Annotated in this window: 56 protein-coding genes, 2 tRNA genes and 2 pseudogenes; 35 read left to right on the forward strand and 25 right to left on the reverse strand. The window is 61.1% G+C overall.

All coding sequences use genetic code 11. The annotated features are described in order from the left end of the window. Positions 1-1147 precede the first annotated feature (1147 nt). Positions 1148-1342 (forward strand): annotated as a pseudogene (locus PMI24_RS29725) (HAMP domain-containing protein); the annotation flags it as partial. A 114-nt stretch (positions 1343-1456) separates the two neighbouring features. Beyond that, positions 1457-2200: a methyl-accepting chemotaxis protein gene (locus PMI24_RS29730; protein WP_371857322.1), complete on the forward strand. Its 744-nt coding sequence runs from the start codon at positions 1457-1459 to the stop codon at positions 2198-2200. Positions 2201-2204: 4 nt separating this feature from the next. On the opposite strand, the gene PMI24_RS05375 is transcribed toward PMI24_RS29730, so the two are convergent. From PMI24_RS05375 to PMI24_RS05385, 3 genes are read right to left on the reverse strand one after another with little or no spacing between them, the layout of a single operon-like run. Further along, positions 2205-2828: an SOS response-associated peptidase gene (locus PMI24_RS05375; RefSeq protein ID WP_007951669.1), complete on the reverse strand. Its 624-nt coding sequence runs from the start codon at positions 2826-2828 to the stop codon at positions 2205-2207. Between the two features lie 36 nt (positions 2829-2864). Beyond that, positions 2865-3125 carry a putative signal transducing protein gene (locus PMI24_RS05380; RefSeq protein WP_007951670.1) on the reverse strand — a complete coding sequence of 87 codons (261 nt, stop codon included), beginning with the start codon at positions 3123-3125 and terminating at the stop codon, positions 2865-2867. Between the two features lie 9 nt (positions 3126-3134). Further along, positions 3135-3317, reverse strand: coding sequence for a CPXCG motif-containing cysteine-rich protein (locus PMI24_RS05385; protein WP_007951671.1), 183 nt, complete (start codon positions 3315-3317; stop codon positions 3135-3137). 142 nt (positions 3318-3459) lie between these two features. Here PMI24_RS05385 and PMI24_RS05390 point away from each other — a divergent pair, with 142 nt between their 5' ends. Then, entirely contained in the window at positions 3460-4623 is a 1164-nt protein-coding gene (locus PMI24_RS05390; protein ID WP_007951672.1) for a 1-acyl-sn-glycerol-3-phosphate acyltransferase, read from the forward strand. A 49-nt stretch (positions 4624-4672) separates the two neighbouring features. Here the strand turns inward: PMI24_RS05390 and PMI24_RS05395 are convergent, their stop codons facing one another. Beyond that, positions 4673-4951, reverse strand: coding sequence for a hypothetical protein (locus PMI24_RS05395; RefSeq protein WP_007951673.1), 279 nt, complete (start codon positions 4949-4951; stop codon positions 4673-4675). A 194-nt stretch (positions 4952-5145) separates the two neighbouring features. Between PMI24_RS05395 and PMI24_RS05400 the strand changes: the two genes are divergently transcribed. Beyond that, positions 5146-5352, forward strand: a complete 207-nt coding sequence (locus tag PMI24_RS05400; protein WP_039766399.1) for a hypothetical protein — start codon at positions 5146-5148, stop codon at positions 5350-5352. Positions 5353-5408: 56 nt separating this feature from the next. On the opposite strand, the gene PMI24_RS05405 is transcribed toward PMI24_RS05400, so the two are convergent. Further along, a complete protein-coding gene (locus PMI24_RS05405; protein WP_007951676.1) occupies positions 5409-5993 on the reverse strand; it encodes a YajG family lipoprotein in 585 nt (194 codons plus the stop codon). Between the two features lie 190 nt (positions 5994-6183). On the opposite strand from PMI24_RS05405, the gene PMI24_RS05410 reads away from it, so the two are divergent. After that, positions 6184-6417 carry a hypothetical protein gene (locus PMI24_RS05410; protein ID WP_007951677.1) on the forward strand — a complete coding sequence of 78 codons (234 nt, stop codon included), beginning with the start codon at positions 6184-6186 and terminating at the stop codon, positions 6415-6417. 701 nt (positions 6418-7118) lie between these two features. Continuing rightward, the gene (gene mqo, locus PMI24_RS05415) at positions 7119-8627 is read left to right on the forward strand and encodes a malate dehydrogenase (quinone) (RefSeq protein WP_007951678.1); all 1509 of its coding nucleotides are present in this window, start codon (positions 7119-7121) and stop codon (positions 8625-8627) included. Positions 8628-8702: 75 nt separating this feature from the next. On the opposite strand, the gene PMI24_RS05420 is transcribed toward mqo, so the two are convergent. From PMI24_RS05420 to PMI24_RS05430, 3 genes are all read right to left on the reverse strand, one after another. Next, positions 8703-8990, reverse strand: coding sequence for a PA4642 family protein (locus PMI24_RS05420; protein ID WP_007951679.1), 288 nt, complete (start codon positions 8988-8990; stop codon positions 8703-8705). A gap of 63 nt (positions 8991-9053) precedes the next feature. Next, positions 9054-9533 carry a hypothetical protein gene (locus PMI24_RS05425; RefSeq protein WP_007951680.1) on the reverse strand — a complete coding sequence of 160 codons (480 nt, stop codon included), beginning with the start codon at positions 9531-9533 and terminating at the stop codon, positions 9054-9056. Between the two features lie 87 nt (positions 9534-9620). Continuing rightward, on the reverse strand, positions 9621-10178 hold the full coding sequence (locus PMI24_RS05430; RefSeq protein ID WP_007951681.1) for a hypoxanthine-guanine phosphoribosyltransferase: 558 nt from the start codon (positions 10176-10178) through the stop codon (positions 9621-9623). 165 nt (positions 10179-10343) lie between these two features. On the opposite strand from PMI24_RS05430, the gene upp reads away from it, so the two are divergent. Continuing rightward, complete coding sequence (upp, locus tag PMI24_RS05435; RefSeq protein ID WP_007951682.1) at positions 10344-10982, forward strand: uracil phosphoribosyltransferase; 639 nt, start codon at positions 10344-10346, stop codon at positions 10980-10982. Between the two features lie 2 nt (positions 10983-10984). After that, the gene (locus PMI24_RS05440; RefSeq protein WP_007951684.1) at positions 10985-12259 is read left to right on the forward strand and encodes a uracil-xanthine permease family protein; all 1275 of its coding nucleotides are present in this window, start codon (positions 10985-10987) and stop codon (positions 12257-12259) included. Between the two features lie 108 nt (positions 12260-12367). On the opposite strand, the gene hemH is transcribed toward PMI24_RS05440, so the two are convergent. After that, positions 12368-13393: a ferrochelatase gene (hemH, locus tag PMI24_RS05445; RefSeq protein ID WP_007951685.1), complete on the reverse strand. Its 1026-nt coding sequence runs from the start codon at positions 13391-13393 to the stop codon at positions 12368-12370. Positions 13394-13406: 13 nt separating this feature from the next. Next, the gene (locus PMI24_RS05450; RefSeq protein ID WP_007951686.1) at positions 13407-14309 is read right to left on the reverse strand and encodes a TIGR01777 family oxidoreductase; all 903 of its coding nucleotides are present in this window, start codon (positions 14307-14309) and stop codon (positions 13407-13409) included. A gap of 197 nt (positions 14310-14506) precedes the next feature. Here PMI24_RS05450 and PMI24_RS05455 point away from each other — a divergent pair, with 197 nt between their 5' ends. The 12 genes from PMI24_RS05455 to PMI24_RS05510 all read left to right on the forward strand — a co-directional run bounded on the left by PMI24_RS05455 (position 14507) and on the right by PMI24_RS05510 (position 24532). Beyond that, entirely contained in the window at positions 14507-15493 is a 987-nt protein-coding gene (locus PMI24_RS05455; protein WP_007951687.1) for an NAD(P)/FAD-dependent oxidoreductase, read from the forward strand. Continuing rightward, positions 15490-15705, forward strand: a complete 216-nt coding sequence (locus PMI24_RS05460; RefSeq protein WP_007951688.1) for a TIGR02450 family Trp-rich protein — start codon at positions 15490-15492, stop codon at positions 15703-15705. Before PMI24_RS05455 ends, PMI24_RS05460 begins: the two co-directional genes overlap by 4 nt. A 110-nt stretch (positions 15706-15815) precedes the next feature. Then, the gene (locus tag PMI24_RS05465; RefSeq protein WP_007951689.1) at positions 15816-16775 is read left to right on the forward strand and encodes a YbgA family protein; all 960 of its coding nucleotides are present in this window, start codon (positions 15816-15818) and stop codon (positions 16773-16775) included. Next, positions 16775-17716, forward strand: coding sequence for a MerR family transcriptional regulator (locus tag PMI24_RS05470; protein WP_007951690.1), 942 nt, complete (start codon positions 16775-16777; stop codon positions 17714-17716). The genes PMI24_RS05465 and PMI24_RS05470 overlap by 1 nt, the downstream gene beginning before the upstream one ends. 20 nt (positions 17717-17736) lie before the next feature. After that, a complete protein-coding gene (phrB, locus tag PMI24_RS05475) occupies positions 17737-19182 on the forward strand; it encodes a deoxyribodipyrimidine photo-lyase (protein ID WP_086788458.1) in 1446 nt (481 codons plus the stop codon). Next, the gene (locus tag PMI24_RS05480) at positions 19175-19597 is read left to right on the forward strand and encodes a nuclear transport factor 2 family protein (protein WP_007951692.1); all 423 of its coding nucleotides are present in this window, start codon (positions 19175-19177) and stop codon (positions 19595-19597) included. The genes phrB and PMI24_RS05480 overlap by 8 nt, the downstream gene beginning before the upstream one ends. Next, entirely contained in the window at positions 19594-20376 is a 783-nt protein-coding gene (locus PMI24_RS05485) for an SDR family NAD(P)-dependent oxidoreductase (protein ID WP_007951694.1), read from the forward strand. The genes PMI24_RS05480 and PMI24_RS05485 overlap by 4 nt, the downstream gene beginning before the upstream one ends. Further along, positions 20373-21620, forward strand: coding sequence for an NAD(P)/FAD-dependent oxidoreductase (locus tag PMI24_RS05490; RefSeq protein ID WP_007951695.1), 1248 nt, complete (start codon positions 20373-20375; stop codon positions 21618-21620). The genes PMI24_RS05485 and PMI24_RS05490 overlap by 4 nt, the downstream gene beginning before the upstream one ends. Continuing rightward, entirely contained in the window at positions 21617-22432 is an 816-nt protein-coding gene (locus tag PMI24_RS05495; protein WP_007951698.1) for a DUF1365 domain-containing protein, read from the forward strand. The genes PMI24_RS05490 and PMI24_RS05495 overlap by 4 nt, the downstream gene beginning before the upstream one ends. Further along, on the forward strand, positions 22419-23690 hold the full coding sequence (locus tag PMI24_RS05500; RefSeq protein ID WP_007951699.1) for an SAM-dependent methyltransferase: 1272 nt from the start codon (positions 22419-22421) through the stop codon (positions 23688-23690). The genes PMI24_RS05495 and PMI24_RS05500 overlap by 14 nt, the downstream gene beginning before the upstream one ends. After that, on the forward strand, positions 23683-24174 hold the full coding sequence (locus PMI24_RS05505) for a DUF2878 domain-containing protein (protein WP_007951701.1): 492 nt from the start codon (positions 23683-23685) through the stop codon (positions 24172-24174). Before PMI24_RS05500 ends, PMI24_RS05505 begins: the two co-directional genes overlap by 8 nt. A gap of 52 nt (positions 24175-24226) precedes the next feature. Next, complete coding sequence (locus PMI24_RS05510; protein ID WP_007951707.1) at positions 24227-24532, forward strand: YkgJ family cysteine cluster protein; 306 nt, start codon at positions 24227-24229, stop codon at positions 24530-24532. 40 nt (positions 24533-24572) lie between these two features. On the opposite strand, the gene PMI24_RS05515 is transcribed toward PMI24_RS05510, so the two are convergent. From PMI24_RS05515 to hemA, 6 genes are all read right to left on the reverse strand, one after another. Further along, on the reverse strand, positions 24573-25091 hold the full coding sequence (locus tag PMI24_RS05515) for an acyloxyacyl hydrolase (protein WP_007951709.1): 519 nt from the start codon (positions 25089-25091) through the stop codon (positions 24573-24575). A 112-nt stretch (positions 25092-25203) separates the two neighbouring features. Further along, positions 25204-25995 carry a glutamate racemase gene (murI, locus tag PMI24_RS05520; protein WP_007951710.1) on the reverse strand — a complete coding sequence of 264 codons (792 nt, stop codon included), beginning with the start codon at positions 25993-25995 and terminating at the stop codon, positions 25204-25206. Next, a complete protein-coding gene (locus tag PMI24_RS05525; RefSeq protein WP_007951711.1) occupies positions 25988-26743 on the reverse strand; it encodes a molybdopterin-synthase adenylyltransferase MoeB in 756 nt (251 codons plus the stop codon). The genes murI and PMI24_RS05525 overlap by 8 nt, the downstream gene beginning before the upstream one ends. Beyond that, on the reverse strand, positions 26737-27567 hold the full coding sequence (gene prmC / locus PMI24_RS05530) for a peptide chain release factor N(5)-glutamine methyltransferase (RefSeq protein WP_007951712.1): 831 nt from the start codon (positions 27565-27567) through the stop codon (positions 26737-26739). The genes PMI24_RS05525 and prmC overlap by 7 nt, the downstream gene beginning before the upstream one ends. After that, the gene (gene prfA / locus PMI24_RS05535; RefSeq protein ID WP_007951714.1) at positions 27568-28650 is read right to left on the reverse strand and encodes a peptide chain release factor 1; all 1083 of its coding nucleotides are present in this window, start codon (positions 28648-28650) and stop codon (positions 27568-27570) included. It abuts the gene before it with no gap. Next, positions 28647-29933, reverse strand: coding sequence for a glutamyl-tRNA reductase (gene hemA, locus PMI24_RS05540; protein ID WP_007951716.1), 1287 nt, complete (start codon positions 29931-29933; stop codon positions 28647-28649). The genes prfA and hemA overlap by 4 nt, the downstream gene beginning before the upstream one ends. 182 nt (positions 29934-30115) lie before the next feature. Between hemA and PMI24_RS05545 the strand changes: the two genes are divergently transcribed. The 8 genes from PMI24_RS05545 (at position 30116) to ychF (ending at position 37040) form a co-directional block, all read left to right on the forward strand. Further along, complete coding sequence (locus PMI24_RS05545) at positions 30116-31840, forward strand: tetratricopeptide repeat protein (protein ID WP_007951720.1); 1725 nt, start codon at positions 30116-30118, stop codon at positions 31838-31840. 3 nt (positions 31841-31843) lie between these two features. Continuing rightward, the gene (lolB, locus tag PMI24_RS05550; RefSeq protein WP_007951721.1) at positions 31844-32461 is read left to right on the forward strand and encodes a lipoprotein insertase outer membrane protein LolB; all 618 of its coding nucleotides are present in this window, start codon (positions 31844-31846) and stop codon (positions 32459-32461) included. A gap of 3 nt (positions 32462-32464) precedes the next feature. Then, a complete protein-coding gene (ispE, locus tag PMI24_RS05555; protein ID WP_007951723.1) occupies positions 32465-33316 on the forward strand; it encodes a 4-(cytidine 5'-diphospho)-2-C-methyl-D-erythritol kinase in 852 nt (283 codons plus the stop codon). A gap of 37 nt (positions 33317-33353) precedes the next feature. Next, positions 33354-33428 (forward strand) — tRNA-Gln (locus PMI24_RS05560). Positions 33429-33475: 47 nt separating this feature from the next. Continuing rightward, positions 33476-34417: a ribose-phosphate pyrophosphokinase gene (locus PMI24_RS05565; RefSeq protein ID WP_003171603.1), complete on the forward strand. Its 942-nt coding sequence runs from the start codon at positions 33476-33478 to the stop codon at positions 34415-34417. 141 nt (positions 34418-34558) lie between these two features. Next, complete coding sequence (locus PMI24_RS05570) at positions 34559-35161, forward strand: 50S ribosomal protein L25/general stress protein Ctc (RefSeq protein ID WP_007951725.1); 603 nt, start codon at positions 34559-34561, stop codon at positions 35159-35161. Between the two features lie 171 nt (positions 35162-35332). Further along, on the forward strand, positions 35333-35917 hold the full coding sequence (pth, locus tag PMI24_RS05575; RefSeq protein ID WP_007951726.1) for an aminoacyl-tRNA hydrolase: 585 nt from the start codon (positions 35333-35335) through the stop codon (positions 35915-35917). A 22-nt stretch (positions 35918-35939) separates the two neighbouring features. Further along, positions 35940-37040: a redox-regulated ATPase YchF gene (ychF, locus tag PMI24_RS05580; protein ID WP_007951727.1), complete on the forward strand. Its 1101-nt coding sequence runs from the start codon at positions 35940-35942 to the stop codon at positions 37038-37040. 63 nt (positions 37041-37103) lie between these two features. Here the strand turns inward: ychF and PMI24_RS05585 are convergent, their stop codons facing one another. Beyond that, positions 37104-38321, reverse strand: a complete 1218-nt coding sequence (locus PMI24_RS05585; RefSeq protein WP_007951729.1) for an MFS transporter — start codon at positions 38319-38321, stop codon at positions 37104-37106. A gap of 333 nt (positions 38322-38654) precedes the next feature. On the opposite strand from PMI24_RS05585, the gene PMI24_RS05590 reads away from it, so the two are divergent. Next, positions 38655-40712: a methyl-accepting chemotaxis protein gene (locus tag PMI24_RS05590; protein ID WP_007951730.1), complete on the forward strand. Its 2058-nt coding sequence runs from the start codon at positions 38655-38657 to the stop codon at positions 40710-40712. Positions 40713-40827: 115 nt separating this feature from the next. Then, positions 40828-40904: transfer RNA gene (locus tag PMI24_RS05595), tRNA-Met, on the forward strand. Positions 40905-40988: 84 nt separating this feature from the next. On the opposite strand, the gene PMI24_RS05600 is transcribed toward PMI24_RS05595, so the two are convergent. After that, positions 40989-42089, reverse strand: coding sequence for a DUF2817 domain-containing protein (locus PMI24_RS05600; RefSeq protein WP_007951731.1), 1101 nt, complete (start codon positions 42087-42089; stop codon positions 40989-40991). Positions 42090-42244: 155 nt separating this feature from the next. Here PMI24_RS05600 and ggt point away from each other — a divergent pair, with 155 nt between their 5' ends. Then, the gene (gene ggt, locus PMI24_RS05605; RefSeq protein WP_007951732.1) at positions 42245-44077 is read left to right on the forward strand and encodes a gamma-glutamyltransferase; all 1833 of its coding nucleotides are present in this window, start codon (positions 42245-42247) and stop codon (positions 44075-44077) included. A gap of 86 nt (positions 44078-44163) precedes the next feature. Here ggt and PMI24_RS05610 read toward each other — a convergent pair whose 3' ends face one another. The 7 genes and pseudogenes from PMI24_RS05610 to PMI24_RS05630 all read right to left on the reverse strand — a co-directional run bounded on the left by PMI24_RS05610 (position 44164) and on the right by PMI24_RS05630 (position 48480). Beyond that, positions 44164-44385, reverse strand: coding sequence for a helix-turn-helix domain-containing protein (locus PMI24_RS05610; RefSeq protein ID WP_007951734.1), 222 nt, complete (start codon positions 44383-44385; stop codon positions 44164-44166). A gap of 7 nt (positions 44386-44392) precedes the next feature. Continuing rightward, positions 44393-44785, reverse strand: a complete 393-nt coding sequence (locus PMI24_RS05615; protein ID WP_007951736.1) for a DUF2975 domain-containing protein — start codon at positions 44783-44785, stop codon at positions 44393-44395. Positions 44786-44800: 15 nt separating this feature from the next. Next, positions 44801-44953, reverse strand: a complete 153-nt coding sequence (locus tag PMI24_RS29735) for a hypothetical protein (protein WP_007951738.1) — start codon at positions 44951-44953, stop codon at positions 44801-44803. A gap of 92 nt (positions 44954-45045) precedes the next feature. After that, positions 45046-45645 (reverse strand): flavin reductase family protein, encoded by a 600-nt coding sequence (locus tag PMI24_RS05620; RefSeq protein ID WP_007951743.1) that lies wholly within the window; start codon positions 45643-45645, stop codon positions 45046-45048. Between the two features lie 87 nt (positions 45646-45732). Continuing rightward, positions 45733-46164, reverse strand: coding sequence for a methyl-accepting chemotaxis protein (locus tag PMI24_RS29740; protein WP_371857323.1), 432 nt, complete (start codon positions 46162-46164; stop codon positions 45733-45735). A 156-nt stretch (positions 46165-46320) separates the two neighbouring features. Continuing rightward, positions 46321-47049: pseudogene (locus tag PMI24_RS29745) on the reverse strand (PAS domain-containing protein); the annotation flags it as partial. A 117-nt stretch (positions 47050-47166) separates the two neighbouring features. Further along, the gene (locus tag PMI24_RS05630; RefSeq protein WP_007951747.1) at positions 47167-48480 is read right to left on the reverse strand and encodes an MFS transporter; all 1314 of its coding nucleotides are present in this window, start codon (positions 48478-48480) and stop codon (positions 47167-47169) included. A 199-nt stretch (positions 48481-48679) separates the two neighbouring features. On the opposite strand from PMI24_RS05630, the gene PMI24_RS05635 reads away from it, so the two are divergent. The 4 genes from PMI24_RS05635 (at position 48680) to PMI24_RS05650 (ending at position 54970) form a co-directional block, all read left to right on the forward strand. Continuing rightward, a complete protein-coding gene (locus tag PMI24_RS05635; RefSeq protein WP_007951749.1) occupies positions 48680-50098 on the forward strand; it encodes a short-chain fatty acid transporter in 1419 nt (472 codons plus the stop codon). 201 nt (positions 50099-50299) lie between these two features. Continuing rightward, positions 50300-51997, forward strand: a complete 1698-nt coding sequence (locus tag PMI24_RS05640) for a molecular chaperone HscC (protein WP_007951752.1) — start codon at positions 50300-50302, stop codon at positions 51995-51997. A gap of 11 nt (positions 51998-52008) precedes the next feature. Then, a complete protein-coding gene (locus tag PMI24_RS05645; RefSeq protein WP_007951753.1) occupies positions 52009-53736 on the forward strand; it encodes a J domain-containing protein in 1728 nt (575 codons plus the stop codon). Between the two features lie 61 nt (positions 53737-53797). After that, positions 53798-54970, forward strand: coding sequence for a hypothetical protein (locus PMI24_RS05650; RefSeq protein WP_007951754.1), 1173 nt, complete (start codon positions 53798-53800; stop codon positions 54968-54970). Position 54971 lies beyond the last annotated feature (1 nt).

The following is a 54971-nucleotide window of genomic DNA, read 5'->3' on the forward strand; positions in this document are numbered from 1 at the left end:
GGCGCAATAGTGCCTGCCGATACAGCAGCGCAGACGTCCTCTCGCGTGCGGAGCTCCCATGAAGTTCAAGTCGATCCAGTTTTCCGTGGCCGCCCTGGCCGGCGCCATCGTACTCAGCGTAGTCGCCGCGCTGGTGCTGTACGCGCTGTTCTCCGGTGCCCGCACCCAGGAAATGGTCCAGCAACGGACCCAGGCCCAGTTCGAGCAAGTCATCGAACAGCGCCTGACGTCGCTGGCGCAGACCCAGGTCAGCCAGATCCAGCGCGAGCTCGAAGCGCCGCTGTTGATTGCCGGCGGACTGGTACGGGTCAACGCCCTCCTCGGCACACCGGGCGCCGATGGCCAGCCGCGACTGACCGTCAGCCGCGAGCAACTGATCAGCCTGATCAAGGAAAACGTCGAGAAGAATCCGAAGATTCTCGGCACCTACATCGGTTGGGAAAAGAACGCACTGGACCACAACGATTCGGCCTACGTCGGCACCAGCGTGGTCGGCATCGACGCCGCCAACGGGCGTTTCCTGCCGTGGTGGTTCCGCAACGACGACGGCACCCTCGGTCTGGACAAACTGGTGGACGTCGACGACCAGAAAGTCCTGTCCACCGGCGTACGCGCCAGCGAGTACTACCTGTGCTCGAAAGAAACCAAGAAATCCTGCGTGATCGATCCCGCCCCGTACAAGGTCGGCGACAAGATCGTCATGCTCGCCTCCTTTATCGAACCGATCATGCTCAACGGCGCCTTCCAGGGCATCGTCGGCGCCGACCTGTCGGTGAACTTCATCCAGGAAATGCTCCTGGGCGCCAACCAGAAGCTGTACAGCGGCGCCGGGCAAATGGCGCTGATCGGCGGCAACGGTCGGATCGTCGCCTACACCAAGGATCCGAGCAAATTCGGCGAGAAGGTCAGCGATATCCTCGACGCCCAGCAGATTGCCAACATGGCCAATCTAAAGCGCGGCGAAGTGACTTACACCGTCAATAAAGAGCAAGGCCGGATCGAGTTGTACCTGCCGTTCGGCATCGGCCAGACCGACGCGCGCTGGACGTTGTTGCTGCAACTGCCCCTCGACGCGGTGATGGCCGACCTGCAAAAGCTCCAAGGCGACCTCGACGCCCAGCGCAAATCCGACACCTTCGGCATGGCCATGGTCGGTCTGATCATTGCCGGTCTTGGTTTGCTGGTGATCTGGCTGGTGGGACACGGCATCGCCCGTCCGCTGAAGCAAATGGTGACCATGCTCGATGACATCGCCCAGGGCGAAGGTGACCTGACCCGTCGTTTGACCAGTGATCGTAAAGACGAACTCGGTTCAATCGCCAAAGGTTTCAATACCTTCCTCGCCAAATTGCAGGGGATGATCACGCAGGTGGTGTCGTCGGTACAGAGCGTTAGCGACTCCTCGGAGCACACGGCAGACATCGCGATCCGGACCAATATCGGCATTCAGAAGCAGATGGCCGAAATTGATCAGGTGGCAACCGCCGTGCAGGAAATGACCGCCACCGCGCAAGACGTGGCGCGTAACGCGACCCAGGCAGCACAAGCGGCCAGCCACGCCGATCAGGCAGCCAGTCAGGGCATGCAGATCGTGCGCGACACTTCGAATTCGATCGGCGTGCTGGCCGTGGAAATCGGCAAGGCCGTGGACGTTGTTCAGACCCTGGCCAAGGACAGCGAAAACATCAACGCGATCCTCATCGCCATTCGCGGGATCGCCGAGCAGACCAACCTGCTGGCCCTCAACGCGGCGATTGAAGCAGCGCGCGCTGGTGAACAAGGACGCGGTTTTGCGGTGGTGGCCGATGAAGTGCGTAACCTGGCGCAGAAAACCCAGAAGGCCACCGAAGAAATCCAGAGCATGATCCAGCAACTGCAACAGGGCACCCGCGATGTGGTGCGGGTCATGGAGGACAGCCAGAACCGCACCGACGAAAGCGTGCAGCACGCGGCGAAGGCAGCCGAAGCGCTGGAGACCATTACTCAGGCGGTATCGGTGATCAACGACATGAACACCCAGATCGCCAGCGCCGCTGAAGAACAGAGCGCAGTGGCCGACGACATCAACCGCAACGTGATCAATATCGGTCAGGTGGCGAATGAGGTGGCCGGTGGTGCGGATGAGTCGAGTTCGGCGAGTGCGGATCTGACCAAACTGGCGGAGCAGCAGCGGCGGTTGATCAACCAGTTCAAGGTCTGACCGATCAGGCCGGAGTCAGGCACTCCGGCCCGTTGAGCTTCGGATCATTGACCAGATTCGCCAGCACCCGCTCGCGCAAGGCGGCAGGTTCGCTGGCGAGCAAACCCTGCAGAACATGCAACGGCGTTTCAGGATCAAGCCACGCCGCCTGCCCCGCCTCATCAAGAATCAACGGCCGGCGCTGACTGGCCGCCGGCTGGGTAATCACCGCCGTGCTCAGCCAGACTTGTTCCTGCACCGGATACGCTTCCCAGATCGCCGCAAAAAACAACGAAGCACCTTCTCCCGGCGTCAGCCAGTACGGGCGCTTGCGCGTAGTGCCGCGCCATTCGTAGAAACCGTTGGCCGGCAGCAGGCAGCGACGCAGGCGCAGGGCTTCGCGAAACATCGGCTGTTCGGCGACGGTTTCGGCCCGGGCGTGGGCCGGCGTGCGCGACATGTCGGTCAGCCACGGCGGTGTCAGTCCCCAACGGGCACGGGCCAGCGTGCGCTGGCCGTCGGGTTCGGCGCGCAGCATCAACACCGAATCGTTGGGGGAAATGTTCCACTGCGCCTGCTGATCGGCAGGAAAACCGGGCAGGTTCGCGAAATCGCGGTTCCAGCGAAACAGGGCATAACGTCCACACATGGGGCAGCACGACTCACAAATAAAACGAACGCCAGCCTAACAGACCAGCGTCCCGGGATAGCTGTCCGGTTCATCGCCGGGCAGCGGCAGCGCGGCATTGTACGCACTGATCAGCTCGCGGGCGTATTCGGCCTGGTCGTTATCGACCGACAGGCCCAGCAGTCCGAAGATCGGCAACTCGCCCGTGCCGCCCAGCAGATCGCGCCCGACCAGATACGCCTCGATGCCTTCGCTGGCGAGCATGCCCTTGAGCATCTCGCCTTCCATCAGGTTTTCCGGCTCGTAGATTCGCTGCATGGGCGCGCCTCACTCGTTTTCGCTGAAGACTTCCAGAAACCAGTCCTCTCCGTGGACCTGCAACACAAAGGTGATCGGCCGACAACACACCTGACAGTCTTCAATATAGGTCTGGTCGCCACCGGAGAGATCCACCGTCGTCTCGACCTCTTCACCACAATACGGACATTCATATACTGCGCTTTCCAGCATCGCGGTCTCCCGGGTGACTTGTGCGTATAATCGCCGGTCTATTTGCAGGGCTATTTTTGTCTGGCTACTTTTTCAGACCGTGCCCCGTTGGTTTTCGATCAAAACCTTTACTTACCCTAGCCGTTTCCAACAAGAGAGCATGATGGGCGAATTCGATGCCATCCGACCTTACGACGACAGCGAAGTACCTGCGGTACTGGCGCGACTGCTCGGCGACAAGGCGTTTCTAGATATCCTCACCCACTTCCGCTTCCCGCGTTTTGCCGGTGCCTTCGGCTGGATGCTCAAACCACTTATAGCCCATCGGCTGCGTCGTGAGTTTGCCGACGTGACCTCCGTGGCCACTTTGCAGGACAAGGTCGAGTTCTACGTCGACCACACCATCGAGCGCGCCACCGATGGCGTGACCTACACCGGTGTCGAGCAATTCAAGTCCGGCAGCGCTTATCTGTTCATCGCCAACCACCGCGACATCGTGATGGACCCGGCCTTCGTCAACTACGCCGTGTACCACGCCGGCCTGCCGACGCCGCGCATCGCGATTGGCGACAACCTGCTGCAAAAGCCGTTCGTCAGCGATCTGATGCGCTTGAACAAGAGCTTCATCGTTCATCGCTCGATCACCGGGCGTCGCGAGAAAATGGCCGCCTATCAATTGCTGTCGGCGTACATCAACCACTCGATCCGCAACGACTGCGCCTCAATCTGGATCGCCCAGGCCGAAGGCCGCGCGAAGGACGGTGACGACCGTACCGAGTCGGCGATCCTCAAGATGTTCCACATGAGCCGCAAGGACGAGCCGTTCGGCGAAGTCATTCAGTCGCTGAACCTGACCCCGGTGTCGATCAGCTACGAATACGACCCGTGCGACCAGGCCAAGGCCCGCGAGCTGTACATCCGCGCCACCACCGGCACCTACAGCAAGGCGCCGGGCGAGGATGACGTGAGCATCGCCAAGGGCATCACCGGCTACAAGGGCCGGGTGCACGTGAACTTCGCCGCGCCGATCACCGAGCTGTTCGAAGACACCAAGCAATTGGCGGTCGAGATGGACAAGCAGATTCTCGGTGGCTACCGGTTGTTCCCGGTGCATTACCTGGCGTACGCGCAGTGGGCCGATGCCGATCCGCAATTGAACGTGCCGAAGGCTGCCGACGTGTTCGGTGCCGAGGAACTGGCCAAGGCCCAGGAAGAGTGGCAGAACCGTCTGGACGCCTGCCCCGAGGAGCATCGTCCGTATCTGGTGCTGCAATATGCGACGCCGGTGCGCAATCAGTACCGGGTCAAGGCTGGACTGCCGCTGTAAGCGGTGTCGGCTTGTTACAAGAACGGCGCCTTCGGGCGCCGTTTTTCGTTCAGAAGCGGGTACTGATCCAGGACACCAGCAGCGCCAGGCCCAGGCAGGCAAAACCGAAGCGGTAGAAGAAGCGGTTCATGCGCAGGGTTGCCCAATCGAGCACCGGCTCCTGATTCGGCTGACTCTGACGCTGGGCCGCGATACTGGCCATCGCCCGTTGTTCACGACGGCGAGTCGCGTGCAAAAGCCAACTGCCGGGGAAGGCCAACAGCAGGGCTAGCAGGTTGATCAGTTTGGCGGGATGGGCGGTAAACAGCGTCATCAAGTGCAGCGACATCACAGACCTCAATCTAAACCGGGTATGGCGAACGCCAGACCGACGACCGCGGCGCGGATTCTACCGAAACCCTCCCCGACTGCCCTAGCCTTTGCGACAAATAACCCGTCAATCGACCGATGGCTGTCCTGTGTCACGGCATCGTCATTTGTTTCAGTCACCCTGCGCGCCTCGAAACCGACACGGAACGCGACATGCTTCACGCTGAAAACCAGGATCGCCTGTACCTCATCTCCCCGTCCGACGAACAGCAGACCCTCGTCGGCAGCCTGGCCTTCAATGTTCAGGACCGCCACTGGCTGGTGTATTGCGCCCTCGGCGGGCATCAGCATGCGGACTTGCCCGAGACCGATCTGCTGACCGGCGTCAGCGTCCTCGACTTCTATTCGCAAGCTGCCTGAACGAAAAAAGCCCGGGGCCATCACTGGCCCCGGGCTTTTTCACATCAACCGAATACTTACTCGGCGAGGACCTGACCCACGGTCGGATCCTTGAACAGACGGGTCAGCGCATCGCTCAGCACATCGCTGACCAGTTTGGTGTTGGTTTCCTGGTTCGGCGCCATGCCGAAACGCTGGTCCAGCGAGGCACCGTAACGGCCGCTGTAGCGACGGTTAGCGTTCTGCACGTCGGAGCGGAAGGTCGCGCCGATGGTGGCTTCGGTCACGTACATGCCTTCTTTGGGCGACTGGTATTTCAGTTCGGCCAACGTCACGGTCAACTGCGGTGCATTGGGGGCGTTGTTGGTCGGGGTGAACCCGAGCAGACGCACGGCCGCTTCGGCCTGGGCCTGCAACTTCGGCAGGATCTGCTCGCGCTGCACGGTGATGGCGCTGGTTTCCGGGTACAGGCCGCCACGGGTGCCGAGGGTTGGCGACGGACGACCGTCGACCACGCGGACCACGACAGGCTGGCCATGACCGACCGGTGCCAGCTGAGTGGTCAGCTTCGGTTCCGGGCTCAGTTGTTGCGGGCTGTGGGCGCAGCCAACCAGGGTCAAACTGGTCACAGTGATCAAACCGAACAACAGGCGTTGCAACATGCTCTTCTCTCCAGAATCAGGCACAGACAGGCCGGCAGTATAGCGGTGGGCCACTGTGGGTCACCAGCACTGAAATCTCAGACAAAACCCGCCGCCAGCGGTTCCTGTCACACATTCTTCACCCCCCATACACGTTCGCGTCACGGCCTTTTGACAATCTTCCTCACAGATCCCCAAAAGGAACACTGCCATGCGCTATCTGATCTCGTTGTTCGCCCCACGCCCGCTGCACCGCAGCTTCGCCCTGCTCGACCGCAACGGCCATTGCCAGGCCTTCAAGCAATGCAGCCTGCAACCGATGGGTGACGGTTGGGTCGAAATCGAGGAAATCCGCCTCAACTGGTTGCACCAGCCTCTGCCAGTCAGCGCCCGGGTCGAACAGCAGCGCCCACGCGCACGTGCTCAGGCAATGTTGAGCATCTGACCGGATGCCTAATAAAAGTCATTAAACTCGACCAACTCCCCGCATTTCTTCGATACAATCTCCCCCCGATTATAAGGACGTCTCCTGATCGGGCCCCGCAACAGCGTCAATGCGCTTGCATTGGCATCCAAATCGCCCACAGAGAGCCGCCCACACAGATCGAGTGAAGCTGGCGTGCTTGCTGTTTCCCTGGCAAATCCCGCTTTTCGCGAATCTGCAGAGCTGTCATGACGCTCGGCCACTGAGTTGTTTGCCCCTTCGGGCACGGTGCCAGCCCCGGACAGCCCTTTTTGAGGTTCACGTCTTCAAAAGAGCGTGAAAAAAACGGGTTTTCACAACTTCACAAGAGTGTGGCGAGCAAATGAATAGTTTTGCGTCTGAACATGCACCATTAGCGTCTGAAACAGCCCAACGACACAGGAACGGGAACGCCTCGAATACCGGAGCCTGAAGCCTGTCCGCTACGGATTTGGTTGCACAAACGGATGTCTCGACCATAAGTCGAATTGCCAGCCCCGTGCCGAAATGAGTTCATGGGACTCTTGAAAGCCAGGCCGCACGCATCCGTCGAAGTTGCGAAAAATTGCGAAGATTCGGACATGGCACACCTGACCAAGGATACCCGGGGCTCAACTGACCTGCCCTGGACGCCTGGCAGCCATGCCGACAATTTGGTGCTGCAGATTTTGGAGACGCGTTAAATGGCGCATAACGAAGCAGTCGACGTAGTTCTGGTTGGGGCCGGCATCATGAGTGCCACCCTCGCAGTACTGCTCAAAGAGCTCGACCCGGCGATCAAGCTGGAAGTCGTCGAGCTGATGGATTCCGGTGCCGCGGAGAGTTCCAACCCATGGAACAACGCCGGTACCGGCCACGCCGGCCTGTGCGAGCTGAACTACACGCCGCAGGCTGCCGACGGCACCGTCGACATCAAGAAAGCCGTGCACATCAACACCCAGTTCGAGGTGTCGAAGCAGTTCTGGTCGTACCTGACCAAGAAGGGCACGTTCGGCTCGTGCAAATCCTTCATCAGCCCGGTTCCACACCTGAGCTATGTCGAAGGCGAAAAAGGCGTTTCGTTCCTCAAGGAACGCTTCAACGTGCTGCACAAGCACCACGCCTTCGCCGACATGGAATACACCGAAGACAAGGCGAAGATGGCCGAGTGGATGCCGCTGATGATGCCGGGTCGTCCAAAAGACCAGGTGCTCGCCGCCACTCGCGTGATCAACGGCACCGACGTCAACTTCGGCGCCCTGACCAATCAGTTGCTCAAGCACCTGACCAGCGCACCCGATGCCCAGGTCAAGTACTGCAAGCGCGTGACCGGTCTCAAGCGCAACGCCAACGGCTGGACCGTCAGCATCAAGGACGTCAACAGCGGCAGCAGCCGTGAAGTCGACGCCAAATTCGTATTCCTCGGCGCCGGTGGCGCGGCCCTGCCGCTGCTGCAAGCTTCGGGCATCGAAGAAAGCAAAGGCTTCGGCGGCTTCCCGATCAGCGGCCAGTGGCTGCGTTGCGACAACCCGGAAGTGGTCAAGCATCACCAGGCCAAGGTTTACAGCCAGGCCGCCGTGGGTTCGCCACCGATGTCCGTGCCGCACCTGGACACCCGCGTGGTCGACGGCAAGAAATCCCTGCTGTTCGGGCCATACGCCGGTTTCACCACCAAGTTCCTCAAGCACGGCTCCTTCATGGACCTGCCGATGTCGGTTCGCGCCGGCAACATCGGGCCGATGCTGGCCGTGGCGAAAAACAACATGGACCTGACCAAGTACCTGGTCAGCGAAGTGATGCAGTCGATGGAACAGCGCCTGGAATCCCTGCGCCGTTTCTACCCGGAGGCGAAAGCCGAAGACTGGCGCCTGGAAGTGGCCGGCCAACGGGTGCAGATCATCAAGAAAGATCCGAAAAAAGGCGGCATCCTGCAGTTCGGTACCGAACTGGTGGCTGCGAAGGACGGCTCCCTCGCCGCCCTGCTCGGCGCTTCGCCAGGCGCTTCGGTGACCGTTTCGATCATGCTGGAACTGATCGAGAAGTGCTTCCCGGCCAAGGCCAAGGGTGAGTGGGCTACCAAACTGGCGGAAATCTTCCCGGCCCGTGAAAAGGTCCTGGAAACCGACGCTGCGCTGTATCGCAAGATCAACACGCAGAACAACGTCGCGCTGGAACTGGTGGAAGCCAGCAACGAGACCGAAAGCTACGCCTGATTCGGCTCCATGAAAAACGCCCCGCACTCGATGAGTGCGGGGCGTTTTTTTATGCCTGGGGAAAACCGCAAGCTATCAGCCGCGTGCTTTCTCGATCAGCTCGATGTATTCCGGGGCGTTGCGCTGATCGCGGATCTGGTCGACGAAGGTCTTGCCGTGCTCGTCCTTGCCATCCACGTCATAACCGGCTGCAACGAAGAACGTCAGGAAACGCTCGAAATCGTCGATGCGCAGGCCACGGTAGGCCTTGACCAGTTTGTGCAGCGACGGCGAGGTGGCGTCGACCGGCTCAAAATCGAGGAACAGCTTGATCTGCTCATCGCCGATCTCGTCACCAATCACTTGCTTCTTATCTTTACGCATTGCCGACTCCAGCTCGCAGACATTTCACGGGGCGGGCAGTTTACCCCTGCGCAGGCACAAGGCTCAACGCGAGCGCGTGCTGCCGGTGTGCAAATCGGCCCAGATGTGGCCGTTGGCGTAGGTCAGGAACTGGCAATACACGGTGTCGTTGCGCAACAGATCGATCACCACCCGGTACTGCGCCAGCGGATAAAACAGCGTCAGGGTCTTGCTCTTGTCGTCATACACCGGTTTTTTCAGGCTTTTGCTTTCGCCATCGAAGTTGACCAGCACCTGATTGATCGTCGCGCCCTTGTTCAGGGATTTGCCCTTGAGGCGAATCATCAATGGCGAGGTGACCGGGATCGGCTGCTGATTGGACTGGCGCTGGGCGCCCACAACGACGGAATAGTCGGTGACCTGCAACAGTTGCTGCTGCTCGGGTTCGGCATCGCGCAGGGTCAGATCGTCGGGCGGCAGGAATTGGCTGTGCATCGGGGCGGCGGCCAGGGGCAGGCTGAGGGTCAGCAACAGGGCGGCGCAGCTGCGGATCAAGAGGCTCATGACAGGCTCCGGGGGGCGGGGCCGAGCACTTTAGCAGTCTTTAAAAGCAAAAGATCGCAGCCTGGGGCTGCGATCTTTCAGGGGTTCTTACATGCCTTTGACGGCGAAGATCCCGTTGGCGTTGCGCCAGTAGCCTTTGTAGTCCATGCCGTAACCGAAGATGTAACGGTCAATGCACGGCAGACCGACGAAGTCGGCTTTCAGGTCAGGACGGGCCTTGCGGTCGTGATCCTTGTCGATCAGCACGGCGGTGTGCACTTTGCGCGCGCCGGCGTGACGGCAGAAGTCGATGATCGCGCCCAGGGTGTGACCTTCGTCGAGGATGTCGTCGATGATCAGCACGTCGCGGTCGATGAACGAGACTTCCGGCTTGGCTTTCCAGAACAGGTCGCCGCCGCTGGTTTCGTTGCGATAGCGGGTGGCGTGCAGGTAGGACGCTTCCAGCGGGAACTGCAGATGAGTCAGCAGTTTGCCGGAGAAGATCAGGCCGCCGTTCATCACGCAGAACACCACCGGGTTGCTGTCGGCCAGTTGTTCGTTGATTTGTGCACCGACGCGGGCAATGGCAGCCTCGACTTCAGCTTCGGTGTACAGGCAGTCAGCCTCTCGCATGATTTGACGGATATGCTCGAGATCAGCGGACATGGCGCTCTCCAAGGGGGGTCTGTTTCGGAAAAGCGGGCAAAGGTACGCATCCCGCACGGCCGAATCAAGCATTTGTGGACTAACGTACTGTATGTCCTATAGGACATCACCCTCGGATAGATTAATCTAGGCCGGTTTTTTTGCCCGCCGCCGGAGCCTTTCCCCATGTCCATCCAAGAGATCCGCCATCCGCTGATCCGTCACAAACTTGGCCTTATGCGCCGTGCAGACATCAGCACCAAGAATTTCCGCGAGCTCGCTCAGGAAGTCGGTGCCCTGTTGACCTATGAAGCTACCAAAGACCTGCCGCTGGAAACCTACGATATCGAAGGTTGGTGCGGCACTGTGTCGGTCGAGAAAATCGCCGGCAAGAAAATTACCGTCGTGCCGATCCTGCGCGCCGGCATCGGCATGCTCGAAGGCGTGCTGAGCCTGATCCCGGGCGCCAAGGTCAGCGCCGTCGGCGTTGCCCGTAACGAAGAAACCCTGCAGGCACACACCTATCTGGAAAAACTGGTTCCGGAAATCGACGAACGTTTGGCGATGATCATCGACCCGATGCTCGCCACCGGCAGCTCCATGGTTGCGACCATCGACCTGCTGAAGAAGGCCGGTTGCAAGGACATCCGCGCGATGGTGCTGGTTGCCGCGCCGGAAGGCATCGCCGCTGTCGAGAAAGCTCACCCGGACGTGATCATCTACACCGCGTCCATCGATCAGAAACTCAACGAGCACGGTTACATCATTCCTGGGCTTGGCGATGCCGGTGACAAGATCTTCGGCACCAAGCAGAAGGACGCGTAAGCATGCAGCAAGAGTTCAACGATCCGCTCTGGCGCACGGTGCTGTCCGGCGCACAGATGCTGTTCGTGGCTTTCGGCGCCCTGGTGCTGATGCCACTGATCACGGGCCTGGACCCGAACGTGGCACTGTTTACCGCAGGTCTTGGGACGATTCTGTTCCAGATCGTCACAGGGCGTCAGGTGCCGGTGTTCCTGGCGTCGAGCTTCGCCTTCATCACCCCGATCATTCTCGCCAAGGGCCAGTTCGGCCTCGCCGCGACCATGGGCGGCGTGATGGCGGCCGGTTTCGTCTACACCTTCCTCGGCCTGGCCGTGAAGATCAAAGGTACCGGGTTCATCGACCGTCTGCTGCCGCCGGTGGTGATTGGCCCGGTGATCATCTCCATCGGCCTGGCCATGGCGCCAATTGCTGCGAACATGGCGATGGGCAAGGCCGGTGACGGTTCCGAGCTGATCCATTACCAGACCGCGATGATGATCTCGATGCCGGCACTGCTGACCACGCTGATCGTGGCGGTGTTCGGCAAAGGCATTTTCCGTCTGGTGCCGATCATTTCCGGCGTGCTCGTGGGTTTCGCCATGTCCTTCTACTTCGGTGTCGTCGACACCGCGAAGATTGCGGCGGCCCCATGGTTTGCACTTCCTCATTTCACCGCGCCGGAGTTCAACTGGCAGGCGATCCTGTTCATCGTCCCGGTGGCGCTGGCCCCGGCCATCGAGCACATCGGCGGCGTGATTGCAGTCGGCAGCGTGACCGGTCGCGACTACCTGAAGAAGCCGGGCCTGCATCGCACCCTGCTCGGTGACGGCATCGCCACCACCGCAGCCGGCCTGTTCGGCGGCCCGCCCAACACCACCTACGCGGAAGTGACTGGCGCGGTGATGCTGACCAAGAACTACAACCCGAAAATCATGACCTGGGCGGCGATCTTCGCCATCACTCTGGCGTTCATCGGCAAGTTCGGCGCCCTGCTGCAAAGCATTCCGGTGCCGGTGATGGGCGGGATTCTGTGCCTGCTGTTCGGTTCGATCGCGGCGGTGGGGATGAACACCCTGATCCGTCACAAGATCGACCTGGGCGAGGCGCGCAATCTGGTGATCGTTTCGGTGACCCTGGTGTTCGGGATTGGCGGTGTGCTGGTCGGCACCGGCACCGGTCCCGACGACTTCGGCCTCAAAGGCATCGCGCTGTGCGCGGTGGTGGCGATTGCGCTGAACCTGATCCTGCCGGGCAACGACAGCTGGAAACACAAGAAGGCGGATGAGCCGCTGATCTAAACTTTTAGATCGTCATCGCCTGACCGTCAGCCTTCGCGAGCAAGCCCGCTCCCACATTGAAATGCAATCAAATGTGGGAGCGGGCTTGCTCGCGAAGCTTTTTGACTTTTAGAGGGCCAACGGCGCCCGTTCACACAGCGTTGCCAACGCCTTCGCCCATTGCGGGTCATCATTCAGGCACGGCACCAGCACCAGCTCCTCTCCCCCCGCTACGCGGAACTGTTCCTTGCCGCGATCGCCGATCTCTTCCAGAGTCTCGATGCAATCGGCAACAAACGCCGGGCACATCACCAGAATCTTCTTCACGCCGCTTTTGGCCAGATCATCCAGCCGCGCTTCGGTGTAGGGTTCAATCCACTTCGCCCGGCCCAGCCGCGACTGAAACGACACCGACCATTTGCCGTCTGGCAAACCCATGCGTTCTGCGAACAGCGCCGCTGTGCGCAGGCATTGGGCGCGATAACAGGTCGCCAATACGGCCGCCGAGGCGTTCTTGCAGCAATCTTCATTCTTGAAGCAATGATTGCCGGTCGGGTCGAGCTTGGTCAGATGCCGCTCCGGCAAACCGTGGAAGCTCAGCAACAGGTGATCGTAATCCTGCTGCAAGTGCGGCTTGGCGCTCGCCACCAGCGCGTCGAGGTATTCCGGCTGATCGTAGAACGGCTGCAACACCGACAGCTGCACATCGAGCTTCTTCTCGCGCACCACACGCTTGGCTTCTTCGATCACCGTGGTGGTGGTGCTGTCGGCGAACTGTGGATAAAGCGGCGCGAGGGTGATGCGTTTATGCCCCGCCGCAACCAGTTTCAGCAGGCTTGTCTCGATCGACGGCTCGCCGTAACGCATGGCCAGTTCAACCGGGCCGTGAGTCCACTGCGCCTTCATCTGCTGTTGCAGGCGACGGCTGAGCACCACCAGCGGCGAACCTTCGTCCCACCAGATCGAGGCGTAGGCATGGGCCGACTGCTCCGGGCGCTTGATCAGGATCAGCGACACCAGCAGACGCCGCACCGGCCACGGCAGGTCGATCACGTACGGGTCCATCAGGAATTGATTGAGGTAGCTGCGCACGTCGGCCACCGAAGTGGAGGCCGGCGAACCCAGGTTGACCAGAAGCAAGGCGTGATCGGTCATGCAACGTCCTATTTCAGAGGCGGCCGGAAAGATCGTCCAGAGCCGCGCGTAAATCCGTGAACCGGAAAGTGAATCCCGCTTCCAGCAAGCGTTTCGGCGTGGCCCGTTGGCCACCCAGCAACAGCAATGACATCTCGCCGAGCCCGACCTTCAAGGCGAGGGCCGGCATCGGCATGAACGCCGGGCGGTGCAGCACGCTGCCCAGCGTCTTGGCGAATTCGCGATTGCGCACAGGTTTCGGCGCGCACGCATTATAAGGACCGCTCGCCTGATTGCGGTGCAGAAGAAAATCAATCAGGGCGATTTGGTCATCGATATGAATCCACGGCATCCACTGCCGACCATTGCCCAAAGGCCCGCCCAGCCCGAGCTTGAACGGCAGCAGCAGCCGCGACAAAAAGCCGCCCTCGGCCGACAGCACCAGCCCGGTGCGCACCAGCACCACACGAATATCCATCGCTTCGGCGCGCTGCGCGGTTTCCTCCCAGGCGATGCACAACTGGCTGGCGAAATCGTCGATCACCGGCGGCGAGTCTTCGGTCAACTCGCGCTCGCCGCCGTCACCGTACCAACCCACGGCCGACCCCGAGATCAGCAGCGACGGTTTCTGCCCGCGTTTTTCCAGCCACGCCAGCAACGATTCGGTGAGCGTGATCCGGCTGCTCCACAACAGCGCCTTGCGCCGATGGGTCCACGGCCGGTCGGCAATCGGCGCGCCGGCAAGGTTGACGATCACGTCGACCGGCTCGTCGCCAAGGTCCTCCAGACGCGCGATTCCACGCACCTGGGCGCCACAGATTTTCGCGACTTTTTCCGGACGACGACTCCAGACCGTCAGGCGATGCCCCTGCCCGGACCAGTGCCGGCAAAGCTCACGTCCGATCAATCCAGTACCGCCGGTCAGCAATATGTGCATGACTTCTACCTCGCGTGGCGTTTTACCCCGATCACTAGTCTATTTTTATAAACAGGGATCTTTTCTATCGGGCAGGCTCTATTGTTTAACCATAGGCCAAGCTGTCAGAACGAGAACGCTGGAAGTTATACCAAAAAACAAAATTGTACAGGTTTCATCCACGGCGTAGTCTGTACAGAAAGGTAAACGAGGCCCCTATGACTGTACCTATCGCAATCATTGGCACCGGCATCGCCGGACTCTCCGCCGCCCAGGCCCTGACGGATGCCGGGCATACCGTTCAGTTGTTCGATAAAAGCCGCGGCAGCGGCGGGCGCATGTCGAGCAAGCGCAGCGACGCCGGCTCGCTGGACATGGGCGCGCAATATTTCACCGCCCGTGACCGTCGCTTCGTGACCGAAGTCCAGCGCTGGCAAAGCAAAGGCTGGGTCGCCGAATGGGCACCGCAGCTCTACACCTTTCATGGCGGGCAGTTGAACCTGTCGCCGGACGAACAGACCCGCTGGGTCGGCACGCCGCGCATGAGCGCCATCACCCGAGGCCTGCTCGACGGTCTGGAAGTGCACTTCGCCTGCCGGATCACCGAGGTCTATCGCGGCGAAGAACACTGGCACCTGCAGGACGCCGAAGGCTTCACCCACGGGCCGTTCAGCCACGTCGTGATCGCCACGCCGGCGCCTCAGGCCACCGCCCTGCTGGCCGCGGCGCCGAAACTCGCCGGTGCCGCCGCCGGAGTGAAAATGGACCCGACCTGGGCCGTCGCCCTTGCCTTCGACACCCCGCTGGATACGCCGATCGAAGGCTGCTTCGTCCAGGACAGCGCCCTCGACTGGCTGGCCCGCAACCGCAGCAAACCGGGGCGCGACACCACGTGCGACACCTGGGTCCTGCACGCCACCAGTGCCTGGAGCCGGCAACACATCGACCTGCCGAAGGAGGCGGTGATCGAACAATTGCACGGCGCCTTCGCCGAACTGCTGCACAGCGCCATGCCGGCCCCGACCTTCAGCCTCGCCCACCGCTGGCTCTATGCCCGTCCGGCCAGCAGCCATGAATGGGGCACCCTGGCCGATGCCGATCTGGGCCTGTATGCCTGTGGCGACTGGTGCCTGTCGGGTCGGGTCGAAGGGGCTTGGCTCAGTGGTCAGGAGGCTGCAAGACGCTTGCACGAACACTTGCAGTGAACCGCATCAACCCGCGCAAATTGCTGCTGTCGAAATGGACAGCAGCCCACCCGCAAAACCGTGAAAAGCATTTTCTGGTGACCGAACTGTTCCGCGACGAGGACGGCACGGTGCTGGAAATCGAGTTGCAGGCAGTACTGACCCGACGTACCGAGCAATGCGACTGGCAAACCCTGCAGGATGATTCACGCTGGAAAATGGGCTGGCGCTGAAAACCTCAAAAACTTGTACAAACAATTTGACTTGTACACCTTTGAATCTATGCTGAAAGAATGTTGTACAGATCTATTCGTCTGTACAGGTTCAGATTCGAGGTTGCTGCATGTCCGACTCATCGACGTCCCCACCGAAAATCGCCATCAGTGCCTGCCTGATGGGCGCCGAAGTGCGCTACAACGGTGGGCACAAGGAGTCGCGGCTGTGTACCCGCACCCTCAGCGAATATTTCGAATTCGTCCCGGTGTGCCCGGAGGTTGCGATTGGCCTGGGCATTCCTCGCGAGCCGATCCGTCTGGTCGGTGATCCGGAACAACCCGAAGCCCTCGGCACCGTCGACCGGGAGATCAATGTCACCGGGCCGCTGGCGGAATATGGCCAGAAAATGGCCGTCGAGTTGAACGACATCTGCGGCTACATCTTCATGCAGCAATCGCCGTCCTGCGGGCTGGAGCGGGTCAAGGTCTATCACCCCAACGGCGCGCCACTGGGCAACGGTCGCGGGATCTACGCCCAGGCGTTCTGTGCGGCGCATCCTGAATTGCCGGTGGAAGAAGCCGGGCGCCTTAACGATCCGGTGCTGCGGGAAAACTTCATCACCCGGGTGTTCGCCTACAGCGACTGGCAGCACGTTCTGCGCAAAGGCCTGAGCCGCCGCGCGCTCACCGATTTCCACTCGCGCTACAAATACCTGCTGATGGCCCACAACCCGGTGCAATACAAGGCACTGGGCAATCTGCTGGGCAACATGGGCCGGCTCGATCCCGAAGAACTCGGCCCGCGTTATTTCAGTGAACTGATGGCGGCGCTGAAAAAATGCGCCACCCGCCGCACCCACAGCAATGTCCTGCAGCACATCAGTGGTTACCTGAAACAGGTCATCACCCCCGAAGACAAACAGGAAGTGCAACACATCATCGGCCAGTACCGGCACGGCATCGTGCCGCTGGTGGTGCCGCTGACGCTGCTCAAGCATCACTTTCGCCTCCACCCGGACCCTTACATTGCGCAGCAGGTGTACCTGCAACCGCACCCGGAAAACCTCAGCCTGCGAAACGCCATTTGATGAACGACTCACCCGACACCAGCGCCCGTGAAGACCTCGGCGCCGACTTCAAGAAAGCCCTCGACGAAGGCTGGCTGCCGATCCGCGAAGTCGCGCGCCAGACTGGCGTGAATGCCGTCACCCTGCGCGCCTGGGAACGCCGCTACGGGCTGATCGTCCCGCAGCGCACGCCCAAGGGCCATCGTCTTTACAGCGCCGAGCATGTGCAGCGCATCCAGAACATCCTCACCTGGCTCAACCGGGGCGTTGCGGTCAGCCAGGTCAAACCGCTGCTCGACACGGCGCAGGCGTTCAACGAACCGGTGGAGGACGAATGGCATCCGCTGCGCCAGACCGCCCTGCTGGCGGTCACCCACCTGAACGAGCGCAGCCTCGACGACAGCATCAACCAGGCGATGGCGCTGTATCCGCCACGCACACTCTGCGAGCAATTGCTGCTGCCGCTGCTGAGCGATCTCGAACAACGCTGGCAGGGCCAGTTCGGTGCGCAGATGGAGCGCGTGTTCTTTTTTGCCTGGTTACGCAGCAAATTTGGCGCACGCATCTACCATAACAACCGTCAGTTGCGCACCGCGCCGCTGCTGCTGGTCAATCAGTCGGATTTGCCGCTGGAGCCGCACCTGTGGCTCTGCGCCTGGCTGATCAGCAGCGCCGACTGCCCGGTGCAGGTGTTCGACTGGCCGCTGCCGGCCGGAGAGCTGGCGCTGGCCACCGATACCCTGCAAGCCCGTGGCGTACTGCTGTATTCCAGCAAAGCCCTGAGCCTTGCGCAGCTACCGAAACTGTTGAATGGCGTCAGCTGCCCAAAACTGATTGCCGGACCCACGGTGTGCATTCACCACGCCGAGTTGTCCGCAAAGACTTCCGATTTCGCTGATCTGCTCCTGGCCGAAGACCCTCTTTCGGCGCATCGGGTGCTCATTGAGCGTGGATTGATTTAATGATTCAGACAGAGACCGACATGCAATTGATCTGGCTGCGCAGCGACCTGCGCCAACACGACAACACCGCCCTCGCGGCCGCCGCCGAGCGTGGCCCGACCGTGGCTGTGTACCTGTTGAGCCCGCTGCAATGGCAGGAACATGACGACGCGCCGTGCAAGATCGATTTCTGGCTGCGCAATTTGCGTGAGTTGAGCAAAAGCCTGGGTGCCCTGAACATCCCCCTCTTGATTCGCACTGCGCCTCACTGGGATCAGGCACCCGCCGTGCTGCTCGAACTGTGCCGGCAACTGAAGATCGAGGCCGTGCACGTCAACGAGGAATACGGCATCAACGAAAGCCGTCGCGACGAGGCAGTTGCCGAGGCGTTGCAAGCCGAAGGCATCACCTTCCACAGCTACCTCGACCAATTACTGTTCAAACCCGGCAGTGTGCTGACCAAAACTGGTACTTACTTTCAGGTGTTCAGCCAGTTCCGCAAGGTCTGCTACGAACGCCTGCACCGCTCGATGCCGTCGCTGAAACAGGCGCCGGGCAAACAGTCAGCGCTGAACATCGCCAGCGACCCCGTTCCAGAAGCCATCGAAGGGTTCCCGACACCGGGCGAATCCCTGCGCGCCCTGTGGCCCGCCGGTGAAGCCGAGGCCCGGCGGCGCCTCGACACGTTCGCCGATGCACAGATCGACTACTACAAAAGCGAACGCGACTTCCCGGCCAAACCCGGCACCAGCCAGCTCTCGGCCTATCTGGCCGCCGGCGTGATCTCGCCGCGCCAATGCCTGCACGCCGCCCTGCAAAGCAATCAGGGCGAATTCGAAAGCGGCAAGGTCGGCGCTGTCACCTGGATCAACGAACTGCTGTGGCGCGAGTTCTACAAACACATCCTCGTCGGTTATCCACGGGTTTCACGCCATCGCGCATTCCGCCCGGAAACCGAAGCCCTGGCCTGGCGTGATGCCCCCGAGGAGCTGGCCGCCTGGCAGGAAGCCCGCACCGGCTTGCCGATCATCGACGCGGCCATGCGCCAATTGCTGGAAACCGGCTGGATGCACAACCGCCTGCGGATGGTGGTGGCAATGTTTCTGACCAAGAACCTGCTGATCGACTGGCGCGAAGGCGAGCGTTTTTTCATGCGCCACCTGATCGACGGCGACCTGGCCGCCAACAACGGCGGCTGGCAGTGGAGTTCCTCGACCGGCACCGATTCGGCGCCGTACTTCCGTATCTTCAACCCGGTCAGCCAGTCGGAAAAATTCGACAGCGAAGGCCTGTTCATCAAGCACTGGCTACCGGAACTGGCCGGCCTGAACAAGAAAGAAGTCCACAACCCGGCCAGTGCCGGCGGGCTGTTCGGCGTGGCGGACTATCCGGCGCCGATCGTCAACCTGAGCGCATCACGGGAACGGGCGCTGACAGCGTTCAAGAACCTGCCGTCACGCGCGTCTCAAGGAGTGAGCGATGAGTGAATTTCTGCGCGGTTTCGCCCAGCGGTTCGCACAGTTGAACAAAGACAACTTGCGAAATCTGGACGAGCTGTACAGCGAAGACATTCATTTCACCGATCCACTGCATGAAGTGCAGGGGCTGACGCAATTGCGCGGTTACTTCAGTGAGTTGTACGCCAACGTCAACGAACTGCGCTTCGATTTCCACGGCTTCGACCAGATCAGCGACGGCGAAGGCTATCTGCGCTGGGTCATGAGCTACCGCCACCCACGTCTGGCCGGCGGCCAACTGATCCGCGTCGCGGGCTGCTCGCACCTGCTCTGGAGCGAAAAGGTTTACCGCCACCGGGATTACTTCGATGCCGGAGCGCTTCTTTATGAACATTTACCCGTATTGGGCCGAGTGATTGCCTGGCTGAAAAGGAGATTGGGATGAGTCGTACAGCTCCACGGCGTTATTGGCTGACCGGTGCCAGCAGTGGCATCGGTGCGGCATTGGCAGAAGAAATCCTCAAGACCGGTGCACATCTGGCAGTCAGTTCCCGCCAGGTCGCGCCGCTCAAAGTGCTGTCGCAACGTTATCCGGGGCAGGTACTGGTGGTGCCCGGCGATCTGACCAACAGTCAGACCGTGCGCGAAATCGGCGAACAGATCGCTGCGGACTGGGGGTCGCTCGATACGGTAATCCTCAACGCGGGCACCTGCGAATACGTCGATGCCCATCAGTTCGACGCCTCGATCATCGAATACGTGGTGCGTACCAATCTGCTCGCCAGCAGCTATTGCATCGAAGCCGCCCTGCCCTTGTTGCGCAAAGGCACGGCACCGCATCTGGTGGGGATGGCCAGCTCGGTGACCTATGTGCCTTTGCCACGGGCCGAAGCTTATGGTGCGTCGAAGGCCGGGCTGCGTTATCTGTTCGAATCCCTGCGCATCGACCTGGCGGACGAAGGCATTGAAGTCACGGTGATCAGCCCCGGTTTCGTCGACACGCCGCTGACCGCCAAAAATGACTTTCCGATGCCGCTCAGCTGGCCTGTGGATAAAGCCGCGCGGCATATCTTCGCCAAGCTGAAGGATCGGCCGCTGGAAATCGCCTTTCCGGCATTGTTCATGGCGGTCCTGTGGCCCCTGTCGAAAATGCCCGCGCGCGTACAACTGGCGATTGGCAAACGCATGGTGCGCAGCAGCCCGCCGCTCAGGGACGCAACATGAAAATCGCCATCGTCGGCAGCGGCATCGCCGGTTTGACCTGCGCGTATCTGCTCGCTCGCCGACATGACATCACCGTGTTCGAAGCCGACGCCCGGGTCGGCGGTCATACGCACACGGTGCCGGTCACCGTGGACGGGCGCGACTACGCAGTGGACACCGGTTTCATCGTGTTCAACGACTGGACGTATCCGAACTTCATTCGTTTGCTCGGCCAGTTGGGCGTGGCGTTCAAGCCCACCGAGATGAGTTTTTCGGTCAACGATCCGGACACGGGCCTGGAATACAACGGCAATAACCTCAACAGCCTGTTCGCCCAGCGCAGAAATCTGTTGTCGCCCGGATTCTGGGGCATGTTGCGCGACATCCTGCGGTTCAACAAAGAAGCGCGGCGCGATCTCGCCGAACAACGGATTACCGCCGACACCACCCTCGACGATTACTTAAAGTCCGGCGGTTACGGCGAGCGTTTCATCCTGCATTACATCGTGCCGATGGGCGCGGCGATCTGGTCGATGCCGATGGCCGAGATGCTCAATTTTCCATTGCAGTTCTTCGTGCGTTTTTTCGAGAACCACGGGTTGCTGTCGATCAGCAATCGCCCGCAGTGGCAGGTCATCAAGGGTGGCTCCAGCGCCTACATCGCGCCGCTGACGGAGTCGTTCAAGGAGCGCATCCGCCTGAACTGCCCGGTGGGCCGGATCGATCGCGACGCGCACGGCGTGGTTATCCACAGCCCCTCCGGCATCGAACGTTTCGACAAAGTGGTGCTGGCCTGCCATAGCGATCAGGCCCTTCGATTGCTGGGAAATCCTGACGATAAAGAACGGGAAATCCTCGGCGCCCTGCCCTACGCCGACAACGAAGTGGTGCTGCACACCGACACCCGCCTGCTGCCCGCACGCAAACGGGCCTGGGCCAGCTGGAATTATCGCCTCGGCGGCGCCGGACATACTCAGGCCGCCGTGACCTACGACATGAACATTCTGCAAGGCATCCAGAGCGATACCACGTTCTGCGTCAGCCTCAACCAGAGCGCCGGCATCAGCCCGTCCAAAGTGCTCGCGCGCTTCATCTACGCCCACCCGCAATTCAGCCTCGCGGCGGTGGCGGCGCAGCAGCGCTGGGCCGAAATAGACGGCGCACAACACACGCATTATTGCGGCGCCTATTGGGCCAACGGTTTCCATGAAGACGGCGTGGTCAGCGCTTTGCGCGTGGCCGCGTCCTTTGGAGAAAGCCTGTGAACAGCGCACTCTACAGTGGCTGGATCGCCCATCGGCGATTCGCCCCGCGCCGTCATGAATTCCGTTACCGGATCGGCATGCTGTACCTCGATCTGGCTGAACAGGAGGCGGTGCTGGGCCTGTCCCGACTGGCAGGCGCCGGCCGCTTTGCGCCGTTTTCATTTCGCGAAACCGACTACCTGAAAACCTTCACCGGCAGCGGCGTGCGCCTGAGCGATGCGGTGCGCCAGTTGGTTGGCGAAGCTCTGGGCCATGCGCCGCAAGGCTCGATCTGCCTGCTGACCCAGCCACGCAGCTGGGGCCTGGCGTTCAACCCGGTGAGTTTCTTCTATTGCCACGAGGCCGACGGCCAACTGGCGGCGATTCTCTGCGAAGTCAGCAACACCCCGTGGCGCGAGCGTTTTCACTACGTGCTGCCAGCCCGAGCACCGACCAACCTGCAGGACTTTCACCAGCACTTTGCCGTGGCCAAGGCGTTTCATGTGTCGCCGTTCCTGCCGCCGGATCTGGAATACCGCATGAGTTTCAGCCCTGCCGCGCAGGTCCTGGGCGTGCACATGGCCGACTGGCAAGGCGAGCAAAAACTGTTCGACGCTACCCTCGACCTGCGACGTGAACCCCTTGATCGACACCACTTGCACCGGCACCTGTGGCGCTTTCCCTGGATGACCGCCAAGACCGCGCTGGCGATCTATTGGCAGGCGTTGCGCCTGTTGCTCAAGCGCACCCCGGTGTTTGCCCACCAGCGCGCCGACGACCGTTTTCGAACCGCCACCGTACCGACCGAGGAACGCCACCATGAAATCCACTAGCGTCTCGGCCAAAGCCAGCCTGCTCAGCCCCCACGGCCTGAGCGGCTCGCTGCTGCGCCGGGGAGTACTGCGCCAGCTGGAGCAGCTCAAACAGGGTCAACTGATCGTCATCGAGGACGGCGAACGCCATGTCTTCGGCACACCGGGCAGCGCGTTGGTGGGGGAAATTCAGGTGCTGGATCCGGCTGCCTGGGGCCTGGTCGCGGGCAATGGCTCGATCGGCGCCGGTGAGGCTTTCATTCATGGTTACTGGCGTTCGCCGGACCTGACGGCGGTGGTGCGGGTCTTCGTCAGCAACCTTGAAGTGCTCGACGGAATGGAAGGTGGCCTGGCCCGGCTCGGTCGGCCACTGGTGCGCGGGCTGCACTGGCTCAACCGCAATACGCGCAAGGGCTCGCAGAAAAACATCGCCGCCCATTACGACCTCGGCAATGACCTGTTCGAACAGTTTCTCGACCCGACCATGATGTATTCGGCCGCGCAGTTTCTCAGCCCCGACGACAGCCTGGAGCAGGCGCAACTGAACAAACTGGAGCGGATTTGCCAGAAACTCGCGCTCAAACCCGGCGACCATCTGCTGGAAATCGGCACTGGCTGGGGCAGCATGGCGCTTTACGCAGCGCAGCACTACGGCTGCAAAGTCACCACCACCACGCTGTCGAAGGAGCAGTTCGCCTTCACCGCCGCGCGCATCGAACGCCTCGGCTTGCAGGATCAGGTGACGCTGTTGCTCAAGGATTACCGCGACCTCACCGGCCAGTACGACAAACTGGTGTCGATCGAGATGATCGAAGCGGTCGGCCACCGTTTCCTGCCGACCTACTTCAAACAGTGCGCGCACCTGCTCAAGAGCAACGGCCTGATGCTGCTGCAAGCGATCACCATCCGCGAACAGCGCTACGAGCAGGCGCGCCGTGGCGTGGACTTCATCCAGCGTTACATTTTCCCCGGCGGCGCCCTGCCCTGCGTGCAGAAAATGCTCGAGATCGTCAGCCGCGACACCGACATGAACCTGTTGCACATGGAAGATTTCGGCCTGCACTACGCCCGCACCCTGCGTCTGTGGCACGAGAACTTTCGGCATGCTCAGGGTCGCCTGACCGAGCTGGGCTATGACGATTACTTCCTCAGGCTGTGGGAGTTCTACCTGTGTTATTGCGAGGGCGGATTCCTCGAACGCACCATCGGCACCGCGCAACTGTTGCTGGCCAAACCGGCAGCGATGACCGCGCCTTTGCTGGGCCGGTTCGATGCTTGAGCGGTTGGCCAACGCAGTGCTGTTCCAGATCGGCTGGCTGGCCTGCGTGCTCGGCGGTAACAGTTTGTGGTTGCTGCTGGCGCTGGCGGTGCTGGTGATTCATCTGCGCTGGATCAGCAGTTGGCTGCAGGAAGGCCGGTTGATCCTCAGCGTGGTGATCATCGGCACGGCGGTGGACAGCGTGTTGCGCGGCCTCGGGGTTTTCGAGTTCAAGGATCTGTCGCCGCTGATTCCGCTGTGGCTGATGTTGTTGTGGGCGTTATTTGCCACGACATTGCGTCATTGCCTGCAATGGAGCGCGAGTCCGTGGTGGCTGGCCAGTCTGCTTGGCGCGGCAGGTGGTGCGCTGTCTTATGGCGCCGGCGGACGACTGGCCGGTGTGCAGTTTCCTTTCGGTGAGCTCCCTACCCTGATCGGCATCGCGCTGCTGTGGGCGTTGCTGTTTCCGCTGCTGCACCAGTTGTCCCGGCGGCTGGCGAGTTAAACGCCTGTCAGGCCTTTCACACGGTCATCGGCCACTGCCGTACACTGACGCCATGAAAACCATTCCCCATCGGCAAATCGCCGAGCCCGAGGTCACCTGCTCGACCTGTGCAGCCTGCTGCTGCCAGCTCGAAGTGATGCTGATCACCGACACCGGCGTACCCGAGCGTTTTATCGATACCGACGATTGGGGTGGTGAGGTGATGCTGCGTCTGGACGACGGCTGGTGCGCGGCGCTGGATCGCGACACGATGATGTGCACGATTTACGAGAAGCGTCCGCTGATCTGCCGCGAGTTCGAGATGGGCGCGCCGGAATGCATCGACGAACGCCAGGGGATTGCCACGGCGTATCGCTGAATAAAAAAAGGAGCGCCAAGCGCTCCTTTTTTCATGGGGTTTACAGCGGCATCGTGTAATGCAGCGAGTAGCTTTCGACCCCGTCGTTGTTGCTGCTCAGGCCGGCGTTGGAATAGTGCGTCGCACGGATCCCGACTTCATGCCCGCCATTGAAGCGCAGGCCGAAACCGAAGCGGTCTTCAAACTGGAAGGCGCCGCCGAGCTTGTTGTCTTCGTATTCGGTGTTGGAGAACAGTGCTACGCCGATCCCCGCCTCGACATACGGTTTGACCGACTGACCGGCAAACTCGTAAACAAACACCGGCGAGAACGACAGGCTGTTGTTGCTGGAGGTCTTGTCGCCTTCCCAGTAGGTGTAGGCGCCGCTCCAGTAACCGGTCAGGCGACCGACGTCACTTTGCAGCCAGCTCTTGTCCCAATCGAAATTCATGCCCAGGCGATAAGTCATCGTCGAATCGCTGGTGGCACCCACTGCAAACTCGACGCCAGCAGCTTGTGCGGTAAAACTTTGCCCCATCAGTGCAGCCGCAATCGCGGCCAAGCAGAATAGTCGCTTCACGTTGAAACTTCCTTTTCCGGAACGATCGTTTGGTTTTCTAGGTCACTCTGCGCTATAGAAATCTGCGCTTGGTCAGAAGTTCAGCTGACTTTTTAGATATTTCACATTTTTTTTACAAGGTGAATTTTTCGACGTCGCCATCGACTTGACCCAGCAGGGCGAGGGTCTTGCGCAAAGACGCGGGATCAGCGCTGGTCCAGAATCTGACCGGTCGGTTCGGCCCTTCGGCGAGCAGATCCCGCTCGGCCAGCAGCCGCTGCAATTGGCGGGCTACTGCCGCGCCGGTGTCGATCAGGCTGATGCTCTCGGGGATCATCGACTTGAGCATCGGCTTGAGAAACGGATAGTGGGTGCAGCCCAGAATGATCGTGTCGCAACCGTTGGCCAGAAGCGGATCGATGTAGTGCTTGAGCAATGCACGCAGCTCGGCGCTATGCAGATCGCCGCTTTCAATCCGCTCGACCAGTCCGGGGCACGGTTGAGTGATGACCCGTACATCCGTGGCAAAACGATCGAGCAGCGCTGCAAACTTTGCACTCTGCAAGGTGCCGGTGGTGGCGAGTACGCCCACCACGCCGCTGCGGGTGGCGGCGGCGGCCGGTTTGACCGCCGGCTCCATGCCGACAATCGGCCACTCGGGAAAGTCCCGGCGCAGATCGGCGACGCCGGCCACGGTCGCGGTGTTGCACGCGATCACCAGCGCCTTGGCACCCTGCTCGCGGAAAAAACCGGCCATCACGCTGCAACGCTGGCGGATGAATTCCGGGGTTTTCTCGCCATAAGGAATATGGCCGCAATCGCCGAGGTACAGCAGCGATTCATTCGGTAGCAGTTGCTGGATTTCCGCCAGCACCGACAGGCCGCCGACGCCGGAATCGAAGACGGCAATCGGCGCTTCACGCATGCTGCGAACCACAGACGCTGCAACCCGGATCGCGCTTGACCCGCAGCTCACGGAATCGCGAGCCCAGCGCATCGATCAACAGCAGACGCCCCACCAGCGGTTCGCCGAATCCTGCCAGCAACTTCAAGGCTTCCAGCGCTTGCAGGCTGCCGACCAGACCGACCAGCGGCCCGACCACGCCGGCTTCGCTGCAAGTCAGTTCGGCTTCGCTGCCGTGACCGTACAGGCAGTGGTAGCACGGGCTCTCGGCACGACGCGGGTCGAACACCGAAAGCTGTCCTTCGAGGCGGATCGCGGCGCCGCTGACCAAGGGCTTGCGCGCCGCCACGCATGCGGCGTTGACCGCTTCGCGGGTGGAGAAATTGTCCGAGCAGTCGAGCACCAGATCCACCGCCGCCACGGCTGCGGCGAGAGAGTCCTCGTCCAGTGCCTGACGATGGGGCACCAGCTTGATTTCAGGATTGATCGCGCTCAGGCGCTTGAGCGCCGAGTCGACCTTGGTCATGCCGACGCTGTCGGTGTCGTGGATGATCTGGCGCTGCAGGTTGGTCAGGTCGACCGTGTCGAAATCCGCCAGGTGCAATTCACCGACACCCGCCGCCGCCAGGTACAACGCCACCGGCGCACCGAGACCACCGAGGCCGACGATCAATACCCGGCTGTCCTTGAGCTTCAACTGGCCATCGATGTCGATGTGTTGCAGCAGGATCTGCCGACTGTAGCGCAACAATTCCTGATCATTCAGCACGGCAGGCGCCCCAGGCTGATCCGTTGATGGCCGCCCAGATCGGTGCGGCTGTGGACTTCTTCGAAACCTTGCGTCAGCAGCAGATCGCGCACGGCTTCGGCTTGATCATAGCCGTGTTCGAGCATCAGCCAGCCACCGGCCTCCAGATGAGCCGGCGCCTGGGCGATGATCAGACGCAGATCGTCGAGCCCGTCGATGCCGGCCACCAAGGCGCTTTCCGGCTCGAAACGCACATCGCCTTCCACCAGATGCGGATCCGCGGCGCGAATGTACGGCGGGTTGCTGATGATCAGCTCGAAACGCTTGCCTTCGAGGGCGCTGAACCAGTGGCTGCTCAGCACCGTGGCGTTGTTCAAGTGCAGGCGCTGGCGATTGCGCTCGGCCAGGGCCACGGCTTCCAGCACGCGATCCACGGCGGTGACCTTCCACGCCGGGCGCTCGCTGGCCAGGGCCAGGGCAATCGCCCCGCTGCCGGTGCCGAGGTCGAGAACTTTAGCCGGGGTCGCCGGCAGCAATTCCAGCGCAGCCTCCACCAGCAGTTCGGTGTCCGGACGCGGGATCAACGTGTGCGGCGCGACTTCCAGATCCAGTTTCCAGAAACCCTGCTGACCCAGAATGTACGCGACCGGCTCGCCGCTGCGACGACGTTGCAGGTACTCGGCGAAGACCAGTGCGGCTTCGCTGGGCACGATGCGCTCGGGCCAGGTGTGGAGAAAACTGCGCGACTTGCCCAGCGCGGCGGCCAGAAGCAATTCGGCGTCCAGACGCGCGGTGGGCGAGTCCGGCAGTTCGGCGGCGCGCAACAGGCTGGCGATGATGGTCATTTACTCACCTATCGCTGCGAGCTGGTCGGCCTGGTATTCGGCCAGCAACGGCTCGATCACCGCTTCGACGCCACCGGCGAGGATTTCATCGAGGGAATACAGGGTCAGGTTGACGCGGTGGTCGGTGACCCGGCCCTGGGCAAAGTTGTAGGTGCGGATACGCTCGGAGCGGTCACCGGAACCCACCAGCAATTTACGTTCGCTGGCGATGGCGTTGGCCGCTGCAGCCGTCTGCTGGTCGTTGAGCTTGGCCGCCAACCAGGCCATCGCCCGGGCACGGTTCTTGTGCTGGGAACGCTCTTCCTGGCACTCGACAACGGTGCCGGTCGGTATGTGGGTGATGCGGATCGCCGAATCGGTGGTGTTGACGTGCTGACCACCGGCCCCGGAGGAGCGGTAAGTGTCGACGCGCAAATCCGCCGGGTTGATCTCGATGGCTTCACGCTCGTCCGGCTCGGGCAATACCGCCACGGTGCAGGCCGAGGTGTGGATACGGCCCTGGGATTCGGTGGCGGGTACACGCTGTACGCGGTGCGCGCCGGATTCGAATTTCAGCTTGCCGTAAACGTTGTCGCCTTCGATGCGGGCGATGACTTCTTTATAGCCGCCGTGTTCGCCTTCGTTTTCCGAGAGGATCTCCACCCGCCAGCCACGCCGTTCGGCGTAACGCGAGTACATGCGGAACAGGTCGCCGGAGAAGATCGCCGCCTCGTCGCCACCGGTGCCGGCGCGGATTTCGAGGAACACGTTGCGCCCGTCGTTGGGATCCTTGGGCAGCAACATGCGTTGCAGGTCGGATTCCAGGGTGATCAGCAATTCCTTGGCTTCGCGGACTTCTTCCACGGCCATTTCACGCATGTCCGGATCGCTGTCCTTGAGCAGCGCCTGTGCGCCTTCAAGATCGCTTTGTACACCGAGCAGCTTTTTATAGCCTTGTACCACCGGCTCAAGTTCGGCGTATTCCTTGGAATAGGCGCGGAACTTGGTCTGATCGGAAATGACTTCGCCGTCGCCGAGCAGCGCGGTCAGTTCCTCGAAACGGTCCTGGAGAATGTCCAGCTTATTGAGCAGTGACGCTTTCATTGCGGTTTTTTATCCGAAAAGCTATCCGGTGAGCCCTCGAGGGCAAAGAGTTCCTGAGCCATGGCCAGCGCATCGAGGCGGCCTTCGGCAGAAAGCTTTTTCAACTGCACGCTCGGGGCGTGCAGGAGTTTGTTGGTCAGGCCACGGGCCAGTTGCCCGAGCACGTCTTCGGCGTTGCCGCCGTTGGCCAGCAGGCGCAGGGCCTTTTGCAGTTCTTCGTCGCGCAGGCGTTCGCTCTGTTGACGATAGGCCTTGAGTACGTCGACCGCTGCCAGCTCGCGCAGGCGCACCATGAAATCGTCGGCGCCGACCGAAACCATCTCTTCGGCCGCCTGCGCTGCACCCTGACGGCTCTTGAGGTTTTCGGCGACCACTTCGTGCAGATCGTCGACGCTGTAGAGGTAAACGTCGTCGAGTTCGCCGACTTCTGGCTCGATGTCACGGGGAACGGCAATGTCGACCATGAAGATCGGCTTGTGCTTGCGCAGCTTCAGGGCGCTTTCCACCGCGCCCTTGCCGAGGATCGGCAACTGACTGGCGGTAGAACTGATGACGATGTCGCTGCGCACCAGTTCGGCCGGGATGTCCGAGAGCAACACCGCGTGGGCACCAAACTGCTCGGCCAGCAGGCTGGCGCGCTCCAGTGTCCGGTTAGCGACCACGATGCGCTTGACCCCCAGCTCATGCAGATGGCGGGCGACCAGGGTGATGGTCTCGCCGGCACCGATCAGCAGGGCCTGGCTGCGTTGCAGGTCGCTGAAAATCTGTTTGGCCAGGCTGACGGCAGCAAACGCCACGGACACCGGGTTTTCGCCGATGGCGGTGTCGGTACGCACTTGCTTGGCGGCATTGAAGGTCGCCTGGAACAGTCGCCCGAGCAGCGGCCCGATGGTGCCGGCCTCGCGGGCCACGGCGTAGGCCGATTTCATCTGGCCGAGAATCTGCGGTTCGCCCAACACCAGCGAGTCGAGCCCGGAGGCGACGCGCATCATGTGACGAACTGCCGCATCATCTTCATGCACATAAGCACTCGCGCGCAGCTCATCGAGGCTTAAATGGTGATAGTCGGCCAGCCAACGCAGCACGATATCGGCCGAAAGCTGATCCTGTTCTATATACAGCTCACTGCGATTGCAGGTGGAGAGGATCGCAGCTTCGCGGCTGTCGGTGAGTCGGCAGAGCTGCTGCAAGGCCTCCACCAGCTGCTCAGGGGTAAAGGCCACGCGCTCGCGGACGTCTACTGAAGCAGTCTTGTGGTTGATACCGAGTGCAAGGAAGGCCATTCAAGGTCGCTGATGGTGACGTGAAGCCGGCAATTGTCCTACTTCGTCAGATTCAGAACAACTACCGCTGACTATTGTCCCAATTGTCGGCCCCTATAATGGCCACAATCGAGACTCGGTTATGTTTGGCCGAAGGCTTGTGTCATGATGATCCGACCGCAGGTTAGTCGTCCTCTTCCTATATGAATAGATCTTCCGCGTTGCTCCTCGCTTTTGTCTTCCTCAGCGGCTGCCAGGCCTTGGCCCCCGTTTCGCAGGACGGTGCCTCACCGGTCGAAGACACCACGCCGGCCCCTGAAAAGCCCAAGGTTTACAGCTCGTTCAGCCAGGAAACGGTGTTCAGCCTGCTGAGCGCCGAACTCGCTGGCCAGCGCAATCGTTTCGACATTGCCCTGGACAACTACGTGACCCAGGCCATCAACACCCAGGATCCGGGCGTTTCCGAGCGTGCCTTCCGCATCGCCGAGTACCTGGGCGCCGATCAGCCGGCCCTCGATACCGCGCTGATCTGGGCGAAAAACGCCCCGGACGATCTCGAAGCGCAACGCGCCGCCGCCGTGCAACTGGCTCGCGCCGGGCGTTATGACGACTCGATGGTCTACATGGAGAAAGTCCTGCAGGGCAAGGGCGATACCCATTTCGACTTCCTCGCGCTGTCGGCCGCCGACACCGATCAGGAAACCCGCAACGGCCTGATGAAAAGCTTCGACCGCCTGTTGCAGCGTCACCCGAACAACAATCAGCTGATTTTCGGCAAGGCCCTGCTGATGCAGCAGGATGGCGACACCCAAGGTGCGCTGACCCTGCTCGAAGACAATCCGCCGGAAGACGGCGAGATCGCCCCGATTCTGCTGCGTGCACGCCTGCTGCAAGGACTGAATCGCGGCGACGAAGCGCTGCCGCTGCTGCAAAAAAGCATCAAAAAGTATCCGGACGACAAGCGCCTGCGCCTGACCTACGCGCGGATGCTGGTAGAACAGGACCGGATGGACGACGCCAAGGTCGAGTTCTCCACCCTGGTTCAGCAATACCCGGAAGATGACGAACTGCGTTATTCGCTGGCGCTGGTCTGCCTGGAAGCCAAGGCCTGGGACGAGGCCAAGGGTTATCTGGAAGACCTGATCGCCCGGGAAAGCCATGTCGACTCGGCACACCTGAACCTGGGCCGCATCGCCGAAGAACGTAACGACCCGCAAGGTGCGCTTATCGAGTACGCCCAGGTTGGCCCGGGCAACGACTATCTGCCGGCGCAACTTCGTCAGGCCGACATTCTGATGAACAACGGCAAGACCGCCGAAGCCCAGAGCAAACTGGCCGCCGAGCGTGACGAACAGCCGGACTACGCGATCCAGTTGTACCTGATCGAAGCCGAAACCCTCTCCGCCAACAATCAGGGCGACAAGGCCTGGAAAGTCCTGCAACAAGCGTTGCAGCAGTACCCGGACGATCTGAACCTGCTTTATACCCGCGCGATGCAGGCGGAAAAACGCAATGATCTGGCGCAGATGGAAAAAGACCTGCGCCTGATCATCAAGCGCGATCCGGACAATGCCATGGCCCTCAACGCCCTCGGCTACACCCTGTCCGACCGCACCACCCGCTACGCTGAAGCCAAGGCGCTGATCGAGCAGGCGCACCAGATCAACCCGGAAGACCCGGCGGTGCTCGACAGCCTCGGCTGGGTGAATTTCCGCATGGGCAATCTGGAAGACGCCGAGAAATATCTGCGTCAGGCCCTCGAGCGCTTCCCCGATCACGAAGTCGCGGCGCACCTGGGCGAAGTGCTGTGGGCCAAGGGCAAGCAGCGCGAAGCGAAACAAATCTGGGGCAAGTTCCTCAAGGACCAGCCTGACAGCACCATCCTGCGCAGCACCATCAAGCGCCTGACCGGATCCGAGACTCTTTAACTCATGTTTTTGCGCCACGTCATAGTTTTCAGCTTCATCGCCCTGCTCGCCGGTTGCGCGGGCTTCGGCGCCCGTGAATCGGTCGAAGGCCACGGCAATCCGGCACAGTGGGCCGCGAACAAACAACACCTGACCGGCCTCGACGGCTGGCAGATCGACGGCAAGATCGGCATTCGCGCCCCGAAAGATTCGGGCAGCGGCACGCTGTTCTGGCTGCAACGTCAGGATTACTACGACATCCGTCTGTCCGGCCCGCTGGGTCGTGGCGCGGCGCGACTGACCGGTCGCCCGGGTGCGGTGTCGCTGGAAGTGGCGAATCAGGGCCGCTATGAAGCGCCGACTCCGGAAGCACTGGTCGAAGAACAACTGGGCTGGAAACTGCCGGTCTCGCATCTGGCCTGGTGGGTTCGCGGCCTCCCGGCACCGGACAGCAAAAGCCGTCTGACCCTGGACGGCAACAGCCGTCTGGCCAATCTGGATCAGGATGGCTGGCAGGTCGAATACCTCAGCTATGCCGAACAGAACGGTTACTGGCTGCCCGAGCGGATCAAACTGCACGGCACCGATCTGGACGTGACGCTGGTCATCAAGACCTGGCAACCGCGCAAGTTGGGGCAATAACGCATGACCGCTCCACGCCTCACTTTACCTTCGCCGGCCAAACTCAATTTGATGCTGCACATTCTCGGTCGCCGTGAAGACGGTTATCACGAGTTGCAGACGCTTTTTCAGTTCCTCGACTACGGCGACGAAATCACTTTTGCCGTGCGTGACGACGGCGTGATCCGCCTGCACACCGAATTCGACGGCGTGCCTCACGACAGCAACCTGATCGTGCGCGCGGCGAAGAAACTCCAGGAACAATCCGGCTGCTCGCTCGGCATCGACATCTGGATCGACAAGATCCTGCCGATGGGCGGCGGCATCGGTGGCGGCAGCTCGAACGCGGCCACCACTCTGCTCGGCCTCAATCATTTGTGGCAACTGGGTTGGGATGAAGATCGCCTGGCTGCACTGGGCCTGACACTGGGCGCGGACGTGCCGGTGTTCGTGCGTGGCCATGCGGCTTTTGCCGAAGGTGTCGGCGAGAAACTGACCCCGGTCGAGCCCGCCGAACCGTGGTATGTCGTGCTCGTTCCGCAAGTCTCTGTTAGTACGGCAGAAATTTTTTCAGATCCATTGTTGACACGTAACACGCCGCCCATTAAAGTGCGCCCCGTTCCCGAGGGAAACAGTCGAAATGACTGCTTGCCGGTGGTATCGAGGCGTTATCCAGAAGTACGTAACGCATTGAATTTGTTAGGTAATTTTACCGAAGCAAAACTCACCGGAACTGGAAGTTGTGTGTTTGGGGGCTTCCCAAGCAAAGCTGAAGCTGATAAAGTCTCGGCCCTTCTGACAGAGACCCTTACAGGGTTTGTAGCGAAAGGAAGCAACGTTTCGATGTTGCATCGCAAGCTGCAAAGTCTGCTCTAAAGGAACCAAGTGCCCGGCACTTGCAAGCAACAGATACAGGGGCGTCGCCAAGCGGTAAGGCAGCAGGTTTTGATCCTGCCATGCGTTGGTTCGAATCCAGCCGCCCCTGCCATTTTCCTATACTCATCCAGGTATACCCTCAGCCTTCAGGTACTGCGCGTGTCCAAGATGATGGTCTTTACGGGGAACGCTAACCCCGATCTGGCTCGGCGTGTCGTACGTCAGCTGCATATCCCTCTCGGTGACATCTCTGTCGGTAAATTCTCCGACGGCGAAATTACAGCCGAGATCAATGAAAACGTTCGCGGTAAAGACGTCTTCATTATTCAGCCGACTTGCGCTCCGACCAACGATAACCTGATGGAACTGGTAGTGATGGCTGATGCCTTCCGCCGCTCCTCGGCTACTCGTATCACTGCTGTTATTCCTTATTTTGGTTATGCCCGTCAGGATCGCCGTCCGCGTTCCGCACGTGTGGCTATCAGCGCGAAAGTCGTTGCTGACATGCTCACCGTAGTCGGCATCGACCGTGTTCTCACGGTTGATCTGCATGCTGACCAGATTCAGGGTTTCTTCGATATTCCGGTAGATAACATCTACGGCTCCCCGGTTCTGGTGGATGACATCGAAGATCAGCGCTTCGAGAACCTGATGATCGTGTCCCCGGACATTGGTGGCGTCGTGCGTGCACGTGCCGTTGCCAAGTCCCTGGGCGTGGATCTCGGGATCATCGACAAACGCCGTGAGAAAGCCAATCACTCTGAAGTGATGCATATCATCGGTGATGTCGAAGGGCGTACCTGCATTCTGGTCGATGACATGGTCGATACCGCCGGCACTCTGTGCCACGCGGCCAAGGCCCTGAAAGAGCATGGCGCAGCCAAGGTCTTTGCCTACTGCACACACCCTGTGCTGTCGGGTCGGGCCATCGAGAATATCGAAAATTCCGTGCTGGACGAGCTGGTGGTCACTAACACCATCCCGCTGTCCGCTGCAGCACAAGCCTGTGCACGTATCCGCCAACTGGATATCGCACCGGTTGTTGCCGAAGCGGTTCGCCGCATCAGCAATGAAGAATCGATCAGCGCGATGTTCCGTTAAGGGCCCTGCCCTTCTCGAAATGTCTCGTTGACGAAAAGCGCCCCGCCCCGGCATTCCTGCCGGGGCGGGGCTTTTTTGCCCATACCGTGTTCGGCGCTGGTCGCAAACGCCACTCGGTCATGGCTATTTTGGAGATACAAAATGAACGATTTTACTCTGAATGCTGAAGCGCGTTCCGACCTGGGGAAAGGTGCGAGCCGCCGCCTGCGTCGTCTCGCCGCCCTGGTTCCAGCTGTTGTTTACGGTGGCGACAAAGCCCCTGAATCCATCAGCATGCTGGCCAAAGAAGTTGCCAAACTGCTCGAAAACGAAGCTGCCTACAGCCACGTTATCGAACTGAACGTTGGTGGCACCAAGCAAAACGTGATCATCAAGGCTCTGCAACGTCACCCGGCCAAAGGCCACGTGATGCACGCTGACTTCGTACGCGTTGTAGCTGGCCAGAAACTGACCGCTATCGTTCCTGTGCACTTCATCAACGAAGCTGCTCCAGTGAAGAAAGGCGGCGAAATCTCGCACGTTGTTGCCGAGATCGAAGTTTCCTGCCTGCCAAAAGATCTGCCTGAGTTCATCGAAGTCGACCTGGCTAACGCTGAAATCGGCACCATCGTTCACCTGTCGGACCTCAAAGCTCCTAAAGGTGTCGAGTTCGTTGCTCTGGCACACGGCGATGACAAGGCTGTTGCCAACGTCCACGCTCCACGTGTTGCTCCAGAAGCTACCGAAGAAGGCGCAGCAGAGTAATTCACTCTGTCATGCCTGAGTGAGCAGGTAACATCGCGGACTGGAACGTAGCGAGAAAGCGGGCGGGAACGCGGAGTTTACATCCATGGTAAATGAGCATTTTTCGTCCACTTTCGCCGCCTTCCCTGATCGCGGCGATGTTATCCACCACTCAAAGGAAGGGCCCCTATCGTGACTGCCATCAAACTGATCGTTGGCCTGGGAAATCCAGGCGCTGAATACGAGCAGACCCGGCATAACGCAGGGGCCCTTTTTGTTGAGCGCATCGCCCACGCACAGAACGTGAATCTCGTGGCCGATCGCAAGTATTTCGGCCTGACCGGGCGCTTCTCGCATCAGGGTCAGGATGTTCGTCTGCTGATTCCCACCACCTACATGAACCGCAGCGGCCAGGCCGTGGCGGCACTCGCCGGTTTCTTCCGCATCAAGCCTGAAGAAATCCTGGTGGCGCACGACGAACTCGATCTGCCTCCGGGCGTTGCCAAACTCAAAGTCGGCGGCGGCCATGGCGGTCACAACGGGTTGCGCGACATCATTGCGCAATTGGGCAATCAGAATACGTTCCACCGCCTGCGGCTCGGCATCGGCCACCCGGGCGTCGCCAGTATGGTTTCAAATTTCGTCCTGGGTCGTGCGCCACGCGCCGAACAGGAAAAACTCGATGCCAGCATCGACTTTGCCCTCGGCGTGCTGCCGGATATCCTCGCCGGTGAATGGAACCGCGCGATGAAAAACCTGCACAGCCAGAAGGCCTGACTCTAATCCGAGGGGAAACACCATGGGATTCAATTGCGGCATCGTCGGCCTGCCTAACGTCGGCAAGTCCACCCTGTTCAACGCCCTGACCAAATCCGGGATCGCGGCCGAGAACTTCCCCTTCTGCACCATCGAGCCGAACAGCGGCATCGTGCCGATGCCGGATCCGCGTCTGGACGCCCTGGCGGCCATCGTCAATCCGAAGCGCATCCTGCCGACCACCATGGAATTCGTCGACATCGCAGGCCTGGTTGCCGGCGCATCGAAAGGTGAAGGCCTGGGCAACAAGTTCCTGGCCAACATCCGCGAAACCGACGCGATCGCTCACGTCGTGCGCTGCTTCGAAGACGAGAACGTGATCCACGTTTCCAACAGCGTCGACCCGAAGCGCGACATCGAAATCATCGACCTGGAACTGATCTTCGCCGACCTCGACAGCTGCGAGAAGCAACTGCAGAAAGTCGCACGCAACGCCAAGGGCGGTGACAAGGACGCAGTGGCCCAGAAGGCCCTGCTGGAGCAGTTGATCCCGCACTTCAGCGAAGGCAAGCCTGCACGCAGCCTGATGAAGAACATGAGCGCCGACGAGAAGGCGATCATCAAAGGCTTCCACCTGCTGACCACCAAGCCGGTCATGTACATCGCCAACGTCGCTGAAGACGGTTTCGAGAACAACCCGCACCTGGACGTGGTCAAGGCCATCGCCGAAGAAGAAGGCGCGATGGTTGTTCCGGTCTGCAACAAGATCGAAGCGGAAATCGCCGAGCTGGACGACGGCGAAGAGAAAGACATGTTCCTCGAGGCCCTGGGCCTGGAAGAGCCTGGCCTGAACCGCGTGATCCGCGCCGGCTACGAAATGCTGCACCTGCAGACCTACTTCACCGCCGGTGTCGAAGAAGTCCGCGCCTGGACCGTCCGCGTCGGTGCCACCGCACCGCAAGCCGCTGGCGTGATCCACACCGACTTTGAAAAAGGCTTCATCCGCGCCGAAGTGATCGCCTACAACGACTTCATCCAGTACAAGGGCGAAGCAGGCACCAAGGAAGCCGGTAAATGGCGTCTGGAAGGCAAGGATTACATCGTCAAGGACGGCGACGTAATGCACTTCCGCTTCAACGTGTAAAAGCTGCACCCATGAAAAAGCCGCGTTTGATACGCGGCTTTTTTGTGCCTGACATTCAGCCCGTCAGGCCTTTTTGGTTCTCGGCAGGAAGATCGCCAGCACCCCGAACAGCGGCAGGAACGAGCACAGGAAGTACACGTATTCGATGCCGTGAATGTCCGCCAGATGCCCGAGCAACGCCGCACCGATCCCGCCAAATCCGAACATCAGACCGAAGAACACCCCGGCAATCATTCCGACATTGCCCGGCACCAGTTCCTGCGCGTACACCACGATCGCCGAGAACGCCGAAGCGAGGATGAAACCGATCAACACGCTCAGGACAGTGGTCCAGAACAGATCGACATGCGGCATCAGCAGCGTGAACGGTGCCACGCCGAGGATCGAGAACCAGATCACTGCCTTGCGCCCGATCTTGTCGCCAATCGGCCCGCCGAAGAATGTGCCCGCCGCCACCGCGCCGAGGAACAGGAACAGATGCAGCTGGGAACTTGCCACCGACAGGTCGAACTTCTCGATCAGGTAGAACGTGAAGTAGCTGGTCAGGCTGGCCATGTAGAAGTACTTGGAGAACACCAGCAATCCGAGCACCACCAGCGCGCTGATCACCCTGCCCTTCGACAGTCCGTGAGTGGCAGCCTGCCCGGCCTTGAGCTTGAACAGGTTCAGGTGATGGGCGTACCAGCGGCTGATGCGATAGAGCACGAACAGCGCAAACACCGCGAACAGCCCGAACCAGGCCACATTGCCTTGGCCGAAAGGAATGATGATCGCCGCTGCCAGCAACGGACCGAATGCCGAACCGGCATTACCACCGACCTGGAACGTCGATTGCGCCAGACCGAAGCGTCCGCCCGACGCCAGCCGCGCGATACGAGAAGCTTCGGGGTGGAAGGTCGAAGAGCCGATACCGATCAGCGCCGCCGCCAGCAAGATAAGAGGGAAACTGCCAACAATCGACATCATCACAATGCCGATCAGCGTGCACACGGAACCTGCCGGCAACAGCCACGGTTTCGGGTGCCGATCGGTGTGATAACCGACCCACGGCTGCAACAGCGAAGCGGTCAATTGGAACGTCAAAGTGATCAGGCCGACCTGGGTGAAACTCAGGCCATAGTTGGCCTTGAGCATCGGATAGATCGACGGCAGCACTGACTGGATCAGGTCGTTGATCAAATGCGCCAGCGCCACCGCGCCAATGATGCGCATCACCAAAGGGCTGCTTTGTGGAGGAGCGGACGCCGAGGCAGCGGCGGTCTGAACGTTGCTGATAGCCATGGGAGTTTCCGGACTGCAGATGGGTGCACGCGGGCAGGTGCGTCAATGTGCCATTTTTCGGTGCGCCAGCGCCATCCCCTTAGCCAGCTAACGAACTATTCAGTCGTCGCGCCACAAGTGATAGCGCAACGCCATGGTCTGAATCTTGCCTTGCTTATCCGCTTGAACGCGGCGCCCTTACAAAGGGCATCGAGAATGGGAAGTTTCGCTACAGAGCCGGCCTACAGAGCGGGCAAGGGTGAACTTTCGAGGCCTTTTAGCAGGGCACCAATCCCGGTCGCAACGACCGCGATGCACGCCGATGGTGCGTGGTGTCCAGAGGAGTCATGGGGCATGCAGGCTTTTTTATCACCGGGGATCAGGTTGCTGGGGCGGTTTGGCTTCGCGCGTAAATTCCAGTTGTTGTTTCTGCTGTTTATCCTGCCATTGGCCGGCAGCCTGTTGATGATCGGCCAGGACTATCGCGATAAACTCAACCTGATCGCCGGCGAACGTGCCGGTGTGCGGCAGTTGCTCGCCCTCGATGCACTCGACAATCTGCTCGCCGCCCAGCGCGACCGCGCCGCCCGCTGGCGCGCCACGGAAACCAACCGCCAGCCGACGCCCGCCACCCTTGCGGCCATGGCCGCCTTCGATAGCGTACAACCTGCCGTTGCTCAGGCCACCCTGGAGCTGGGCAATGCCTTGCAGGCCGAAGGCGCGGAAGGTGAAACCCTGACTCGCTATCAGGCCCTGCAAGCCGCGCTCAATGGTCTGGACTCGAAAAGCCTTTCCGGTGTCGGTTGGTGGCCGGACGGTTACGACCGTTTCACCAACGCCCTCAGCGCCCTGCAAGCGTTGCGTGAGCAGATCGCGATGGACAATCGCCTGATCCTCGCGCCTTGGCTGGAAACCTATCTGCTGACACAAATTTCCACCCAGCACGCGCCAGACCTGATCGAACGCGTCGGCCGACTGGCAGCCGTTGGACAGGCGTCCGTGGTATCCGGCCAGTTCACCCTGCAAAGCCGTCTGCAACTGCGTGACCTGCGCAGCCGCATCGGCGATGCCCGCGAGCAGTTGGTGAAAACCGCGGGCTTGCTCGAAGCGCGTCTGCCGCCAGCCCTGCAAGGTTGGGCCGGGCAATATCACGACAGCCTCAAACAACTGGATGCCGGTCTGAAAGTGCTGGATGACGGCGTGTTCGGCGGCAGCATCAATCTCAAGCCTGAAGAATTCGAGCGCACTCTCGATGCCCTGCTCGGCAACCTCGCCACGCTGCGCCAGCAATCGCTGGTGTCGCTGGATCAGCGGCTGGATGACTACCACGGATCGGCGATTCGTCAGTTCATCATTGTCGCGGCGGTCTTCGGTTTCCTGTTGTTGGCGGCGCTGTATTTGTTCGTCTGCCTGCAAGCCTCGATCCGCCGCAGCGCCAGCGGCATCACGCTGCTGGCCGAAGCCCTGCGCGACGGCAATCTGAGCCTGCAAGTGCCGGTCGTGGGCCGCGATGAATTGGCTTCGATCAGCACCGCACTCAACGTGGCGGTGGTGCAATTGCGCACCAGCCTGCTGGGTGTCGATCACGAGACTTCGCAACTGAGCAACGCGGTGCGCAGCCTCAACGATCACTCCAGCGGTGCCCTCAGCGAAGTCGAAGCGCAGCAATTGCAGATCAGCCAGATCGCCGCCGCGGCCACGCAACTGGCGGCGACGTCTCAAGGCGTGGCGCAGAGTTGCGAACAGGCTTCCGGCAGCGCTCAGCACACCCGGCGCATCGCTGCCGACAGCAGCCGTGACAGTCAACGCACCACGGCGAGCATCCAGCAGCTCAATCAGCGTCTGAACGAAACTGCCGCAGCGCTCGGCCGGGTCAGCGAGCAAGGGCAGCAGATTCAACTGGTGGTCGATACCATTCGTGGCGTCGCCGAACAGACCAACTTGCTGGCGCTAAACGCCGCCATCGAGGCCGCTCGCGCCGGGGAACAAGGTCGTGGCTTTGCCGTGGTGGCCGACGAGGTGCGCAGCCTGTCGCAACGTACGCAATCGTCCACGGCGCAGATCGCCGGTACGGTCGACAGCCTGCGCAACACGGTCAATGAAGCCGTGAGCCTGATGGAGGCGGCGTGCGGCCAGGCGCAATCGGACGCGGAAGCGGTCACGGGACTTGGCGAACGCCTGGGGGAAATCGCCAGCGCCGTGCAGAGCGTCACCGACACCCTCGCCCAGATCGCCACGGCAGTCGAAGAACAGGCGAGCACCGCCGATGAGGTCAGCGGCAATATCCAGCAGGTCGATCAAGCGGCGGTTCGTCTGCTCGAAGGCGCGCGGGCCGTGAACCTGGCGGCGGACACTTTGAGTCAGGGCAGCCATGCCTTGAGTGCGAATACCGGGAGATTTCAGCTGCGATGAAAGCCCCTCCCGCCCCGATTTTCGGCGCGGGAGGATAAGCGGTTGAAAATAAGAAGAAATATTTTAAATTTACGCTTGACGCTTTTCCATTTCAGGGGAATAATGCGCGCCACTTGGCTACATAGCTCAGTTGGTTAGAGCATAGCATTCATAATGCTGGGGTCCGGGGTTCAAGTCCCTGTGTAGCCACCAAGTACTAAAAACGGCTTACCGAAAGGTAGGCCGTTTTTTTATGCCTCGAGAAAAGTGCCGGCCATCGTCAGCCGGCATTTTCTTTTATCCGGCCAGTGCCGCCAGCCCTTTCGTCCAGATCTGCCGCGTGCGCAAACCGACCATCGCTCGCCAGTCCGGATCGGCGGGATAGAACTGCTCCAGCAGATTCAGTTTGATCTCGCGCCCCGTCGCACCCAGCGGATCGCCATGCAGATGCAGCCAGTGATCGTCGCGCAGGTAACGATGCACGTCCGGCCCCGGATAAGTCCCGCACTCGATCACGAACGGCATCAGTTGCACATTCGGCAGCGCATTGAGCAGTGCCTGCGAGGTGTACCCAGTGGCGGTTGCCGCAACGCCGGTTTCACTCAAGGTTTCGGCACCAGTGTGCAGCGTGTAGAGCCACGGACCGTAAATCGACTGCGCCTGGGTCAGTGCCGGATACGGTGCCTGGGTAATCGTCAGCAACATCGGATGACCATACTCGCCGGCGCCGGTGTGCAGGTCGAAACACATCACGGTTTCAGCACCGGCCAGATGATTCTCGATGATTGAATGCAGCGTGCGATTCGACCAACTCGGCGCGAGCCCGCCGAAGAACAATCCGTCGGGATGACTGTGCTGCCCGCCCTCGACAATCGACATGACAGCCGGCCAGCCGTGCTCGGCGATTTGCGCATCGAGCAAGGCATCAGCCTTTTGTCGCTCGGGACCGTTCAAGTCGGTGCAGGCATAGATGTCATGCAGCTCGGCGTAAGCGCGGTTGTCCGGAAGCGCTCGGTTGAAATCCAGGTGATTGCGGTTGAGGTCGATGTTGTCTTCATTGACCCGTCGCAGCCACGCCGTGCCCCACGGGTTGATCAGGTGAATCATCACGACCGCTACATCCTTCGGCAACGAGTCCGGCGTGAAATGCTTCAGCCAATCCATCTGGCACTCCGAACCGTAATAACCCTCAACCCCGTGGGTGCCGCTGAGCGCCACCAGGCGCCGTTTGGCCGTTGGATTCCCCAGCACCGCCACATCGGTACTCAAAGGCTCGCCAAACGGCCCATTGAGCGGATGCGCGTACGAGGAGAGCGTTGCACCCGCCCCCTTCGCGGCGGCAAGAAAGCGCTCGCGCTGTTCGCGATAGCTGGGCTGGGTCGGAAACTCGTTGTGCATGGCGGCCTCTTGTTGATTGTTCTGGCTTCACGTTTGCCCATGACCCTACAGAAAATCCGCCAAGGCATGAAGGACAAAGATACCTGCGGTTTGCGTCGTACACGGTCGGCCGATACAGTCCGTCAGACTTTTATCCCACGGACGGAGAGCCCCGCGTGTTTCCAGCCCTGCCCCTGAACCGTTTTCGCCTGCCGGCCCTGACGCTGATCGTCAGCGCCATCGCCCTCACGGCCTGCAACGCCCCGCCCTCCTCGACCCTGCCGCTGGCACCGGAAGCCGCCTCCGGCTACCGCACCGGCCTGCAAGCCAGCCACGCCGAAAAACACATGGCCGCCGCTGCCAATCCGCTGGCTGCCGAAGCCGGTCGCGAGATGTTGCGTCAGGGTGGTTCCGCCATCGATGCCGCCATCGCAATGCAAGCCGTGTTGACCCTGGTCGAACCGCAATCCTCCGGGATCGGTGGCGGCGCGATGATCGTGCTGTGGGATGGCAAGCAGGTGCGCACCTACGACGGTCGCGAAACTGCACCGGCCGGTGCGACCGAGAAGCTGTTCCTGCAGGACGATGGAAAACCGATGCCGTTCCCGCAGGCGCAGATCGGCGGACGCTCCGTCGGCACACCGGGCGTGATGCGTGCACTGGAACTCGCGCACAAAAAGCACGGCCGCTTGCCGTGGGCCAATCTGTTCGAACCGGCGATCAAACTGGCCGAGCAGGGTTTTGCGATCTCCCCGCGCCTGCATTCGCTGCTGGAATCCGACCCGGTGATTCGCCGCTCGCCGGACATGGCCAAGTACTTTCTGAACAGCGATGGCAGCGTCAAAGCCGTCGGCACGCGACTGCAAAACCCGGCGCTGGCCGCCGTGCTCAAACGCATCGCCAACGAAGGTGCGGACGCACTGTACAAAGGCCCGATCGCCGAAGAGATCGTGGCCAAGGTTCAGGGCCACGCCAACCCCGGCAGCCTGTCGCTGAACGACCTTCAGCACTATCAGGCCAAGGAGCGCGCGCCCCTGTGCACCGACTACAAACGCTGGCAGGTTTGCGGGATGCCGCCGCCATCATCGGGCGGAATTGCAGTGGCGCAGATTCTCGGCACCTTGCAGGCGCTGGAAACCCGCGATCCGCGCCTGTCCCTGACGCCGCTCAAACCTGTGAAGACCGATAAACCCGCCGGCATCGAACCTGCGCCGCAAGCCGTGCACCTGATCGCCGAAGCCGAGCGCCTGGCCTACGCCGACCGCGCGCAATACGTAGCCGATACCGACTTTGTGCCGGTGCCGGCCAAGGGCCTGGTCGATCCGGGTTACTTGGCCAGCCGCGCCAGCCTGATCGGCGAACGCAGCATGGGCACAGCCAAACCCGGCACACCGCCGGGCGTGCAGGTCGCCTACGCGCCGGATCGCTCGCCGCTGCGCATTTCCACCTCGCAAGTGGTGGCCGTGGATGACTTCGGTGGCGCCGTCTCGATGACCACCACCATCGAAGCAGCGTTCGGCTCGCACCTGATGGTTCAGGGTTTCCTGCTCAACAACCAGATGACCGACTTCTCGTTCATCCCCGAAGAGAACGGACAGAAAGTCGCCAACCGCGTAGAGCCCGGCAAACGCCCGCGCTCATCGATGGCGCCGACCCTGATCTTCGACCGCAACAGCGGCGAGTTCGTCGCCACCGTCGGTTCTCCCGGCGGCTCGCAGATCATCGAATACGTGGCCAAAACCACCGTTGGCCTGCTCGACTGGAACCTCGACCCGCAAAGCGCCATCAGCCTGCCCAACTTCGGCAGCCGCAACGGCCCGACAGAGCTGGAACAGGGCCAGTTCAGCCCGACGCTGATCCAGGCACTCAAGGACAAGGGCCACACCGTCAACGAAATCGACATGACCAGCGGCACCCAGGCCATCGTGCGGGTCAAGGATGCTCAGGGGAAGGCAACGCTGTCAGGTGGGGCAGATCCTCGGCGTGAAGGGGTGGCGTTGGGGGATTGAATCAGCACTGCCAACTGAAAAAGGCTTACCGAGAGGTAAGCCTTTTTTGTATGTGCATGAATCCAATTTGCCAGCAACCGAAACCCTCAGGCGTCACCCTCCTCCCCCGCCACCCGAACCAGCAGATCCCCGGGCTGACAGTTGAGGTACTCGCAGATGGCATCCAGTGTCGCCAGTCGCAGCCCTTTGACCTTGCCCTGTTTGAGCAGCGACAGGTTGGCCTCGGTGATGCCGATGGCGGCTGCCAGGTCTTTGGATTTGACCTTGCGCAGCGCGAGCATCACATCCAGTTGAATCACGATAGGCATGAGGACCTCAAATAAACGTACGGTTTTCCCGATCGACTTCACTGGCCTGCGCCAGAATCCGCGCGATGATCGAAATGCATGCGGCCAGAAACAACGCGACGAACGAAGCAGCCGTGATGCTCAGGGTCAACAGCCGCTCACCGACCGGCGCATTCTGGGTGACCCACAGGCTGAGCATCGGCTCACAGAGGAAATCCAGCAGCACCCAGATCGCCACGGCTCGTCCGACCTTGCCCAGATGCTCCGCTGTTTCCCGGGCGAAATACTCACCCCGCGCGTAACTCTGAAACAGCTGGCGCAAATGGTTCAGGCCCGACGCCAGTGCCAGCAGGGGAATGCTCGACAGCACGATCCCGCCCAGCTTCTGCCACCACGGAAACAGCGTGGCGGTGTCGGCCATGTGTGACAGCTGGCGCTAGGTCAGCGCAAACCCCAACCCCCAGCCTTCCTTTTCCGCCAACGGTGGGTAAGCCCATATGACAGCATTGAGCAGCAGCATCACGACAATCAGGATCAACGTCACCGTCGCCATGCGCCGACTGAATTGCACGAGCCCGTGGGTGGTCATGGGAAAGCCTCACAAAAATGAATGTGAGCGCCACCCTAACGATTAAAATTATCGAATAACAATAATTAATTGCTGCAAAACATTAATAACCGTCAGGCATCCAGACTTTTACCAACCACCGGATCACCGATCTTCAGAAAGTTGCCACCGGCCACGTGATGCAGCGTGCGCAGCTCATCGTGCCCTTCAAAATGCCAGCGCCCATCGCTGAACACCCGCGAATCAGCCTGCGCCGCGATCACCTCGGCCAAGAACAGATCGTACTGTTCGTGATTGCGCGGTTCCGGCAGCAACCGGCACTCGAGCCAGGCCACGCAACCGTCCAGCATCGGTGCCTCGACCTGCTCGCCAGCGAAGCTCTTCAAGCCGTACGCCTGGAACTTGTCCTGACCTTGATCGCGATTGATTTCCAGACCTGAAGTCGAGCCGACGGTCTGCACGATGTCAGCCTGATTCACACAAGGAACGTTGAGAACAAAGGTGCCCGAGGCCTCGAGCAGTTGCCGGGTCCAGGTGGATTTGTCGAGGACCACCGCGACTTTCGGCGGTTCGAAATCCAGCGGCATGGCCCACGCCGCGGCCATGATGTTGCGCTGCCCGTCATGGGCGGCGCTGACCAGCACGGTCGGCCCGTGATTGAGCAGGCGGTAGGCTTTGCTCAGGGGAACCGGGCGACGGAAGGACTCGCTCATGGGATCTGCTCCGGGAAAAAGAGCCGATTGTAGCGGGATAAAAACAACGAAGGGATGGCCGTGAACCATCCCTTCGCCTGACCGGCATCAGCTGGATAACTGGTTGGCGAACTGGCCGACTGCATCCACCACTTTCTGCGCGCCGTCCTGGATCTCGACGATCACCGTACCGGCCTCCGCCGCCAGCGCCAGCCCTTGTTCGGCCTGTTGCTTGCCGTCGGTCATCAGGGCCACGGCGTTGCGCGCCATGTCCTGGTTCTGGCGCACCACACCGACGATTTCTTCGGTCGCCTGGCTGGTGCGCGAAGCCAGTTGCCGCACCTCGTCAGCCACCACCGCAAAGCCTCGGCCCTGCTCACCCGCGCGAGCGGCTTCGATGGCCGCGTTGAGCGCCAGCAGGTTGGTCTGTTCGGCAATGCCGCTGATGGTCTTGACGATGGTGCCGATCACCTGGGATTGCTCGTTCAGCGCCTCGATCCCCTCGCCGGCGGTCTGCATGTGCTTCGACAGATCGCGCATCACATTGACCGCTTCAGTCACCACACGGGTGCCGCGCTGGGCGGTGCTATCGGTTTGCAGGGAGGTGCTGTAGGCAATGTTGGCGGCGTCGGCGACGGCCTGTTCCTGATTGACCTGATCGGTGATCACCGTGGCGAACTTCACCACTTTGTAGAGCTTTTCGTTGGCGTCGAGCACCGGGTTATAGGACGCCTCCAGCCAGACGGTCCGACCATGGCTGTCGACCCGCTTGAAACGGCCGGCGACGAATTCGCCGTTGTTCAGGCGGCGCCAGAAGTTCTGGTACTCGGCGCTGTTGTACTCCTCCGGCTCGCAGAACTGGCGGTGATGTTTGCCCTTGATCTGCGCGAGGCTGTAACCCATGCCTTGCAGGAACCGTTCGTTGGCGCTCAGCACGTTTCCGCTGAGGTCGAACTCGATCACGGCAGTCGAACGCACCAGCGCGCCGATCAGGTTTTCGTGCTCGCGGGAGGCCTCGATGGTGCGGGTCAGGTCGCTGGAGAAAATCGAGAAGTGCTTGATCCGGCCATCCGATGAACGAATCGGCTGCACGATCGAACGCAACCACGCCTCTTCGCCGTTACCGCGGGAAAGGCGCACTGCGCCAGCGAAATGCTCGCCACGGGTCAGAGCGGCCTTGAAGCGGTGATGAAACTCGTCGGACTTCACATGGGCCGGCACGATGTCTTCGATGGCGCGGCCGATCAGGTCGTGGTTCTTGTAGAGCATTTCGCTGAGGAAGTTCTGGTTGACCGACTGAATCCGTCCGTCGGGCTCAAGGGTGAGCACCAGCATCTCGCTTTCCAGGCTCTCCTTCACTTGCAGAAGGCTGGAGAGTTCTTCACGAAGAGCCGCCAGCTCTTGCTTCAGGCGTTTGTTGAACATGGGAAAGCACCGATGGACTGGATGGAGAGCGGGTATGCAGCCTAACCATCGGCCTTGGAAATCTTTTCTGAAGAGCGCTTGAGGCTTGTCCTACAAAAATAGTTACGCCTCGACAACTCAGGCGGTGCCGGCCACCGGACACTGTTCTGCGCGCGGCATGCGCGAGCCGAAATACGCCGCACTGACGACGCCCACCGCCCCCATCACCGCGCAGAACATCACGCAGATCCACGGACTCCACGGCATCAGACCGATCAGCAGCAACGGTGTGACACTGGCCCAGGCGGCGTAGGCAATGTTGTAGGTGAATGAGATCCCGGAAACGCGAATCCGCGCCGGGAACAGGCTGACCATCACCGATGGCACCGCACCGACCACGCCACAGCACAACCCGGCGATGGCGTAGGCCAGACCGACCCAATCCCCGCCGCTGATCAGGCAGGTATAAAGCAGACCGATGCCCATCGGCAGCAGCAGGCTATAGAGCATGACCGTACGCCAGGCGCCGATGCGATCGACCAGCCGGCCGGCGATCACGCAGCCGATGTTCAGGAAAACAATGCCCAGCGCGCTCAACGCGAAGGTGTGGCCGGCGGTCATGCCGAAGGTTTTTTGCATCATGGTCGGGGTGATGACTACGAACACCACCACCGCCGAGGTCAGCACGCAGGTCAGGAGCATCGCCGGCAACATGGCCAGACGATGATCGCGCAGCACAGTGCGCAGCGGCAGCTCGACCCGCGCCTCGCGCTGCGCTTCCATCGCCATGAACACCGGGGTTTCGCTCAGCCAGCGGCGCAGCCAGACACCGATCACGCCGAACACACCACCGAGCAGGAACGGATAACGCCACGCGTAATCCAGCACTTCGGCCGGGGTGAACACTTGCGCCAGAAAAGTCGCGGTCAACGCGCCGATCAGGTAACCGAAGGTCAGCCCGGCCTGAAGAAAGCCCAGCGCATAACCGCGATGGCCGGCCGGCGCGTGCTCGGCCACGAATACCCAGGCGCTCGGCACTTCACCGCCCACCGCCGCGCCTTGCAGGATGCGCAGCGCCAGCAGCAGCAACGGTGCGAAATAGCCGATCTGCGCGTAGGTCGGCATGATCCCGATCAGCAGACACGGCAGCGCCATCATCAGGATGCTCAGGCTGAAAACCTTCTTGCGCCCCAACCGGTCGGCGAAATGCGCCATCAGGATTCCGCCCAGCGGGCGCGCCAGATAGCCGGTGACGAAGATCCCGAAGCTTTGCAGCAGACGCAGCCACTCGGGCATTTCCGGCGGGAAGAACAACTGGCTGAGGGTCAGGGCGAAGAACACGAAAATGATGAAATCGTAGATCTCCAGCGCCCCGCCCAGGGCCGCAAGGCCGAGGGTCTTGTAGTCGGAACGGCTGAACGGCGCCGGTCGGGCAGTGGAATGGGCAGTCATGGCAAAGAACTCTGGCAGGCAAAAAACCAAGGCGCCCATGGTCTACGCAAACGGGCCGCCGGACAACCCGTTAGACCATAGTCTGATTCGGCAAAACACGGTCACAAAAATCCGCCGGTTGATTTACTGTTGGCACCTGTCCAGACGGGCCGGCCAAGCCCCGAAGACCACAATAAACATAAAAATCCGAGGTACTCCCGTGGCCGTTGATATCGAAGATAGCCGCTCTGCGCGCTTTGCCTTGCGCTGTTCAAGTTTCGCCGAACGCTGGTTTCCCGACTCTTGGGTATTCGCCGCGCTGGCGGTGATCATCGTCGCGCTGGCGACCCTGGCCATGGGCGCCAAACCCACCGACGCCGCCATGGCCTTCGGCGACGGATTCTGGAGCCTGATCCCGTTCACCATGCAGATGGCGTTCGTGGTGATCGGCGGTTACGTGGTGGCCAGTTCACCGCCCGCCGTGAAGCTGATCGATCGCCTGGCGCGGATCCCGAAAAACGGTCGCTCTGCCGTGGCCTGGGTTGCGCTGATCTCGATGGTCGCGTCCTTGCTCAACTGGGGCCTGTCGCTGGTGTTCGGCGGTCTGCTGGTACGCGCCCTCGCCCGCCGCACCGATCTGAAAATGGACTACCGCGCCGCCGGTGCCGCCGCCTACCTTGGCCTCGGCGCCGTGTGGGCACTGGGCCTGTCGTCGTCCGCCGCGCAGTTGCAGGCCAACCCGGCCAGTCTGCCGCCGTCGATCCTGTCGATCACCGGGGTGATTCCGTTCACCCAGACGATTTTCCTCTGGCAGTCGGGAGTGATGCTGCTGGCGCTGATCGTGATTTCGATCATCATCGCCTACGCCACCGCGCCCGGCCCGAACTCGGCGCGTGATGCCAAGGCCTGTGGCATCGACCCGGCCTTCAACCTGCCGCCGCTGCAACCGCGCACCCGCCCTGGCGAATGGCTGGAACACAGCCCGCTGCTGATCATCCTGCTGGTGCTGCTGGCGGCCGGATGGCTGTTCCACGAGTTTTCGACCAAACCGGCGATCACCGCGATTTCCGGGCTCAACACCTACAACTTCCTGTTCATCATGCTCGGCGCGTTGCTGCACTGGCGCCCGCGCAGTTTCCTCGATGCAGTGTCGCGCGCCGTGCCGACCACCACCGGGGTGCTGATCCAGTTCCCGCTGTACGGTTCGATTGCGGCGCTGATGACCACGGTCAAAGGCACTGACGCCCAGACTCTGGCCCATCACATCTCGACCTTCTTCGTGAGCATCGCCTCCCACGACACCTATGCGCTGTTGATGGGTGTGTACTCGGCGATTCTCGGTTTCTTCATTCCGTCCGGCGGCGGCAAGTGGATCATCGAGGCGCCGTACGTGATGCAGGTGGCCAACGACCTCAACTATCACCTCGGCTGGGCGGTGCAGATCTACAACGCCGCCGAAGCCCTGCCAAACCTGATCAACCCGTTCTACATGCTGCCGCTGCTGGGCGTGCTGGGGCTGAAGGCGCGGGATTTGATCGGTTTCTCGTTCGTGCAATTACTGGTGCACACGCCGCTGGTGTTGGTGCTGCTGTGGGCGCTGGGGACGACGTTGTCGTATCTGCCGCCCGTCATGCCTTAAACGATGTCTACAGGGCGCCGGCTCCGGCGCCCTGTCTTTCCCTTCGACAAAAACGCCCCGAACGATCCCTACTGCGGTTGCCTGTCGTAAATAATGGCTCAGAGCCATCATCTTTCTTTACCGCGCCACTGCCTCGGTAATATTCTTGCGCGCCCAATATCTGTTTCATTTTTTGTCTGAGCGCAAAGGGAGTTCGTTGCAATGATCGTCGGGATTGACCTGGGAACCACCAACAGCCTTGTTGCCGTATGGCGCGGCGATGCCACTGAGTTGGTGCCTAACGCCCTGGGGCAGTTCCTGACACCCAGCGTGGTGGGTCTGGACGATCAGGGCCGGATTCTGGTCGGGCAAGCTGCCCGCGAACGCCTGCACACTCATCCGCGTCTGACCGCATCGCTGTTCAAACGCCATATGGGCAGTGCGACGGAGGTCTACCTCGGGGATAAAAAATTCCGTCCGGAAGAGCTCTCGGCGCTAGTGCTCAAGAGCCTGAAAGAAGACGTCGAGCGCACCTACGGCCAGACCGTCACGGAAGCCGTGATCAGCGTTCCGGCCTATTTCAGCGACGCCCAGCGCAAGGCCACACGCATCGCCGGTGAACTGGCGGGCCTGAAAGTCGAAAAGCTGATCAACGAACCCACCGCCGCCGCACTCGCCTACGGCTTGCACCAACGGGACAAGGAAACGTCGTTCCTGGTGTTCGACTTGGGCGGCGGTACATTCGACGTGTCGATTCTCGAACTCTTCGAAGGCGTCATGGAAGTGCGTGCCAGCGCCGGTGACAACTTCCTCGGCGGCGAGGACTTCGACAACGTGCTGCTCGAGCACTTTATCGATCAGCATCGCAACGTGTCGGACTTCCCCGAGCGCTCCACCATCCTCCAGCCGCTTCGCCGCGAAGCCGAGCGTGTGCGCCGTGCATTGGGCCAGGACGCCAGCGCCGAATTCAGATTGCAGGTCGGCGAAAAGCAATGGACCCAGACCATCACCCAGGCGCAAATGGCGACGCTGTACATGCCGCTGCTCGAACGCCTGCGTGCGCCGATCGAACGGGCCCTGCGCGATGCACGCATCCGCGTCAGCGACCTCGATGAAATCCTGCTGGTCGGCGGCACCACCCGCATGCCGCTGGTGCGCAAACTCGCCGCCGGGCTGTTTGGCCGCTTCCCGTCGATCAGCCTCGATCCGGATCAGGTCGTGGCTCAGGGCGCCGCCATTCAGGCAGCGCTCAAGGCCCGTTCGGCCGCGCTGGAAGAAGTGGTGCTGACCGATGTCTGCTCCTACACCCTGGGGATCGAGACCTCCACCCAGGTCGGTCGTCAGTATGAAAGCGGTCATTACCTGCCGATCATCGAGCGCAACAGCATCGTCCCGGTCAGCCGGGTCAAAACCGTGCAGACCCTTCACGACAATCAGGAACAGGTCGTCGTGAAAATCTTTCAGGGCGAAAGCCGTCTGGTCAAAGACAACGTGGCGCTCGGCCAACTGGACATCAAGGTGCCCAAGCGCAAGGCCGGCGAAGTCGAACTGGATGTGCGCTTCACCTACGACAACAACGGTTTGCTCGAAGCCCAGGTCAGCATTCCCCTGACCGGTCAGCAACATTCGCTGGTCATCGAAAACAACCCCGGCGTGCTCACGCCCGAGGAAATCCAGCAGCGTCTGCAAGCTCTGGCGCAATTGAAGATCCATCCGCGCGAGCAGCAAGTGAACACCCTGCTCAGTGCGCGTCTGGAACGTCTGTATCAGGAAAGCCTGGGCGACCTGCGCGATCAGATCGGCTACTGGGCCAAGCAATTCCAGCAGGCGCTGGATTCCCAGGACGAGCGGCAGATCCGTGAAACCCGTACCGAACTGAGCAAGCAGTTGAGCGCACTCGACCGTAACCCCTGGCAGTAAGGATGCACGACATGGAATGCTGGTCTGTGCTGCAACTGCCCGAAGACGCCGGGCTGCGTGATATCAAGCGCAGTTACGCGCGGCTGCTGAAAGTCTTTCGGCCCGATGAAGATTCCGCAGGCTTCCAGCGCCTGCGCGAGGCTTACGAGCACGCACTGTCGATTGCCCAATGGCGCCTTGAAAACGAGGAGAGCGAGGAGCACGGCGACGTCATGCTGGCTCCGGGGATCGCTGCGTTGGCGGTGCAAGAGCAGTCCATGGCTCAGCCGCTGCAGAAGACCGGGACCGATGCGTGGGATTACCCTGCGGCGCTATTCGAACCGGTGACCCCGGCCGCGCCCGAAGCACCGATCGAGTCGCCAGTCTTGCGGGTACAGCCCCTGAATCCGGAGCCTCTTAACCTGGAGCCCGAGCAGCCGACTGCCGACCCGGCTATTGAAGCCGCTTCGCAATTGCTGAACGGCCTCTCGGACAACAATCTGAATGAGCGCTGGGAGCAAGCGTGCCAACAGGATTGTGCGCAAGCGTTCCAGACACTGTTGCTGACGTTGTGCTTCGATCATCCCGCGCTGCGCCTTTCGATTGCCCGTTGGGCGGTGCAGCACCTGGGTTGGCTGGGCCCGTGGCAGGAGATCGTCATCGGCGACGGGCAGCGCGGCATTCTCGCCAACGAGTTGCTGACGGATTACCGGCAATCGCTGGAAACGATGCTCGCATCGCAAAACGAGCGTGAATTTCTCGCGCTGCTCAAGACTTACACGGCCCAACCCTGGCTCCAGGTGTTCGACCGTCGGGAACACTGGCAACAGATCATCCTGCAACTGCTGCAGGACACAGAGTGGAGCGTTCCGCTGTTCGACCGTATCTCCCAATTATTTGGCTGGGACGACACCAAGGGCATTCATCCGCAACCGGACTGGCTCTGGCAGGCGCTGATCGAGCGCTGCAACCAGGAAAGCCTCTACGACAACCTGTGCGCCCGCGCCGAAGATCAGCGCAACGGGTCGCCCGACGCTCTGGCCGCGCGGATGCTGATCAGCCCGATGAAGCCGCGGCAGCAGAAAGACATGACCGACCGGTTCATCCCGGCTGACTGGCAGGCCTGCCAGCAGTTATCGGAAACCCTCAAGTGGCGCTTCCCTGATTTGCTCGCCCGCTTGCCGTACGCCGACGTCTTCTACTGGCGACGGTTTCTGCCGCGCTACATCGCCGCCGAAACCTGGTTGCGCTCATGGGCTGCGATTGCGCTGGCGCTGTGGCTGTTTTATCTGCCCGCCGAGCACAAGACCACGGCGATGAGCATCGTCATTCCCCTGGCCTTCGCCTGCGTTCCTGTCTGGTTTTTCCGGATCGGCTTGAGTTACTGGTTTCTGATCAGCGCCCATTTGATCGTTCAGGACCTGTGGTTGACCGAAAGGATCATCCCGCGCCGATGGAACCCTGATACCCGCTGGCTCGTGCTGCGCCATGGCGTGCCGCAAGCCGTCATGATCCTGCTGTTCTCGGTCATGCTCGGTGGGCTGGGGGCCTTCACCTATATCGGGGTGATCCTGATCGGGCTCTGGCACAAGCGGCGCATCGGTACGCTCGACCCGGAGTTCAGCGACAAGCACCCGTGGCTGACCGCGCTGCACTGGGCGCATTTCAGCCCGTTGCAACTGCTGTTTCTGGTGGCCATGACCGGGGTGATTCTTGCCAGCCAGCTTGGTTATTCGCTGAAACACCTGTTCCCCGGCTAGGCTAGACGCGGGCCGGATTGCCCTCCACCAAGGTTTTACCCTCGCTGAAAAGGATCTGAGCATGTTGAAACTCGCAGGCCTCACCCTCGCGGCGCTCACGTTGAGCGCCGCCGCCCACGCCGATGTCGACCTGAAACTGGGCAGCACCGAACGCGTCACCCGCCTCTTCGCCTACCCCAACAATTGCAGCGTGATCTGCTTTCGCAACTGGACGCTGGAGCAGACCGTCGCCCATTACCTGAGCCAGAGCGTGCAGCGCGACGGCTACACCAACGCCAAAGTGCTGGTGAAAAACGACAACGATCAGCTCTACGCCGAAATCAGCGGCGTACCGAAGGGCTATGACAAACCGCTGACCGCCTTGCTGGACGCCGGCGACCTGGCCTACAACGGCGCCAGCAAACTCAATGCCGACGGTAAATGGGCGTACAGCTGGTACCTGTTCCTGCCACTGGGCATGGCCCTGGAAAACCGCAAGAGTGTCGAGCTGCTGCACTTCCCGCCGGATTACTCGCTGACCCAGGCCCAGGATTACCTGCGCTCGAACACCACCGACCGCTGGGCCGCGCTGCTGACCGACAATGGCATCCCCGCCGACCAGACGCCGGCCTACCAGACCATCATCGACATCGCCCCGATTGCCGCGCCCGCCAGCGCCGGCAAGGATCTGGAAGGCGTGTACGACTACTTCAAGGATTACCAGACCATCATGGTCAGGCAGGTCAGCCAGAACGCCAGCGGCGCCGTGCTGCCAATGGTTGCCTTTGGTGCGCCGGTGCGTAACTGGATCAAGCAGCAATACGGTGCGACCGTGAATGTACTGGGCCTGGCGACCATCAGCCCGAGCGCGGGGGTGAACGTGCCGGTGCTGGGATCCAACCACCCGAGCTACATCTGGTACGCCGCCGACCCGAGCAACTACACCGGCGACGATGCCCAGGCCAAGGCCGATGCGGCGGGTCTGAAGGTGATGGGGCAAGACTTGAGCGCGGCCTGCTGGCAGGCCGGAATGGGCAGCAAACCGGGTACCGATCCGAAGACACTGCTCAACAGCTGCACCCAGACCTGGCAAGTGACGCAGAAAGCCAAGACCTGCGAGCTGTTCTACACCACGATCCGCAACGAGACCGTGGCACAGGCGGACAAGACCTGCTCGAGCACACCGGTCAAATCCCAGCTGCAACAGCTGAAAAGCCCATTGCCGGACATGGCCGCGCCCGCCGCCCACCTCTGAG

This window comes from Pseudomonas sp. GM25, assembly GCF_000282255.1.
Classification (GTDB): domain Bacteria; phylum Pseudomonadota; class Gammaproteobacteria; order Pseudomonadales; family Pseudomonadaceae; genus Aquipseudomonas; species Aquipseudomonas aphyarum.

What these genes read in the sequence shown, in the direction of transcription:
- PMI24_RS05600 (WP_007951731.1), bottom strand. Translation starts at nt 42,089, where the DNA reads ATGCACAACGAGTTTCCGACCCAGCCCAGCTATCGCGAACAGCGCGAG.
- PMI24_RS05430 (WP_007951681.1), bottom strand. Translation starts at nt 10,178, where the DNA reads ATGTCCGCTGATCTCGAGCATATCCGTCAAATCATGCGAGAGGCTGAC.
- PMI24_RS05590 (WP_007951730.1), top strand. Translation starts at nt 38,655, where the DNA reads ATGCAGGCTTTTTTATCACCGGGGATCAGGTTGCTGGGGCGGTTTGGC.
- PMI24_RS05440 (WP_007951684.1), top strand. Translation starts at nt 10,985, where the DNA reads ATGCAGCAAGAGTTCAACGATCCGCTCTGGCGCACGGTGCTGTCCGGC.
- PMI24_RS05545 (WP_007951720.1), top strand. Translation starts at nt 30,116, where the DNA reads ATGAATAGATCTTCCGCGTTGCTCCTCGCTTTTGTCTTCCTCAGCGGC.
- ychF (WP_007951727.1), top strand. Translation starts at nt 35,940, where the DNA reads ATGGGATTCAATTGCGGCATCGTCGGCCTGCCTAACGTCGGCAAGTCC.
- PMI24_RS05455 (WP_007951687.1), top strand. Translation starts at nt 14,507, where the DNA reads ATGACTGTACCTATCGCAATCATTGGCACCGGCATCGCCGGACTCTCC.
- PMI24_RS05480 (WP_007951692.1), top strand. Translation starts at nt 19,175, where the DNA reads ATGAGTGAATTTCTGCGCGGTTTCGCCCAGCGGTTCGCACAGTTGAAC.
- PMI24_RS05465 (WP_007951689.1), top strand. Translation starts at nt 15,816, where the DNA reads ATGTCCGACTCATCGACGTCCCCACCGAAAATCGCCATCAGTGCCTGC.
- upp (WP_007951682.1), top strand. Translation starts at nt 10,344, where the DNA reads ATGTCCATCCAAGAGATCCGCCATCCGCTGATCCGTCACAAACTTGGC.
- prmC (WP_007951712.1), bottom strand. Translation starts at nt 27,567, where the DNA reads ATGACCATCATCGCCAGCCTGTTGCGCGCCGCCGAACTGCCGGACTCG.
- lolB (WP_007951721.1), top strand. Translation starts at nt 31,844, where the DNA reads ATGTTTTTGCGCCACGTCATAGTTTTCAGCTTCATCGCCCTGCTCGCC.
- hemH (WP_007951685.1), bottom strand. Translation starts at nt 13,393, where the DNA reads ATGACCGATCACGCCTTGCTTCTGGTCAACCTGGGTTCGCCGGCCTCC.
- PMI24_RS29740 (WP_371857323.1), bottom strand. Translation starts at nt 46,164, where the DNA reads ATGCGCGATCTGTCGAAGCACATGCAGACCGCCGGCGAGGGGATCGAG.
- PMI24_RS05500 (WP_007951699.1), top strand. Translation starts at nt 22,419, where the DNA reads ATGAAATCCACTAGCGTCTCGGCCAAAGCCAGCCTGCTCAGCCCCCAC.
- PMI24_RS05410 (WP_007951677.1), top strand. Translation starts at nt 6,184, where the DNA reads ATGCGCTATCTGATCTCGTTGTTCGCCCCACGCCCGCTGCACCGCAGC.
- PMI24_RS05615 (WP_007951736.1), bottom strand. Translation starts at nt 44,785, where the DNA reads ATGGCCGACACCGCCACGCTGTTTCCGTGGTGGCAGAAGCTGGGCGGG.
- phrB (WP_086788458.1), top strand. Translation starts at nt 17,737, where the DNA reads ATGCAATTGATCTGGCTGCGCAGCGACCTGCGCCAACACGACAACACC.
- PMI24_RS29735 (WP_007951738.1), bottom strand. Translation starts at nt 44,953, where the DNA reads ATGACCACCCACGGGCTCGTGCAATTCAGTCGGCGCATGGCGACGGTG.
- PMI24_RS05610 (WP_007951734.1), bottom strand. Translation starts at nt 44,385, where the DNA reads ATGCCTATCGTGATTCAACTGGATGTGATGCTCGCGCTGCGCAAGGTC.
- PMI24_RS05390 (WP_007951672.1), top strand. Translation starts at nt 3,460, where the DNA reads ATGGGCGAATTCGATGCCATCCGACCTTACGACGACAGCGAAGTACCT.
- PMI24_RS05620 (WP_007951743.1), bottom strand. Translation starts at nt 45,645, where the DNA reads ATGAGCGAGTCCTTCCGTCGCCCGGTTCCCCTGAGCAAAGCCTACCGC.
- PMI24_RS05505 (WP_007951701.1), top strand. Translation starts at nt 23,683, where the DNA reads ATGCTTGAGCGGTTGGCCAACGCAGTGCTGTTCCAGATCGGCTGGCTG.
- prfA (WP_007951714.1), bottom strand. Translation starts at nt 28,650, where the DNA reads ATGAAAGCGTCACTGCTCAATAAGCTGGACATTCTCCAGGACCGTTTC.
- PMI24_RS05570 (WP_007951725.1), top strand. Translation starts at nt 34,559, where the DNA reads ATGAACGATTTTACTCTGAATGCTGAAGCGCGTTCCGACCTGGGGAAA.
- PMI24_RS05450 (WP_007951686.1), bottom strand. Translation starts at nt 14,309, where the DNA reads ATGCACATATTGCTGACCGGCGGTACTGGATTGATCGGACGTGAGCTT.
- PMI24_RS05485 (WP_007951694.1), top strand. Translation starts at nt 19,594, where the DNA reads ATGAGTCGTACAGCTCCACGGCGTTATTGGCTGACCGGTGCCAGCAGT.
- PMI24_RS05400 (WP_039766399.1), top strand. Translation starts at nt 5,146, where the DNA reads ATGCTTCACGCTGAAAACCAGGATCGCCTGTACCTCATCTCCCCGTCC.
- PMI24_RS29730 (WP_371857322.1), top strand. Translation starts at nt 1,457, where the DNA reads ATGGCCGAAATTGATCAGGTGGCAACCGCCGTGCAGGAAATGACCGCC.
- hemA (WP_007951716.1), bottom strand. Translation starts at nt 29,933, where the DNA reads ATGGCCTTCCTTGCACTCGGTATCAACCACAAGACTGCTTCAGTAGAC.
- PMI24_RS05395 (WP_007951673.1), bottom strand. Translation starts at nt 4,951, where the DNA reads ATGTCGCTGCACTTGATGACGCTGTTTACCGCCCATCCCGCCAAACTG.
- PMI24_RS05640 (WP_007951752.1), top strand. Translation starts at nt 50,300, where the DNA reads ATGATCGTCGGGATTGACCTGGGAACCACCAACAGCCTTGTTGCCGTA.
- PMI24_RS05380 (WP_007951670.1), bottom strand. Translation starts at nt 3,125, where the DNA reads ATGCAGCGAATCTACGAGCCGGAAAACCTGATGGAAGGCGAGATGCTC.
- PMI24_RS05385 (WP_007951671.1), bottom strand. Translation starts at nt 3,317, where the DNA reads ATGCTGGAAAGCGCAGTATATGAATGTCCGTATTGTGGTGAAGAGGTC.
- ispE (WP_007951723.1), top strand. Translation starts at nt 32,465, where the DNA reads ATGACCGCTCCACGCCTCACTTTACCTTCGCCGGCCAAACTCAATTTG.
- PMI24_RS05510 (WP_007951707.1), top strand. Translation starts at nt 24,227, where the DNA reads ATGAAAACCATTCCCCATCGGCAAATCGCCGAGCCCGAGGTCACCTGC.
- mqo (WP_007951678.1), top strand. Translation starts at nt 7,119, where the DNA reads ATGGCGCATAACGAAGCAGTCGACGTAGTTCTGGTTGGGGCCGGCATC.
- PMI24_RS05650 (WP_007951754.1), top strand. Translation starts at nt 53,798, where the DNA reads ATGTTGAAACTCGCAGGCCTCACCCTCGCGGCGCTCACGTTGAGCGCC.
- PMI24_RS05420 (WP_007951679.1), bottom strand. Translation starts at nt 8,990, where the DNA reads ATGCGTAAAGATAAGAAGCAAGTGATTGGTGACGAGATCGGCGATGAG.
- PMI24_RS05425 (WP_007951680.1), bottom strand. Translation starts at nt 9,533, where the DNA reads ATGAGCCTCTTGATCCGCAGCTGCGCCGCCCTGTTGCTGACCCTCAGC.
- murI (WP_007951710.1), bottom strand. Translation starts at nt 25,995, where the DNA reads ATGCGTGAAGCGCCGATTGCCGTCTTCGATTCCGGCGTCGGCGGCCTG.
- PMI24_RS05490 (WP_007951695.1), top strand. Translation starts at nt 20,373, where the DNA reads ATGAAAATCGCCATCGTCGGCAGCGGCATCGCCGGTTTGACCTGCGCG.
- PMI24_RS05630 (WP_007951747.1), bottom strand. Translation starts at nt 48,480, where the DNA reads ATGACTGCCCATTCCACTGCCCGACCGGCGCCGTTCAGCCGTTCCGAC.
- PMI24_RS05585 (WP_007951729.1), bottom strand. Translation starts at nt 38,321, where the DNA reads ATGGCTATCAGCAACGTTCAGACCGCCGCTGCCTCGGCGTCCGCTCCT.
- PMI24_RS05375 (WP_007951669.1), bottom strand. Translation starts at nt 2,828, where the DNA reads ATGTGTGGACGTTATGCCCTGTTTCGCTGGAACCGCGATTTCGCGAAC.
- PMI24_RS05470 (WP_007951690.1), top strand. Translation starts at nt 16,775, where the DNA reads ATGAACGACTCACCCGACACCAGCGCCCGTGAAGACCTCGGCGCCGAC.
- PMI24_RS05645 (WP_007951753.1), top strand. Translation starts at nt 52,009, where the DNA reads ATGGAATGCTGGTCTGTGCTGCAACTGCCCGAAGACGCCGGGCTGCGT.
- PMI24_RS05405 (WP_007951676.1), bottom strand. Translation starts at nt 5,993, where the DNA reads ATGTTGCAACGCCTGTTGTTCGGTTTGATCACTGTGACCAGTTTGACC.